This window comes from Spiroplasma kunkelii CR2-3x, from assembly GCF_001274875.1.
In the GTDB taxonomy this organism is placed as follows: Bacteria; Bacillota_I; Bacilli_A; order Mycoplasmatales; family Mycoplasmataceae; genus Spiroplasma; species Spiroplasma kunkelii.
The window spans coordinates 519,041-576,711 of the sequence record NZ_CP010899.1 but is presented as its reverse complement, the minus strand read 5'-3'; the positions used below and the strand labels follow the sequence as shown (position 1 = coordinate 576,711).

Sequence of the window (57,671 nt, the reverse complement as noted above, 5' to 3'; positions counted from 1 at the left end):
TCCTTCTAAAAATATTTTACCACCTTATTTTATCCTAAAATTATGATTTTTGATAAATATTCTGATTTAATTCATCAAATTTAGTTAAAATTTCTTTCCGTGATGGTCGTGGAATACTTAATGCTTCCACAATTGGACGAGCAATAATTTGATCACCGTGATTACCAATTGCTAAACCACCTTCTCCCGCAATAATTTGTTCAACAGCAAATTGTGCCATTTGAAAAGCACGATAACGATCCATTGCCGTTGGATTACCACCTCGTTGAGTATATCCTAAAACTATTGCACGGGTAATATAACCACTTTTACTTTCAACTAATTTTGCTAATTTATGCACATCGGGATAAATCATTTCACTAACAACAATAATAACACTTCGTTTTTGTGCTTGATGTAATGTTGCAACCCGCTCAGCAATTTCTGTCTCAGATAAAGCAGCTTCGTTAATTGAAATAATATCTGCTCCACCAGCAATTCCAGCATATAAAGCAATATCACCACATGCATGACCCATTACTTCCACAATTGAACAACGATTATGTGATTGCATTGTATCACGCAAGCGATCAATTGCTTCAACAACAATATTAATGGCAGTATCAAAACCAATCGTATAATCTGATGAAGTGATATCATTATCAATTGTTCCTGGTAAAGCAATACAATTAATTCCCATCTCTGTTAACCGTTGCGCTCCTTGATAACTGCCATCACCACCAATAACTACTAATGCTGCAATTCCTTGTTTTTTTAAATTAGTAACAGCTTTTTCTCGTACCTTTGGGTCTTTAAATTCCGGTAAGCGTGCACTTCCAATAATAGTCCCTCCTAAACGCATAATATTATCCGCAAAATTATTATCAACAACTTCCATTCAATTATTAATTAATCCTAAATAACCATCACGAATAATATATGTTTCTAATCCTTTAAAATGTGCTGTTTTAATAACCCCTGCAATTGCCGCATTCATTCCTTGCGAATCACCACCAGATGTTAAAATTCCAATTTTTTTAATCATGCTTTTTCTCCTTCTCTTTTATTTTTTTCATCTTGTTTATATTAATTTTAGTTGATATTCTACGATTGTAAAGATTTTTTTAACTAAAAAGAATAAAAAAACACTTACAAAGTGTTTTTTTATTTTGTTCTAAATAAGAAAAAGTAATTCTTATTATTTTTTCTATTAGTTTATAGTAGCTGTTACTTTTGCATTGAATTTAAATTCACCAGTAATTTTTGTTGAACTATCATTTGCTTTAACTGTTACTTCAACAGTAGTTGCGGCTGAATAGTTTCCCTCTACACCCTTATTTGTAATTGCAAATTCACTTGCTTGTACACCTGCTACTTTTTCTTTTATAGCATTTAAAACAGCTTGTACAAGATTTGCATCTTTATTAACTAATTCTAATTCAGTTTTTGTAACATTTGTTACATCGGCTACTTTAATTTCTACAGTTTGTTCAGGCACTGTTACAACTGAAATATCTGTTTTTTTTACTTCACTATTTTTTGGTAAAGTTACTTTAATATATCCTGATTTACCAATAACAACGGTTTTATCTTTTGCTGGAGTAATTTGAACATATATATCAACTTTACTTGCTTCTAAATTAACATTATCTAATGCTTTACCTTTGTTGTCTTCATAAATTTCATATACAAAGTCAGTTGATTCTGCTTTTTTTACAACATCTTGTACTGCTTTTAAAACATTAGGATCTAATTCTTTTTTAATTTCTTCTTTTGTAACTTTTGTTACATCTTTTGCCGCTACAGTTTCAGGTGCTTCAATTGTTTTAACTCTTGATAAGTTGTTACTTTCAGTTTTGTTACATGCGATTACTGATGTTGTTCCTACAACTGATACACCAGAAACTGCTAAAATCGATAAAAGTCTTCTCATTTCTTATATTCCCTTTCTCTATTAAGTAGTGTTTTTATAAAAGTAAATGTAATTAAAATTAAATTTAATATATAAGAGAAAAATAACATTAATAATAATTAATTGCTTCTAACGCTACTTTATACAATTTATATCTTTCTTTTTCTTTCCCTTATAGAAGTAATTATACAATAAATATTTATAAAAAAAAAGATTTTTCAAATAAATTTTTTAATCTTTTTCTGTATTTTTAGCTTCTTTTGATTCAGAAACCGGTTCTTCGCTTAATTGTTGTTCACTAACTTTTAATTCTGGTTTGGTCTGTTCTAGAATAAATGGCATAATTTCTTGATTTAATAAATTAACATTATTAATCATAAATTGCCCTGTTTGACTTGCTAATCAAAAACAACATTTCTTTTTACTACGGGTTCCTTCGGTATAATAAATTACTAATTGATTTGTTTTATCATTGCGTTCAACACGAGTAATTTTTCGAATTAAAATTCTCTCCCCTAAAAAAACAATTTCCTTTTCATCAATTCCAACAGCAATTAGTTGTAAAAATAAGAAAATATAAACTCCTACCCCAACTGTCAAGCCAAAAGCTAACACAATCATAATAATTAATGGTGCAGTTGTTGAAAAATCAATAACAAACTGTAATAAAATCCCTAGAATAACAACTGGTAAATTAATTCCTAACACTGTAAATAAAATAATTAAAATTTTTTTATTAATAAAACGTGCTTTAAATTCTCGTTTTGTAAAACTAATTAAATAACCAATAATTGATAAACTAACTGCAACAAATAAAAATGCTGCCATCGAGATTGCAATTATTGTTCCTTTTTTAGTATTTTCCATTTTTAGGCTTTCCTTTCTATCACAATGATTCTTATTTGCGAACTTGTGTCATTACTTCTGAAGCAAAATCAATTTTTTCTTTTTCAATTCCTTCGCCAACTTCATAACGAATCATATCAACAACATGAACATTATTTGCTTTTATAACATCACTAATTTTTTGATCAGGATTAACAACAAAAACTTGATTTAAAAATGATATTTCTGCTAATTGTTTATTTAAACGCCCTTCAACCATTTTTTCTAAAATATTATCTGGTTTTTCAGCATTTTTGGGATCATTTTTTGCTTCAGCCGTTAAAATTGCTTTTTCACTATTTAAAAAATCCGTTGAAATATCATCACCTGAAATAAATTGTGGGCGCATTGCTGAAACATGCATTGCTAATTGTTTTCCAATTGTTTCATCAATTTTACCACTAAAAGTTAAAACAGTTGCAATGCGATTATTAGAATGTAAATAAAATCCCATTGATTGATCTGCTTTTAAATGAATTATTTTAAAACGACGTAATGTAATCTTTTCACCAATTGTTGCAATAGCATGAACAATAACAGTTTCTAATGATTCACCATTAACTGATATTTTTAATGCATCTTCCACAGTTTTCGGTTCATTATTAATTAAAGTTTCTCCTACGGTTGCCATTAAATCTAAAAATTGCTTATTTTTTGCAACAAAATCGGTTTCTGAATTAACTTCGAAAATAACTGTTTTATCACCTTTAGTTACTAAACCAACTAATCCTTCAGAAGCAACTCGATCAGATTTTTTGGCCGCTTTGGTAATTCCTTTTTCACGCAACCATGTAATTGCTTCTTCAATCTTTCCATCAGTAGCTTCTAATGCTTTTTTACAATCTAGCATTCCGGCTCCTGTTCTATATCTTAATTCTTTTACTAATTGTACAGTAACTGCCATTCTAATTCTCCTTTCAAATTTAAGGGTGCTTGTATTGAAACTAACCATTTAATACAATTTAATTTTTATGTTATTTTTTTACTATTTTATTATCAACAATTGTTAAATGTTTACTTAATTTACTAACCATTTCAGCTTTTTTTTCTTTTGGTAAGGCAAATCCTTCACTAAGAATTTCTAATTCATCAACTTTTAATTTTAATAATGTTTTTTCTAAATCATTATCGACTACATTAATTGTATCGAAATTAAAACTTGGTGGTGGAATTGAAACTGGTTCTTCTTTAACTACAACAATTTCTTCTACAGAAGGTGCATCTTTTTGTCTTGAAGGTTGTACTTTATGTGCCGAATATGTTTTTTTTTCACGTTCATTTCTTCCACTCATTCTTCGATTATCATATTGCTCACCACGTAAATTACGATTGTCATAACCATTACGGCGTGTAAATTCACTTGGTTTAAATTGAGGTTCTGGCATTTTAATTCCCATTGCATCACCATATAAATCAACAATATGATGAGTAATAATTGCAATTGAGCGTGAAGTATCATCATTTGCTGGAATAATATAGTCAATTGGGTCAGGGTCAACATTTGTATCGCAAATAGCAATCACTGAAATTCGTAATTTGCGTGCTTCCCGAACTGCAATATGTTCCTCTTTTGGATCAACCACAAATAATGCTTGTGGTAATTCTTTCATTCCTTTAATTCCACCTAAGAATTTTTCTAATTTATCTTTTTCTTTTTTAATTAACATTTGTTCTTTTTTTGGTAATAATTTTAATTCCCCATTTTTTTCTTGTCGTTCAATATTTCATAATCTTTTAACACGTAAATGAATTGTTTTTAAGTTTGTTAATGTTCCACCTAATCAACGTTGATTAACATAAAAACATTCACAACGTTCCGCTGCATCCTTAACAATCCACTTGGCTTGTTTTTTTGTTCCAACAAATAAGATTTTTCCCTTACGTGCAGCAATACTTGCCATTAATTTTTTAATATCTTCTAATCTTCATAATGTTTGTTGTAGATCAATAATGTGAATCTTATTCTTTTCACCATAAATATGTGGTTTCATTTTTGGATTTCATCGTTTTGTTTGATGCCCAAATTGAGCACCAGCTTCTCATAACATTTCTCTTGTTAATTCTTTTGCCATATTTCTTTTTAATTCTCCTTTTCGTTAAAACATCCATTTATTTCTAACATTTACCACTATCTTATTAAAACAAATAGCACTGGGCAAATGAATCCATAAATGTGTATTGTATATCATTAATTTTATTGAATACAAGCAATAAAATTATAACATATTTTGTTTTAAACAAACAAATAAAAATGTTATTTATCAAAGATAAATAACATTTTTGGCTGTTCATTTGAATTCTGTTCATTTTTATATTATTGTGTTTTAATTAAAAATTGTTTGTTTTTCAAGGTTTCATAATTTTTAATAAATTAAAAATAAGTAAATCAAAAACAAATATTTTTAATTCAACATTTTTAATGTCCAATGGTTCGGATTAATTTCTTCCTTTGAAAAATTAATTAATGGTAAATTCGGATTAAGTTGTTGCAATGTTAAAATTTTAATTAAATCTAAATTTTCAATTTGATGAATCTCATCTCTTGAGCGAGTTAACATTTGCTGCAAATATAATACCAAAATAAATAAGGCAAATAAATCGACAATTAATGTTGTAATAGAATAAATTTGTTGGAATAATTGACGCAATTTAATATTTTCTTCCAATATTTTGGAATTGATAATTTTAAAGTAATTATTAATAATATTGAAAAGAATTAAAATAACAGCAAAACGAATAACATTGCTTTTTTCATCTTGACGGGTTAAAAGACCACATAATTGTAAACTAGCAATAAAAATCGTTATTACTAAAATAGTTAAAATAATAAATAATTCTTTATCATAACGAAGATTTACATCATTAAAATTATTAAGAATAACTGGTCCAATAATAACAAATGGTGAAGCATAAACAATATATAACAAAAGTGAAACTAAACGCCGACTATTGAAAATCATAGCTAAGGTAATCGTTAATTGTACATATGAATATCCTGTTAATAATATTCGATAATAAATTGGATCAATTGAATAATCTGGTACTAACACTAAATTTCAAATTAATTTACTAAAGAAAAAGGTACTAATTCCTCCAATAATTGAAACACAATTTAGTAAACTACGTGAAGCACTATTTTTTTTACTTTTATAATGTAAAAAAGTTCATGATGAAAGAATTGTAAATAAAAAAAATACAGCAAAAATAAACATTCATAAAAAAAACTTAAAGACACCATCACTGACATATCTATTTTCAAGAATTCATTGACGAATAAAAAGTTTGCTACAAAAGTCTTTAAATAAAATATAATCAATTGAATAATTCATTAATGTTTTCTCCCCCTTTTTGTAAATTTCTCCACTATCATTATACTCTACTTTTGCAGAAAAAAAGAAAAACAATTATTAAAAAGTTGAAAAAATGGCAAAGCCAACGCTATACTCTCGTTCATGACTAATTGAAACATGAACAAGTTCATTTTGTTCTAATGAAAGCCCTTCAGCATGAAGGTTATTATCATCTTTTAAACAAATTGTTACTTGGTTTAAAATTAACTTACTTTCTAATGCTTTAACTAAAGCTTCTTTTGCCGCTCATCGTCCTGCTAAAAATTGTCGTTGAGCATTTTTATCAAAAAAAGTTGCATATTGTTTTATTTCAGCTGGACTTAATACCTTTTGAATGAATGCTGTCGATAATTTAATTCGTTTATTTTGAATAATATCAATACCAACATTTTTAATCATAATTTTTTCCTCCGTTTGATAACAACTTACTAATATTTTAACAAAAAAGGTTGAAAAACGATATAATAATTTTATAAAAGAAAATAATGAGGGCCATCATATGAATAATATCAGTTTTAAGAAAGTTGATTCCACAATTATTAAAGCAATTATTACTACTTATCAAAATTATGCAATTCATAATACAGATTCCAATAAAACTAATGTTTTTAATAAAAATGGGATTATTATTACAATTTATAAAACAAATAGTGTTTTGTTTCAAGGCTATCAAGCTGAAAAAGAAGCAAAACGTTTTTTTCCAACCTTAATGAGTACTTTACCAAATAAAAATGTTTCTATTTCAATGACATATTTTCAAAAAGATGTGATTGGTAACGATGAAGTTGGTGTTGGCGATATTTTTGGCCCTCTAGTTGTTACTGCTTCTTATCTTCCGCTTGCAACTTTTAATGAATTAGCAAAGTTACCAATTAAGGATAGTAAAAAGATGACAAAACAGCATATTTTAAGTTTAGCCCCAATAATTAAAAAAATGGTCAAAAGTGTTACTATTATTATTAATAATGAACTTTATAACAAATGATATGCTAAATATCAAAACGCTCATATTATTAAAACCTTAGCGCATAATCAAGCTTTAGTCCAATTATTGGCAAAACATAAGTTGAATAATAAAACAATTTTTATTGACCAATTTGTTAACCAAACAAAATATTTTGAATATTTACAAAAAAGTAAAACAAGTACAATTATAAAAGATAACCTTGTTTTTATTACTAAAGGAGAAGAAAAATCATTAGCCATTGCTTGTAGCGCGATTTTAAGTCGTGCCGCCTTTCTAATTAAAATTAATGAACTTGCAACAAAATATCATTTATCGTTTCCCTTAGGGGCTAGTGAAGATGTTAAAGCGCTAGCACGTAAATATAAAAAACTGCTTCCAGCAATTACTTACACTCAATTTTTAAAAGAACATTTTAATTTAATAAAAAAATAATCCTTCTAGAAGGATTATTTTTTATCTTCATCAAAAGCAATTATTTCATTAGGAATTATTTTTGCTTTATATTTTAATGGTTGCTGATGTGTTACTAAATAAGAATCCAAATCTACTTTCGAATATTTATGATTATTTAAACATAATGTTGCAATTACAATATCAAACACAGGGCCAAGAATTCAAATTCAATTAAAACATACTAAAGCAATTGAACAAAAGCCAACCACAATTCGAGCTCAATAAAGATTTTTTAATCCTAAGATGGAAAAAACTAAGGTAATAATACTAAAAATGCTAATAATAATACTAAAAGCTAAAATAAGTTCTTTTTTATAAGGATAATTTAAGATTTTTGACCACATATCACGATAAACATAATATAAAACGGAAAAAATAATATTAAAAATAGCAACTACAATCGCTAGAATCATAGCAATTTTACCTTTTTGATCTAATTGGCGATATTGTTTAATATTTATCATAATTTTAATTTGATCAACTTTGGTAATATTATTTTTTTTAATTTGCTTACGAAAATAAAATAAGTTATTAATTCAGATATAAAAATATTGAAATGAAGTACATAAGGTAAAAATTAACACTGAGCCAACAGCTAATAAGGCAAAACCATTTGTTGCATAAAAATTTAAGAAAAAATAAGGAAATAGAGTATTGTCTGGTTGGCGGTCACTATGTCGAATATAACCACGAATTAAAATATAAATTAAATATAGGGTAGGATATAAACAAATTAATCAATAATTAGTTTTATGATGGATTTCAAATTTGTAAAATGTATCACCAGCGGTAACAATATAACTTAAAATCATTGCAATCGGAATAATGGTATGCAAAATAAATGTTGAAATTCATTCATAAACACTCATATTTGTTACTATATCACCTTGGACTGCTAATCCTAATCAAAATACTAGCATTGTCATTGTAATATAAACTGTTACCATTAAGCGAATAATAAAATCTGGTTTTGTATTTTTAAATTTTTTTTGAAATAAATAAAAAATAAAATAAACAAAAACTAGATAATTTGTTTGTGTTGTAAAATATGAATAATAATGGCTTAAACGATCTCAATAACTTGGTAACTGCTCATAAATGCCACTTTTTGTTTTTAACGCTAAAATAAAATCACAAACTAAAAAAGCAAAAATTAATATAATACCAATAATACGATAAATTAATAATTTCCGATCTGTAAAAAAATGCTTCATCTTAAAAACCTTTCTTTCTCTAATAATTTGATAATTTGAATTATGTAAAATGAAGTGCAACAAATTTTTATTAATTAAATAATATAATAAAATTTTAAAAAATCAACCATAAATTTAAAAAAATCAAAAATATTTTTAATTTTTATTTATATTTTAAATATATTTACACACTAAAAATAATTTATTAAGTTTTTTTATTAATAAATTTATTTAATATTCTGTAAAAATACTTCTTTTGCACTTATTCAATTTAAACACGGTCGGAGTTTTTCATTAATTACATCATTAACTACCCAATCTAATCGTTTCTGAGTAACATTACTAAAATCAGTTCCCTTAAAAAATCATTTTCTTAATTCACTATTCATATATTCAATTAAAAGTTTTTATTGTGGTTTACCAAAAAAATGAATAATATTTTTATTCAAGATAATTTAACAAATAAAGGTCATAATGTAATTATGAATGCTTTAAATTATGTTAAAAAAAATATTATTTAAAAAAGTATTCTATGGTAATTATGTTAAAAATATTGTCTTACCGTTAGAATTAATTAATAATAACCCTCGTAATAAAACGAGAATTAAAAATAATGGAAAAAAATGATAAAAAATTGTGGAATAGTCGTATTCGCTCGCAAAGAAATTGTATTCGTAAAACATATGAAAATTTTTGGAATTATAAAAATTTAAGTTTTCTTACTTTAACTTATGCAATTAATAAAACTAATGTAAAAAAATGTAAAAAAGACTTAAAGTTATTTTTTAATAATATTAATCGTTGATGAAACAATCCTATTCGTTCTAAAAATCATAAAGAAATTTTAAAATATATGTATACTTATGAGTATAAAAATCGCGGAGCAGTTCACTTTCATATAATATTAAACCAAAAAATACCTAATAGTGTAGTTCAACAATATTGAAAACACTGTTTTAATAAAAATATTAAAGTTCGTGCAGGTTCGAATGAAGATGTTGTTAAATATCTTGCTAAATATATTGTAAAAACTGCTAATAATGATAAGTCACAAAATCATTATTATTTTAACATTAAAGCATATCAATTTAGTAAAAATTGTAAGAACTTCAAAGCAAAAGTTGGTGTTATTGAATTATCAGAACAAGATTTAATTTATTCAGTTAAAAATAACTTGAATTATTTTGCTTTTGGTAATAAAAATGGTTATAAAATTGGTTTTAGTTGTAATAGTTATTATGGTTTAGAGAAGTTTAGAGAATATAAAAAATATGTTTCTACTGATAGAAAAATATTTAGAAATTTAGTTAAAAATACTAATTTTACTGTTAATAAAAATACCAATTTAAGGTGTTAAAATAAAAAAATGAGTAAAAAATCATTAAAAAAATGGTAATTGCCTTACCCAACAATTACCACAAATTAATTAAAACAAAAAAACAAGCTGGAAATGTATATTTTTCAATATATTTATTTTTTGTGTTGAAAATTTGACAATTTAATATTTTATTGTATTATTAAATTAACTTAAAAATTTGATTATGTTTGAGTTTCAAATCTTAAAAGGTTTCCTGATACGGAACTTATATATAATTAAATTTTTTTTTTATGTTTATTTATAAATTTATTCAAATAAAAAAAACTAATTTTGTATTATTAATTTTAATTAATCATTTTTTATATTTAAGTTTCAAGCCTGAAATATTTTAAGAAACTATATAGTTTTTTAAAAGAAAGGAGATGTCTGTATGAAAAATAAACACGGATATCTAACGCAATTAATATAGATTAAAGAAAATAGTCCTATTAAAAATGATAAAACTGGTACAACAGAATTATGAAATGGTTATACATTTATACCAATTATTAAATTACAAAATGGTACTGTTAAAGGTACAAAAGATTTATCAAAATCTAAATGATTTAAAGCAGATGATGAAATTTGTTTAAAATTAAAACCGTTTTTAATTGATGGAAATTTATTTTATGTTTCTATTAGATGAGATGGAAAAATTGATACTGTTGTTCCTTATGAAGAAAATTATAACGAGCAAGATTTGATTAATAAATATTCTAGTAATTCAGCAATATCAGAAAGCAATAATTAATATGAAACAACAGTTATGTATAGTTTGTATTAATGATATTGTTTGAGAAAATGGATCTCGTTATTGTTGAAATTGTGTTAATAAAAATATTGTTTTAATTAATAAATATTATTCTAGGTTAGATAATGGCAAAGAATAAAAATAAATTAAATATTAATTGAGGCTGAATTATTTTTATAGTTTCTTGTTTATTGTTAGTTATTTGGTTTATATTGTTTTTTTGTTTATCTTGGATTTTTTTAATGAAAAAGCAAACTAAGTTATATAAACAGAGATTAGAGTATTTAGTTAATGTTATACATCAATGTTTATATACTAAAATACCTTTGTTTATTTTAAAAAAGAATTAAAACAATTAATTAATAAACAAATTATTTATGACAGAAAAAGAGTTTTTAATTTTAAATGAAAAATTAAAAGATAAATTTTTAAAAATAGAAAGTTAAAGTGATTAATTTAGAATATGTATCAGCGGGTATTTTAATATTTATTAGTGTACCAATTTGTGCTTTTTTTATTGCTGGAATTATAAAAATTATTAAAGAAAAAGAAACAACAATAATTTTAAGACAAAGCAAAAAAATTAGAAAATTAAAAGTTGAATTGGAAAAAAGAAAGCAAAAGGAGGTTAAATAATATGATTACATTTTTATATATTATGGTTTTTATGACATTATTTTTGGCCTTAGAATTTTATATTGCTGATATTATTGTAGCATTTAAACATCGTAGAGAAATTAAAAATAATCGTGGAATTATTAAATCCCTTAAAGAACAAATAAGACAACAAAAAGTTATTAATAAAATTTAATTAGTAATATTTTATATTACTTTTTAACTTTTTAGAGGTTTAAAAATATTATTTTTATTAAAAAGGAATTACTATATGAATTTAATGACAATGGATAGCGAGACAGACAAAATTATTAAAGCGATTGAAGCCTGAGTTGGTGTTATTACAGATTGAGCGAAATAATTTACAACTTGATTTTTAGAATTTTTAGGTGATAATGCAATTTTAATTATTCCTATTGTTTTGATGTTTTTGGTTCTTGGAATTGAAACAATCAGAAAATTAATTCACGTATATTAATATTAATGATTTTAAACCTCTAAAAAGTTAAAAAGTAAATTTAATATTACAGAAATTATATTTGGTGTAGATATGCCACCGGCTTTGGCTTATATTTGTTTTACTTTGTTTTTAACTTTTATTATTGTTGTTATATTTTCAATATTTAGATTTATATTTAGGGGGTTTTGTTAATGACTTGAAATCAATTTTTAGATAAAGTTTATAAAGGTTTATATCGGTTTGTTTTTTTTTTTTTTTATTTCTGCTAATAAATTAGGTTTGATTGATAAAACAGTTGAATATTATGTCTGTATGGTAGTTATATGATTATTTATATTTTTTACTATATGTTTTGTTATTTATATGATTTTTAAAATATATAAGGTGGTGTTTTTAAGGTGCTAAATATTAGAAAATGAATTATAAATTGATATTTAATGAATTGATTTTTTACATTAATTATGATTGTTTTAAATTTCTTAATTATATTTAATTATTTTTATAGTTTTTGTTTATATATTTAGTATATAATATTCAAAATATGAAACTAAATATTATAATTATCCAGTTTTTAACAATGATATACTCAATGATTTTTTTCTCTTTGCACAATAAATACAACATTAATATCATATTGTCGCATAAAAATAAACTGGTAATAACACCACTATATTTTTTCATAGCACCATCTTTAATCTTATTAGCATAAATATATAAAGCCATTTCATCTAAAACAACTAAATTACTTTCACTATAAAGTATCGGATTTTTTAAATTATTATTATCAAACATATCAAATGTTCCTAATGCTATAATATACAGAGTTAGCAACCTCATTAATGTTGCCTTTAAGTTGTAAAACACCATCATTACAATTTAAAGGTATATTAAAATATTTTATTTGATTTTTTCCTAAGTTTAAATTTAATATTGGTATTTTTAAAGATAAAGATAATTATGATATTTGAAAATATGAAAGTGTTAAGCGTTCTACTAATGGTAAAAAAGTAAAATTAAAAAATGCTAGTGCTATTGGAATGCGTAATTTTAAAATTACACTATCTTTATTAGATGTAATGAATTATGATACAAAATATTTGCAATTTATTAGGGATATTAAAAATGATAGAGTTAAAGATAAATCATTGACTTATTGAGATTATGTTAATTTTGATAGTTTAGAAGACTTAGAAAAAGAAAAATATTACAATTACCTTATTTAGATGCTCCGTGATATAGAATGGATAAACATATTATTAATGCTCTTATTTAAGCGTTTAATAATTTCCCTGGTATTAAATAGGTTGGTAAATATATTAACGCTTTGGGAAATACTATCCATAATGTTAATTTTCTTTGAGAAAATATTAGTAATTTATTTGCCTTTGATATAACTTTTAAATTATTCCTTGGGCTATTATCTCATTAGCGATGTTTAATGGTGTTATGCGATATTTATAATAAATACAAGCAAAACAAAGACAGACACAAGCAGAGACAAACAGATAGGCAAACACCACGGACGAGGGACTTTATGTCCTCCCCGTGTGTTGTTTGCGGGGTACACATTGAACCACTAATATAACAATAGTTTTTAAAGAAAAATATAAACTTTTTCATTATTTAAAATACCCAACTATCTTAAAAACCATTCACAAGAAAAACCAAGTTAAGAACAAAATAACAATTCAAATACCAACCATTAAAGTTAAATATTCATTTTGTGTTAAATTTCACATTGTAATACTTTCAATATTCGTTTTATCTATAAACAAAAATATATGAATAAAAAACTATTTTAATTTAATTCAATCATTTTGCATATTTAAAAAATCCACATTTTTTGAATAAGTTTAAAAAACATTCCAAAAAACAAAACAATAAATAACACAAACGATATAACATATAAAAACTCAGGGGCATTTGAACCAATAATATAACTAACAAATTGAACTCAATAATCATATAAACTCATTTAATTTAAACTTTCTAAATCATTAATTAATTCTTGTACTTTTTCAACACTTCAATTTATTAAATTATTATTGTTATTATTTATTTTTACTTTTTTAGGTTCACTTAAAAATAACGCTTCTTTCATTTTAGTAAAGTAATTTTGTTTATATTGATTATATAAATTGATTAATTCTGTTCCAGCTAAATATTTTCAAATATTTCGCTTTAAATTTTCATCATATTTTATACAATAGAATAATAATTATCATAAATCAAGCCGATTGCTACTTGATTACAATTTTTTTCACTCGGATAAATAAACTTATTACTCAATCAAAAACCAATATAGCGATTATGATTGGATAAATTAATAAAACTTGCTTTTTCTGTTGTAAAGGGTATAAATTCCTTACTAATTCAACATCAAATTCTAACTTAATTTCAAAAATATATTTTATATACATAATAATTACAAAAATAATACCCATAAAAGCAAATACAGACATAATAATTACAAATACAAAGTGTAGAAAATCTTTATCATTTCAACTCAATATTGAAAAATAAATAAACTTAAACAAACAGAAAGCAACAATATTAAATATTTGTTTAATAAACAATTTTATAAATAATGCTAATATATTATTTATTTAATGTTTAATAAACACTATTAATAAACATTGTTAAATATATAAAATAATAAAAATTGTCACACTGAAAATAACTATTAAGAACTTTAATAGTAAATATAATAAGTTCATTTTTCTATTTAATAAATTCATTTTTTACATCAAATCACATATAAAAACTAATGTGCCACAGTTAAAATATATGATAAATAATAAATACTAAAATCCTTTAACCATAACACGGAAAAAGTTTAATACTTTAATAATCAAAAAAATTGCAAACGGAATTAAAATAATTCACGCATCGCCTAAGAAAACCATTATCTCAGGTAAAATATTTGTTATACCTTCTTTAACTTTTCATAATGCACTAGTTAAACCAGTTCAAATACCAGTCATCCCCTCAGTCATAGTTTTAGGTGTATTTGCTAAAAAATTAACTGCTGTTGTTAAATACATACCTAACATTATTTTTTATCCTCCTTTCTATCAATTTCTTTTTTTCTTTTTTCTTTCCTTGAATTTGTTTAATTTTTTGATAAATTGATAAACCAATTCAAGCAAAAATCCCTAATATAATAACAACACTAAATATTGTCGTTAATCAAGTTGGCATATTACATCTCCTTTCTAAAAATATCGCGGCACGCTTCGCGTGTTCGCTACACTAAAAATAAACTATATTGAATAAATTACAACTAATAAATTACGCGGATAATTTATTCATTTTCTTTTACATTATTAATTACTATCTCATTTACAGTACTAATAACAATATCTTTTCCATATTTAATTACTAAGGACCGTAAAATAAAATAATGTTTTCTTTCCATTAAAAAATCAACTACTTTCTGAGTTGATTTGTTGCACTTCGATTACAGTATGCAATTTATAAAAATAAGTTAATAAAGGATTTTGATTTTATTTGATAATTTATAGTTTTATTTGTAAATCTAATTATTTTTTCTCTTGTCATTCGACTATAACATTAATAACTGGTAAGTAGCGATAATGCACTTGTGCTTGGTCAAACATCCGCTTTGCTGCTTGATTATCATCGTTGCCTTCGTATTTGTCATCATCATAAATAACTTCTTTAATTCCAGCTTGAATAATGATTTTTGTACATTCTGAACAAGGAAATAAGGTTGTATAAATTCGACAATTTTCTAAATTTGTTCGTGCACTTAAAATGGCATTTAATTCAGCATGAGCAACATAAGGATATTTTGTTTCTAAATATTTCCCTTCTCGTGCTCATGGAAAATCATCATCATTTAAACCACGGGGTAAACCGTTATAACCTGTCGCAATAATTTGCCCAATTTGGTTAACAACACAACTCCCAACTTGTGTATGTGGATCTTTGCTTCGCATTGCACAAACATGCGCAACACTTAAGAAGAAATCATCTCATGATAAATAATCATTACGTTTTTTTCCTGTTACTGTAGTCATAAATTAAAGATTCCTCCTTTAAAATTAGAAAAGGGATCACTAAAAATAGACTGACTTTGTAACAAAAAGATTGGTCAATTTTCTTTTGGATAAAAATAATAATTATTTAACATTTCCTCAATTGCACTCTTTTCCATCAAACCTGCACGTCAATAACTTAATAATGCCTCAATAACAGAACAATTATAGGGTGGAACATAACGTATTCATAATAATGCAATTGTACTAACCACAATCATTATTACAATAATAAAAACTGGATATAATATTGTTCAATTAATACGATGTGAACGGTTAAATTCTAAACCATAACCAAGCGAACTACCAACAAAAAAACCAACACAATTAATTAAATAAAATGAATAACCTAAAAAGATTGGCATTATTAGCAACCACATCATAATAATTAAAGTTCGTTGGTTGGCAATTAACGCCCCTAAATCTTCTTTACCATAGTTATAACTAAACAAACTTCCCCATAAAATTGCTAATAAAATAGTTGATCCGCCAAAAATTCAATTTGGTAATACGGCTGCTAAAAATACTCCGGCTAAGGGGATCCCAACTACTAAAATGATTGATAATTGTCAACGCCCTAACAAAGCTTCTGCATAACGAGCAACACTAAAAATCATAAATAAATTTAAAACTACTAACAATGGGTTACTGGAAAATAAAACATATGTTCATAATCGTCATCATTGATTATTTCAAATTAATAAATCACGAGTAACGCCACCATAAACTAATTGCGTTGTTTTTTCACTTAAATCTTGAGTATTAAAAATTTGCGCACCAAAAAAGATTCCAACAATTGGAATAATTAATAATAAAGCAATTAAAACTCATGTAACACCAAGGTTATTGACACTTAATTTATCATTTAGTTGCTTTAAATTTTTTGTTAATTTACTATTAGGGTCTTTAATCCCATCTAAAATTTCCTCAGTTGTCATACTCGCCATTGAAGTATCATTTTCATTATTTTCTTGCAACATTGTAATGTTCGGATAATAAGTACTTAAACGGTGAAGATAATTATTTTTGTCAACAAATAATGTTACATCGCCACTATCATCTTTATAAATCTGCGAACAATTTTCAATTAAAATAATTGATAAAATAGTAAGTTTTGCGCGTTGAAATTTTTTATTTAAAAAAGTCTTTAACGTTTGCACAACCTCATCATTAATGATGAAATCATTAAATTCACCACTAAAATTATCAATAATTTTAATAATTTGAAATTCTTTACTATCAACTTTATATAAATAAACATTATTATTATTGTGTGGTTTACTTTTATAAACATTGTATTTTTCTTGTTTTAAAAAATAATCAACTAGAGATAATTTATCTTTATCAAAAATCATTGTTTTCTATCCTTTCGCGTGTAATATTGCTAATCTTTGTTCAAACTCTTGTGGTAAAGCTGCTGTAATGGTCAGAGTTTCTTTAGTAACTGGATGAATAAATATTAATTGATACGCATGCAGATATTGTCCAAAACTTTCTTTTTTATCAGCAGCTGTGCTATATAACGGATCACCAACAATAGGATGATTAATGTATTTTAGATGGACTCGAATTTGATGAGTTCGCCCGCTTTCTAATTCACACTCTATATAAGTATAATCATTAAAGCGTTCAATTACAATAATATTAGTTACTGCTTTTTTAGAATTTTTTACTGTAACTGTCATTTTCTTGCGATTATTAGGGGCACGGCCAATTGGCGCATCAATTTTAGCGCGATTTTCAATAATTTGACCATGAACAAGCGCTAAATAGCGGCGTTGTAATTGCTTTGTTTGAATTTGTTGTTGTAGTTGATGATGAACAACATCATTTTTAGCAATAATTAAAGTTCCTGTCGTTTGGCGATCAATGCGATGGACAATTCCCGGGCGTTGCTCACCACTGGCAGTTGATCATTGCACTCTTCGTGCTAATAAAGCATTAACTAAAGTATCATTCTGGTGTCCTGGTGCTGGATGAACAACTAAATTATTTGGTTTATCAATCACCATTAAATAACTATCTTCATACAAAATTGTTAATGGGATTGGCATTGGTATTAATTCACTTGCTTTAGGATTTGGAAATTCAATGCGAACATGGTCTCCAATTTGACTAACATAATTTGCCGACACAACTTGTCCATTAACTTGAACTTTCTCTTGTTTAATTAATGCTTGGATTTTAGTTCGCGAAAAAGGAGTGGTATTTGTTTTAAAATAATTAGTTAAAATTTTATCAATTCGAGCTGATAAATAAACAGTAAAGTTTATCTTAATCATTTGGTTCAAAATGCTCTTCGCGTTTGCTTCGTGCTCGCTCACGATAAAACTGAATAATTTCAATAATAATAGCAAAAATTAAGACAATAACACCAAAGGTTACTCAAGTATCAGCTAAATTAAACACACTATAAGGGGGAAATAAAATTCATGCTAGAAAATCAACAACCCCACCATGGTTTCACATACGGTCAATTAAATTACCAAACCCACCAGTTGTAATCATCATTAAACCAACAGCAGCAGTTTTATTATTAATATATAAAAAAATATTAAATGCAAACAAAGTAATAAAAACTGCACCAATAATAACAAGTGGAAGATTATCGGCATTTGTTCCAAAAGCAATTCCTTTATTAACCATAAATTTAAAATTAATAAATCCATCCAAAAATTTAACTTCGGGAGCTGCTTGGTCATGGGACAATAAATGAAAAGCTAATTGCTTCGTAATAATATCTAATATTAATAACAAAATAAAAATTGGTAGACAAACTTGAAGTTTATATTTTCAAATATAATCTCTATTTTTAAAATGGTCTTTAAAATCATATCAAAATTGTTTTATTTGTTCTTTCATTTTCTTTTGACTCCTTTTTCGTTTTATATATTATCGCACATTTTTTACCGATAAAACATTAAAACAGCGATCACAAATTTCATTATTTTGGACATTTAAATGATTATAAATCATTCAACAACGTTGACATTTTAAACCAGCTTTTTCTTGAACTTTTAAAAAACTAGTTTCATATTCTGTTAAGTTATGATGGTCAGTAGTAAAAATAATTTCACTAACAATAAAAATTTGATATAAATCCTTAATTGCTGCTAAACTTGCATAGGCTGGTTTTAAAGCAATCGTTACTTGACATTCTAATGATTTTTTAATTTCTTTTTGTTCACGACAACGTTCTAATTCTTTATTAACATCATCTCGTAATTTCAGGACTTGGTCTCATTTTGCAATTAATTTATCATTAATAGCCATTATTAAAACAAAATTTTCTTCTAAATGAACCGAGCTTTGTTGGTCTGGATATGTAATAAAGCGATGACTTTCTTCAACTGTATGCGGAATAATTGGTTTTAAAACATCAACTAAAATCCGATATAAATAATATAATGTTGTTTGTACAGCACGACGACGTGGTGATTTCATTTCCTCAATATATAAAATATCTTTTGTAAAATCTAAATAAAATTTTGATAAAATTATGGTAACAAAATTATTAATTAAAGTATAAACATTATTAAAATTAAATTCTTCATAACTTTTATTTACTTTTTGTTGAAATTCCTGTGCTAAATGTAACACATAATAATCAACCTCTCCTAATTTTGATTGTAAATCAGTTGCTGGATTAAAATCATTTAAATTTGCTAATAAAAACCGTAATGTATTACGAATTTTTCGATAAGCTTCCACAATTTGTTTTAAAATTTCTGACCCAATTTTAACATCATCACGATAATCAACCGAAGCTACTCACATTCGTAAAATATCAGCACCATACTGGTCAGTAATTGCTAATGGTGAGATAACATTTCCCAATGATTTACTCATTTTACGGCCTTTTTCATCATTAGCAAAACCATGTGATAAAACAACTTGGTAAGGAGCATGACCTGTCGCCACAACCGAAGTAATTAATGATGAATTAAATCATCCTCGAAATTGATCAATTCCTTCCAAATAAACATTAACGGGATGGGGTAAATGATATTCTTTTGTTACTGCTAAATTACTAACACCACTATCAAATCAAACATCCATAATATCTTGTTCTTTTCGTCAATTGCGATTTTGATAAGCTGGTGGCAACAATTGATCAACATTTCATTCAAATCAAATGTCAGTTGTTTTTGCTTTGGCAAATAAATTAATTACATGCTCAATTAATTCTGTTGTAAATTGTGGTTGATTATTTTCATCGTAAAAGGCAATAATTGGTACACCCCATAATCTTTGACGAGAAATACATCAATCCTGACGATTTTCAATCATTGTTTCCATTTTTTTTGCTGCTCATTGTGGATTTCATTGTACTTGTCTAATTTGTTTTAATAATTTTGATTTAATTTTTTCAATTGAAACAAATCATTGTGCTGTTGCACGATAAATAACTGGTTTTTTTGTTCGTCAATCAATTGGATAACGATGTTTTGTAAATTTTAATTTTAATAAAGCGCTATTTTGTTCTAATCGTTGACCAATCATTTTATTTGCATCTTCATAATAAACACCAACTAAACTATCATCTCCTACTTCTGGAGTATATTTTCCAGTATCATCTAATGGTGCAAAGATTGGAACATTGTTCGTACGTGCAATCAAATAATCATCTTCACCAAATCCCGATGCGATATGGACAATTCCTGTCCCAGCTTCAACAGTAACATGGTGGCCAAGAACAACAGAACTATCGCGCTCATATAAAGGATGTTTTGTAATAATTCCAACTAATTTAGCACCAACTACTTCTTGTAGAATTTTAACTTTTTTCCAATTTAATAATGTTTGTAACTCGTCAAATAAAGCCTTAGCAAATAAGTATTTTTCACCTTCAACAAGAACTTCAACATAAACAACATCTTTTCCAACCGCTAACAATTGATTAACTGGAATTGTTCATGGTGTTGTTGTTCAAATTAAAAATTTTGTTCCTGGTTTAATCACCTTATTTCCTGTTGTTACTGTAAAAGTTACATAAATTGATGGTGATGTTAAATCAGCATATTCAATTTCTGCCTCCGCTAAAGCTGATTCACTTGAGGGTGATCAATAAATTGGCTTTAATTGCCGATAAACTAATTTTTTTTGAACCATTGTTTGAAATAATCGTAATTGTTCTAATTCATATGGTAAATCTAATGTTAGATATTTTTGCTGAAAATCACTAAACAAACCTAACCGACTAAATTGCGTAATTTGTTTTTCAATTTGGTCTAAAGCATATTGACGACAAATTTGGCGAAAGGCAACTGGTGGAGTTGTTTTCCAATCGACCCCGCTTTTAACAACAGCAGTTTCAATTGGAAAACCATGCGTATCTCACCCACAAATTCATGGACTATAAAATCCTTTTTGATTATAATAACGAACAATAAAATCTTTTAAAATTTTGTTTAACGCATGACCAACATGTAAATCTCCATTTGCATAAGGAGGACCATCATGTAAAATAAAGGGTTGGTTGTTAGCATTATGTTGATAGCGCCCTGAAACAATATTTGTTTTAAGTCACTCTAACTGAATTTGCGGTTCTTTTCCTGCCAAGTTAGCTTTCATCTCAAATAAGGTATTGGGAGTTAATAATGTATCTTTATAATTCATCAGTCTTTTTTCCTTTCTGTCATAAAAAAAGTAAGACTATAAGAGCGCAAATGCACGGTACCATCTTACTTTATAAAAATTGTAATAATATTTACCTTTTTTCTTTATTTTAAATTGTAAAAAGAAAAGATAATTATTTGTCTTTTATGATTAGCTAACATCATCCTAATCTTGCTGTAATAAAACGAGCAAATAACCGTGGTTTGTTTTCTTATAAATAAATATTACACTATTTATTTAATTTTGTTAATAATTTCTTTTTTAATCAATTCTGTAATTCGTTCACCATCATTAATGGAAAAGGCATAAATGCGCTTATTTCGTTCTAAAAAACCATCAATTACTTTTAACACATTCTGGGGATTATGCCGATTATGATCAATGTCATCAAGTAATACTGCAATTTCTTCTTTAAAAGAATAAGAAAAATCAACTGCTTTCATAATAATCCGTCCTGCATTATGACTTGCAACTTCAAATGCTTCGCGTGATTTTTCAATATTATACTGTGAAATATGTTCTAAATGTTGTAATTCTTGTAAACGCAACATTAATTGGCGATTATCGTATGTTAATTTTTCTATAATTTCATTTTGTTCATAAATAATTGTCCGTAAATCTTTCTCTTGTTCTGCCATATTTTCCCCTACTTTATGCAAACTTTGCAATTCTAATTCGATAATGTTAATTTTTTGATGGTAAAATTGCAATAATTTTAAAACAACCATACCTTTTTATTAATATTATAATATCACAAGCAACTTAAAAAGTCTTATTATTTACCACTGAAAAATTAACATAAACATAATTTTGTTCAACATATTTTTGTGCTTGTTGGCGTGAAACATTGCAAAGGGAACTTACCACAGCATCTAAGCATAAACTTTTTACTGTTTTTGTAAAAACAGTAAATTGATATTCAATAACAACAGGGGGCAGGGTTAATAGTCAAAGTTAATAAGTTATTTTGAATAATTAATGGATCATTAATAAACACTGGCATAATTTTCTTTAAAACACTTAAATATAATTCATTTGCTGTGATATATAAATCACCAATCACTCGCATTTCTAATTGTAATTGGTTTAAAATAAAACCAAGCACCTGATGATGTTTAAAAAATATGTGGGGTTGGTTGTTTCACATGTAAAATAACCGTATTATCGTGCTTAGCATTAAAACTAACTGTTGCTCGAAAACCATTTGTTAATGGTTTATAAATAAAATAATTAGTAATGTTTTCTTGTGCCAAGATTGCTTGCAAAATTGTAATTTAACGTAAATCAAGAAAATTTGTGTTAACAACTTGCCCACGATGGGCTTGTTCACATCATCCTTTAATTTTATTAATTAATTCATAATCTTGCTGATAATGTTACAATAATTGTGTCTTTAATAAAAACTAATAGCAGTATCCGTTCTCCTTTTGGTAACTTCTCTAAATGAACAATTAATTATCATTTTTTCAATAATAAATCAGCCATTTTGGGAGCATCATTATAACTATCAGCAATAAAACCAGTTATTATATACACTTGTGTTACTACTAACTTCAGAAGAAGGCTGTACTTCGCTTTGACACTCAAAATTTACTTTTTGAAATGGTGTTTCTGGGCAAAAACAGGTTTTGTTAGTAGTTGATCTAATGGTTGATCACTATAGACAATTGGTGCGGTTGGGATATCATTAAAATCAATTCGTGGTTGAGATTCGTAAATACTTCGTTGTTTTTTCTTAAAAATGCTCATTATTATCAACTACGACGAACAAATGGTGGTAAATCATCATCATCATCATCATCATGTTCAACGACTTGATTATTATTAACATGTTCTCGTCACGCATTAATCCGACGATTTGCATTCGCTGTTTCACGTTCAGCATTTTCAGATAAATTAGTGAAATAACTTGGCCGTTTACGAGCAACATCTTTATCATTGTCATCACTAACCTCAGCATACCGTGTTGGGCGTGGTGCTGATGCTTCGTATTCTTCCATTGAAGCACGATAATCATTATCTGGATTAGTAAAATTTTGTTCTTCATCGAACCCAGTTGCGATGACAGTTACAATCATTTCATCATCTAAATGCTCATTAACTGCTGTTCCAAAAATAATATTAACTTCACCACCAATTGCTTGTTTAACAATATCAACAGCATCATTAGCATCATTTAAGGTTAAGGTATTACCACCAGTAACATTAATAATAGCATCACGAGCACCGCGAATTGATGCTTCTAATAAGGGAGAAATAATTGCTTTATTAGCAGCTTCAATTGCTTTATCTTTACCTGAACCAATCCCAATTCCAAATAAAGCATTCCCTTTATTTTTCATCACGGTCTTAATATCTGCAAAGTCTAAATTAATTAAGGATGGTACTGCAATTAAATCAGTAATGGTTTGAACTCCTTGGCGTAAAATATTATCTGCTTCTTTGAATGAATCTTTTAATGGGACACCACCAATTACTTCTAATAATCGATCATTTGAAATAATAATTAATGAATCAACATGTTTACGTAGTTCTTCAATTCCTTGAATAGCATAACTATTGCGCGCACGTCCTTCAAATGAAAATGGCGTTGTAATAATTCCAACGGTTAAAGCACCCTGTTCTCTGGCAAGTTTGGCAATAATAGGAGCAGCCCCAGTTCCGGTTCCACCACCCATTCCAGCGGCGACAAAAACCATATCTGCCCCTTTTAAAGCGTCTTTAATTTCCTCTGCTGATTCAATTGCTGCTTGACGACCAACATCAGGATTAGCACCTGCTCCTAGTCCTTTTGATGTTTCTTTACCTAATACAATTTTATTTTTTGATTTTGAAACACTAATAATCTGGGCATCAGTATTAGCAACAATAAATTCAACCCCTTGTACGCCTGCTTCAATCATCCGATTGACAGCATTATTGCCAGCACCACCAATACCAATAACTTTTATTGACGCGACTTGTTCATAATTATCAAAATTGTCCATAACCTTAATTCCTCCATTTTTTATATATTATACTATTTATTTAATATTTTGGTAGTATTTTTGTTGATATTGCTGGGAACCGTTTAAATGCTGGTTACTTAGCGGCATAACCCCTTGTACCGGATTATCATTGCCACCTGGTTGATGATGCTCACCATATTTGTCATTTCGTGGTCTTTTTTTATCACCATTATTATTTAAATAACGAATATAACGATGATCAACCGATTGAATATTTGTTGCACTAACTTTATTTGCTAAATGTTGATAATAAATATTTCCCAATAAGCCAGTACATCATGTTTCTTTTGCTCCTAATGTTGAAGCAATATAAACGGTAATATTTTTATCTTTATTTAACGCCAACAAATTTTCTTTAAACCCACTAATTAGTAAAATTTCACCAACAACAACCACTGGATAGTTATAACGCCCTAAGCTATTAGCTAACTTTTCACTCAATGTTTCCATTTCTTCTGTTAAAACATGATTAACAATTCGTTTTAAATCATAATGGGTAAAATTTAATTGTGCTTGTTGCTGTTGATCATATTTGCTATAAATAATTAAATTATCTTTACTATTATTATTTAAATTAATAATTTTATATAAATATTTTAGTGCTTGCTTATTATCACAACTTAAGACATTACGTAATAGCATAATTATTTTTTTAATCCCACCCGGAATAATAATTTGTTCGCATAAAGTTTCACGAACAAAAACATAAGCGATAATATTATCATAATCTCAATTAATAATTGTAATTCCATTTTGCAAATCAACTTGTGATGAAATATTTCACGCAAGACTAAACCCTTCTGGAAGGATACCCATAACTTCAATTTTGGCATATTTAAGTGTCGCAAAAATACTTTGAATAATATGTTTTTTTGTTACATAAACAATTGCCTTAATACTTACTTTATGCGCCGCCTGCCCTATTGGTGGCGCTGATAATGCTTTTTGTTCATTAATAATGTAACGATATGGTCTAATAAAAAAAGCAGTTTCATCATCTAATAAAGGAACTTCTTTTGCTAATGTAATTAATGAATCAATATCATTCTTTGTAATTAGACGATCATGTATTAAATTTAGCATTTTGGTCGAAGTTTTAATTGTCATATTATTTGTTGGAATACTAATTGCCACCCGTTCAATTACAATTCCTAATTGTCGATTTGCATCTTTAATTAAATTAACTAATTCTTTAGCCACATTTTTTTCATCAATAATGATGCCATTATCACAAAAGTGATATTCAAAATGCTTTTTATAAAGCACTTTAATTTGTGATTCAGTATAAACACCAACCATAAAACTAAAACTATAATTTTTAATTTCTAACACAGCATATACTTCTTTTAACTTATAATCCACTTCATTCACCTCCTTTTCAAATTTTAGAATATTATTTTACCCGTTCTAATATTCTTAATTTAGCACTTCTACTTCGATGGTTGTTTGTTTGTTCAGTTACCGAAGATACAATTACTTTCTTAGTAATAATGTGATAATCACTTTCAAAATATGATATTGCTGGTAGCTGTTGATTTATTTCATAATTAGGATCTTTTGTTAAACTTTGAAAATATTTTTTAACAATACGATCTTCTAATGAATGAAACGAAATTACAACTAACCGACCATGCACTGCTAATAAAGTTGTTGCTTGTCGTAATGATTCTTGTAAAACAAATAACTCTTGATTTACTTCAATTCGTAATGCTTGAAAAACTCGTTTTGCTGGATGTTTTGCCTTTTTTAAAATCTTTTGTGGCAAACTTTTTTTAATAATTTCAACAAGATGGAAAGTAGTAACAATTTCTTGTTCATTACGAGCAATAACAATGGTTTTTGCAATTACTTTTGCAAATGGTTCTTCACCATAATCTTGAAAAAGTTTTACTAAAGCTTCTTGCGAATAAGTATTAACAACGGTTTTTGCTGTTAATCCTTGATGTTGATTCATCCGCATGTCCAATGGACTATCATAGCGATAACTAAAACCACGTTTATCATCATCTAATTGTGGTGATGATACTCCGAGGTCATATAAAATTCCATTAACTGCTTTAACATTTCGTAGTTGTAATTCAGCAGCTAAATTAACAAAATTATTTTTAATAATTTCATAATTACGATATTTACTCTTCTGCAAAATTTCTTCAGAAACAACAATTGCTGCTTCATCTTGTTCAAAGCAATATAACTTTCCATTTGGAAGATGCTTTAAAATTTCAAGACTATGTCCCGCTCGCCCTAAGGTACAATCAACATAAATTCCATTGTTTTGAACATTTAAACCGGAAATTGCTTCTTGTAATAAGACTGTCTGATGTTTAAATTCCATACGTTAAATTTTTTCCTCAAAATTTTTTGCCGCTTCTTCAATTCCTGGTGCTTGTTCAATATATACTTCTCAAACTTTCAAATCTCATAATTCTAAATGATCATTGTTTCCAATAATAACAACATCTTTTGTAATATTTGCTTTATTTTGTAAAATGGACGAAATTTTAATTCGTCCAGCATTATCGAAAGTAGTTTCATCAGACATTGACATAATTTTTCGTGTCAAAGCCCTTCCTTCGGCTGTGGCTTGTCCAGTTGAAGCAACTTTTTCTGTTCACTTTAACCATTCAGCTTCATTGCGAACATCAACACAACCATCAAAACCAAGAGAAATAAAGACTTTATCATCTTTAAACTGTTCTCTCATTTTAGAAGGAATTGTTAATCGTCCTTTATCATCTAATGTATGATTGTAAGTTCCTAATAATGCCATTTTGTCCCATTATTCCCCACTTTCATACATATTATATTATACTATTTCCCATATTGCAACACTTTTCCCAAAAAATTTTTCACAAAAAAATAGTCCTACTATTGGACCAATAATTTAAAAGCTTTTTTAAACAAGATAAATTATAAATACAACATTAGTTAAAAAAAAAAGAATCTATTGATCCTTTCCTATAATTAAGTTATTATAACCTAATCAACTCTAATAACTTCTTTTTCCTTATAATATCCACATTCACGACAAACTCTATGTGGTTTAATTAATGCTCCACAATTTTTACATGCTATCAAAGTTGCTCCAACTAATTTAAAATGTGTTCGGCGTTTTCTTTTTGCCTGTTTAGATGTTTTTCGAAATGGTACCGCCATTATTTCTCCTCCTTTGTTGTTTTAACTAATTTTTCGTGTAATTGTTCTCATCGTGAATCCGCTTGAGCTGCTTGATACGCTGCAAATTCTTCCTCAGAAAAAACTTGCCAAGTTGAATTACCACTAATCATTTTATCATTTTTTTTAGATAAATTAATAGGAATATTCATAATTATTTCATCTCACGCATATTTTATTATATCAAAATTTTGCTCATTTAAGTAATTAATATCACTTTTTTTATAAAATTTAAAACTATACTCATCATTTCATTCTAAATTAATTGAAACAGCAAAATGTTCTAGTGTCTGAGCATCCTCAACAACAACTTCACCAATAATTGTTGCAACAATATTAATTGCATTAAAATTTGGATGATAAGTAATTATTCCTTTAATATTAACATCTTTGATTCCTCTAATATTAACCGAATAATCTAGTAATTCTGGGCTAATATTTAATGGTATATCGACACTAACTTGCGGTTGTTTAATAAAATCTGTTTCTGTATAAATCATTTTGTTCCCTCATTATTTTGTTGACTTTTGTTGTCAAATTTGAATAATCTTACCCTAATAAATCTTTTGTTAAATTATTCATTAATATAATATAATATAATTATACATTTATTTTTATAAAATATAAATGTGCTGTAAAAAAATGAGGAGCCAAAATGAAAGTTATAACATACGAAAAAGAAAACCAATTAACTGATTTGCAAATTCAATTAATTGAAAAATTAAATAATGACATTCAGAGTGTTCTAGAGTTAACTATTAACGAATTAGCAGATAGTCTTTTCATCAATACTTCTACCTTAAGTCGTTTAATTAAAAAATTGGGGTTTGAAAATTATAGTAAATTTAAAGTATGAGTTGCTGGAAAGTATAATAATATTAAGGAATTTGATATCCAAAAAAATGAGACAACTCTTCATAATATTATTGACAATATTTATAAACTACATACTTATGCATTAGATGAAACTTATCGAAATTTAAAAGTTAATCAATTAGAAAAATTCATTGATACAATTCATACGAGTGAACGAATTGTTATCTGGGGAATTAGTCGCCATATTTTAATTTGCGAAAATTTAAATTTACACTTAAATGTTTTAAAATATAACTCAACTTATCTTGTTAATTATTATGCCACAATTCAATTAATTGAAACTCTTAGTGAAAATGATTTATTAATTTTAATTTCAAAAAGCTTACAAGATGCTGAATATCATTTCCTAATTGAAATTGCAACAAAACGAAATGTTAAAATTATTTTATTAACAATTAATAAAGAATATAAAGGACCACCTAATTTACAAAAACTAACCTTAGAAAATACTGAAATTCTAAATTTTTATGTTGATAATCCCCGTTATGTTTCACGGTTGATGCTAATTAATATTATTTTTGGAATGTTAATTGCAAAATATCATCCTACTCATGATGAAGAATATCAAGATTATTATGCAGCCATTGATGAATGACACAAATATATTAAAAAAATAAAATAACTAGTGAACATCTGTTTCAAAAAATGTTCTTTTTATATAAAAAATAAAGCAAGTTCTAATTAAAAGGATTAAGATTTAGTGTTCACAAATTACCTTAATCCTCAAATACATAAATTTTTTTAGCGAATTTGTAATTGTAATTTCTTCAAATTCATTTTAATTTGTTCAAATTGTTGGTTAATATCTGTTTCAGTTAGCTGTTTTGCCATATCATTAAATGTAAAACTAATTGTTAAAGCAACATGATTAGGCATTTCTTTATGATCAAAATACTGGTCAATCACTTCTATTGCAACAACATGTTTAACTCCTGTTAAAATCTTTTTCTTAATTTGTTCGTAGGTTACTGTTACTGGTACTCAAATTGAAATGTCACGACTACTTGTACTAAATTTAGAAGGCGGTGTGAAAAATGTTTGTTTCTTATGCGGATAATTAAACATTACTTCAAAATTAATTTCACCAAAATAAGTTGTACTTTTTAAATCAACTTCTTTTTGATAACTAGGATGAATCACACCAATAATTGCTAATAATTGTTTTCCTAAAAAAACATGACTAGTTTGATAAGGATGGTAAATTTTATTTTTTGGTGCTGATTGATATGATAATTCATCAATATCAATTTGTTCACTTTTCAAATAAGCTTCCAATAAACTTTTAATATAATAATACGAATTAGAAAGACTATCGCCTGTTATTTTATTTTGAATAATTTCTGCTTGACTTACAAATGCCCCATGATAATAACTTTTCTCATTTACATAAATTTTTTCAACAGTAAATAACTTAACATTTTTTTTATTTCTAGCATTATTATATTTAACACTGTTTAATAAACTATTTATTAAACTTAATCGCATTACAGCATGTTCTTCCGATAATGGCGATAGTAATTGATATGGTTTTTGATAATTAAAAAAATTAAAATGAGTAATTTCTTCTTGTTTAACTAAAGCATATGTTTTTGCCTGATAAAAACCATTATTTAAAAAGAAAGTTTCAAAATTTTTAATTGTTTTTTCAGTAGGACGTTTAGCCTTAACTAAATTTGGTAAGACTGGTGGTTTAGCAACAATATTATTATAACCAAATAACCGGGCAATTTCTTCAATCAAATCAGCTTTCTGAAAAATATCGGTACGAGTTACTGGTGGTATCACAAATAATTGTTCACCTTCTGTTTTAAATTGGAAAGCTAATGGTTCTAATAAAGATTTAATTTCTAATAAGGTAAAAGAATAACCGATAAATTGATTAATCTCAAGTAAAGTAATGTTAATTGGCTCAACTTTTTTCTTATATTCTTTAATAAAGTTTAAAACTGATAACTCGGCTAAAAAACCATTAATTTTTAATAAATACAAATAACGTGATAATCCTAATCTAACAGTAGCATAACTAAGGGGTTTGATATAACGTTGTAAATTAACGTTACTAATACCAACTTTTCGTTGTTGTTGACGCATTATAATATGATTTAAATGGAGTGCTAACACTGTTATCTCCGTTGTTGTAGCACTAATAGCATAAGTCGGATTAACGCGGACACCAATTAATTCTACAAATTCATTCCCATCAAGAACTACTAAATCACCTTTTTTAATATTAAAAGTTTTATTTTCATAATCATCAGTAATTTTTAAAGGGTTTTTAATTTTATTAAAATCATAAAGTAATAATGGTTGTCCTGTTTCAATGGTTGCTTTAATTGCTAAATCGCCAAATGGATCTGCTACATTTGATTGATATTCATTAATTTTTAACCAAATTCGATCTGATAATTTTAAGGGAGTTTTTTCTGGCGTTAATTTAATATTAACACTAATTGCTGATTCAATTGCTGATGTTGCAATTTCTACTTTTAATGGATTTTGATATTCTTTTAAATTTTCTGTTGATTCTACTAACTCTAACGTAAATAATTCACGTTTAAAATAGTGGCCTAATTCACGGGCTAATTCATAAGCACTTAAGCAATCACTACGGTTTAATGTTAAATCAATCTCAAACAAATAATCAGTTAAACCAATTTTAGTTAAAACATCTTCAGCACCAATCATATCATATGAACCTTCTTTTTCATTAAAAGTTAAAATAATTTCATCTTGTTCGGCTGGAGTTAAATATTTTTCAGCAATTCCTAATTCACTTAGTGAACACATTATTCCTTCCGAAGGATATCCTTTAATTTCACGTTTTGCAATTTTTGCACCATCAGCTAACACTGCCCCTGGACGAGCAACGACAACATATCCATTTTCCGCTGGGTTACTAGCTCCGCAAACAATTGGATCAACTAATTCTTGTCCTCTATCAACTAGACAAAACTTTAAATGAGTATCAGGAATTTCATTAACAACTTGAATTCGACCACAAAAAATATTACTATTACGATCAAAATTATGCGTACGTTTTACTTCAAACCCTAAACTATTTAAAGCAGCAACAATATCAGCATTACTAATATCAGTAAAATCAATATATTTATTTAATCATCTTCTTGTAATAATCATTTTAAACCTCCTAATCAAATTTCTTAAATTGTTCTAAAAAGCGGATGTCATTTGTATAAAAACGACGAATATCATCAATCCCATATTTTAATATCGCAATTCGTTCAATCCCAATGCCAAAGGCAAAGCCAGTTAATTCTGGATCTTGTCCACATGCTTGATAAACAAGCGGATTAATCATCCCAGAGCCCATAATCTCAATTCAACCAGTTTGCTTGCAAATTGAACAACCTTTACCTTTACAATTAACACAAGTAACATCAACTTCAACAGATGGTTCTGTAAATGGAAAAAAACTTGGCCGTAAACGGATTTGTGTTGCTTCACCAAACATCCGTTGACAAAAGTATTGAATTGTTCATTTTAAATTAGCAAAAGTGATATTTGGGGCAACTAAAAACCCATCAACTTGCATAAATTGATGTGAATGTGTAGAATCATCATCATCACGGCGATAAGTATTTCCAGTTGAAATCATTGCAATTATTTCATTTTTACTTTTCATCTGTGAAACTGCACGGGCTGTCATATTGGTACAGTGTGTTCGTAATAATTTGTTTTTAGACAAATAAAATGTATCTTGCATATCACGAGCTGGATGTCCTAATGGTAAATTTAAGCGTTGAAAATTATATTCATCATCATCAACCTCAGTTCCAAACACAATATCATATCCTAATTCTTGAAATAATTGCGAAATTTCATCAATAACTTGGTTTAACGGATGCTTTGTTGCTAATACTAAATTATCTCCTGGTAATGATAAATCAATTTTTTCTTGTTCAATTGTCGCAATTAATAAAGCATTTTCTAATTCGGTTTTTTTAACTTGACATAATTCAGTTAATTCTACTTTAATTTGATTTGCTTTTTGACCAATTGTTAAACGTTCTTGATGTCTTAAATCTTTCATTTTTTTCAATAAATCATTCAACATTGATTTTTTCCCTAAATATTTTAATTTAACGGCATTAACTTCCTCCACTGTTTTTGCTGCTTTAATGTTTTTTGTTGCTTGGGTAAATAATAAGTCTAATTCTTTTTCCATTGTTTAATCCTTTCTTGCTGAAGTCTAATTAAGCTAGAAAAATCCTTGTCTATATTAAAAAAATAAACAAGGAGCAATTTCTTACGGTACCATCTTTTTTTTAGTAATAAATAGTCTTAATTACAGTTAACTAATCATTTATATTAAATAATCCGGCTGGGATTAACAGCTCTAATTAGGTGAATTCCTTAATATCTCACCAGTTATTTGCACCATTCATAACCTCTCTGACGATAACCATATTAATTACTATTCCTAAATCAACGATTTAATCTGAAATTTTATAATTTTATTATAATCTATTTTACTCAGTTAATTCATTTAGTTTTTGTTTTTTTACTAAATACATAGATAATAGTCATGATAGAACTAAAATAATACTAATAATAGTTCCAACTTTTAATGGTGTTTGTCAATTTAATGGTAAATTAATAACAAATTTAAACTGTTCTAAAATAATGTTAACAGCAAAGTACCAAATTAGTAAGGAAATAACATATGCCAGGAAGAAAGCAAATAAAACACCAAGAACATAATTACCAATTATAATAAAGTTTACTTGCCCTGGTTTATATCCTAAGGCTCGCATTGTTAAAATAACTGAGCTAGCTTCATCAATTACCGAAGAAGTAATAACTGCTAAAATAATGAAAATAATAATTCCATTTAATATTTGTAAAATTAACAATGAATCATTTAACATTTCCAAGCCTGCCGATGCTAATAATTTTTGCAAGGTAATTAATTCAACATTATTTGGACCTGTAAAGATACTAATATCACTACCATCACTAGTTATTGTTGTCATAATTTTTCCTAAATTATCCGTAATATCATGGTTAAAAATATTAATTGTTAAGTTTTGCAATGTAATCTTATAATCTTGTTTCCCCATTAGCAATTCTTTTGGGTTGATCTTATCATAAATCATTTTTTCCTTAGAAATAAATCCATCATAAAAATTATTTGGGACTGGTTTTTCGTTAAAATCATAAAATAAAAACCGAATAGTATTAGCATTAATAAAAACATTGCTTCTTGTTGTATCATTTTTATTAATTCCCTTTACAGCAATTGATATATTATACGGAGATCTTACATTTTTAACAGTAAATTCAAAAGTGTCATTAATTTTTAAATTATTTAATTTAGCTATTTTTTCTGAAATAATTGCAGGAATTTGTGTTCTTGTTAATGGTGCTGCAAACAATTCGTTAATAACCGTTTTGTTAACACCTTCCATTTGATAAAAATTTGTCAAAGTATTTGGTTCAATCCCTTTTAAATTAAGATCACTAATTACTGCTGTTTCACGATTACTTGGAGTTACAGCTAAATTAAGAACTGGCAATTCTGTTTGAGGATTATAATACAATGTATTAAAACTAACAACTGTCTTAATATGTGTCTGGTCAATCAGATTACTTAAATTAACAATATTTTTTCCTCAATCTGGTAAATTTCCTCCTGTTATATTTGTTATATCTTTAACAACTTGAATTAAATCAGTTAAATAAACTGACTGATAAATTGGCTTATAAAGAAAGAGTTTTTGTCATAATTCCATATCCATCGGATTATGATTAATCTCTGTTGCTAATTCATTAAATTTTGCTAATGAAACAGCTTGGGTTTGTTCAACATTACTTGTTGGTAACACTCAAAAATGATTATTATTTATTAATTTTAATTTTTCTTCTCCTGTTGAAGTTCGATGACTTGTTGCCATTGTTAATAAACTTGGAAATTGGAAGCTATGGTCAACATCTTTTTTATAAACATTACTAAACGAATAAACAATTTGTCAAAAAATATCAGATGCATTAAATTGAATGATAAATAGTAATGAAGAAATAAAGAAAATAAATATTACAATCATTCATTTTAAAAATCCTTTTAAAGTAAATGCTAATTGAATTCGAAACAAGAAACTTGTTTTACTAAAATTTTTTTTAATCCCAATTATTAAACCATAAAAATGCATTTTTCCAGCACCATTAATTAATACTAAACTTGGTTTTTTTAAATAACTCATTGTAAATAAAAATGATAAAGTAGTAAAAAAGATGGGGATAACTAAAAACAAAATTAGCATAAATCATCAGGAAACATAAATTAATTTAAATGGAATTAATAATCCTGTTGTATATAATGTATTAACATATAACTGAATAGGAATACTAACACAATATCCTAAGATAATACCAAATAGCATAGTGACAAAAAACTTTGTTGAAAAAATTCATGATAATTCCGTTGTTTGATAACCAAAAGCTTTAAAAATTCCAATTTGACGACGAGTTTTATTCATCTCTTTTTTCATTGTATAATTAATAAAAATAAAACCTAAAAATAACAACACCGAACCAATTGCACTATACAAAATAATTTGAATATTAATATTTTGCGTTTGCATTGCAATATCACTATTTTCATATGAAATTAAAGTTGCTGTTGGATTAATATAACCCTGTGCTAAATTTTCTTTTAAAGTTAAAATTGCATTTGTTGAATTTAATTTAATTAAAATTTTTTGACTTGGATTTAAAGTAATATTCCCTAACTCACCACGAACATTTGCATCCTGCAATTGAGTTTGAAAATGCTCAGTTGTAAATAATACACCATATTTCCTAATATCATTGCTACTATTAATTTTTAAACTTGTCCGCTTAATAAAATTATCTAAATTATTTCCAATTCCAACAATTTTTAAATTAAAATTTGGGTTGTTCTGAATGACTGGAAAAATATCTCCAATTTTTAAATTATTTTGCTCTGCAAATAAACTACTAATAACTGCTTCATTATCTAATGTTGGAAACTGTCCTTGGTATAATTTCAATTGGTTAAAATTAACGGCGGCTGTCTGTTCTAGATTTTGTACTACCGCAGGAGTAATCTTTAAAGTATAATTTGAACCGCTTTCTTGTTTAAAAGAAATAGCTTCAAAAACACCAACAGAATATTCTGGCAAATTTTTTTGTCTTAATAACCATGTTACCATTTCTTTTGGTTGGTTTCAATTAAATTTTTTAAAATAAAGATATCCAATCGGATTAACACCATCAATATTTTTCTTCATTCCTCGATATTGCGCAACTTCCGCTAATTTATTAATAATTTGACTTGTTGAATAAATTTGCTGTAATTCTGGACTTGCAAGATTACCACACACACTTTTTGTTGTTTTTCACCAACTACTGTTTTCATTTAAAATTGCTTGGGGAACTCCTGTAACATTAATTTCTTGCTTATTTTTATCAATAAACTTATTATGTAAATAATAATCTTCGATAAAATTAGGTTTATAATCTTCAACACTAAAATTATAATCTCATTGTTCAGATATATATACTAAATCATTATATTTTATTTTATATTGTAAAGCACCTGATAAAATTCCGGCAATTGTTGCAATAATAATGATAATAAAAAGAATTAAACCTTGGGCTTCAATTCAATTTTTAAAATATGATTTTAAATAACTTTTTAAAATTTGCCCCATTATTATTCTCCAATTTTCATTTTAATCAATTATAACAAATTCAAAAGTTACCAAAATAACCAAAATAACTATTTTTTAAAATTAAGCGAATCGTCACTTCCAATAAGCTCTGCTAAAAAAACAATTTGATCAATAATGTCTGTTGGTAACACTGGTTTTTTGCATTGTGAAATTTCATCACCAACTAACCAGTGTAAATACGTTTCAACAATTGTTGCTTAAAACAATTCATAACCTTAACCAACTAAACTAGTAATTAAACCAGTTAGCGTATCACCCATACCAGCAACAGCCATATATGGATTACCGGTACCGTTTTAATATACACGCGATTACCATCCGTAATAATTGATTGATATCCTTTTAAAACAACAATAATTTTATACTTATATTAGCAAAATCTTTTGCAATATTAATTCAATTACTTAAAATTTCTGGTACGCTTTTATTAATTAAACGTGATATTTCCAATGCATGGGGTATTAAAATTGATCGCCCACATAATTTCCGTAATAATGGGACATCTAAAACATTAATTCCATCAGCATCAACAACAATTGATCCTTTATAAGATTTTTATTGTCTTGTTTATTACTAATATAAAGCATATTTCTTAACTCCTTACTTATTTATTTTAAATTAAAAATAAAACCATATTAGATTCCTGGTTTTTTTAAAATTTCAACTTTTTCACGATAATTTGGCATATATTTTTCAACATGATATCAAAACGCCTTAGAATGATTATGATGAACTAAATGTGATAATTCATGAATAATTACATATTCCAATACTGTCGGATCAAAATGAATTAACTTTGTATTTAAAACAATTTTTTCCGTTTGTGGATAACACACACCTCATTTACGAACCATCGCTTTAATTGTTAAATTTTTATAAGATAAATTCATTATTGTTGCTCATTTATTTAATAACTGTTCAAATTTATAACTAAATTTTTGTTTTAAAAAATGGTGTAACTTTTTAACATTTTCATCATAAATACCAGCATCTTTTAATAAAAAATATTGTCGATTAATAATTTTTGTATGAATATTTTCATTGGTTAATTGCAACGGATATTTTTCATTAAAAACATAAACATAACTTGTTCCGTTTGGATTAATGACAATCTTTCGATAATTATCGTGAATATTAATTACAGTAATAATTTTTTTAATATTTTTATAAATTAGAGTTTCAATTTCCCAATCATGGGCATAACTGGGGGCCGATACTTTAATTTTGCCATTATTAACATTCAACACAATATTATTCTGTTCTTTAATAATTAAATCATATTTAATTAAGTTACCCTGATATGGTATCACTTTTTCCAATGCCATGCTATTCCTCCCCCTATCATAAATATGGATTAATTAATGATTATCATCTATTTTATCATCATTTTCATTTTCATTCTCAAAATTATGGTGTAAATCCGATGATTGTAAAGAATTATTAGTTGCTGGTTTTTTTGTAATATCTTCACGGTATTTTTTTCCTGCTGTTCAAATTTTATCAATATCACCTAAAAAAACTTTACCATCATAAGAACTATCAACACGGGCATTGGGGTTAATGCGTTGCTTACCACTTGGTTTTGAAACCGAACCAATTCGTTCTGCTAATTCTGTTTTATCTAATGACATATGTTGTTTTGATTTTGGAATAATAATTGAATCATAGGCATTAAAATTTCCTTTTGAAGATGAAGTTTCCACACTAAAAATAGGAACTGAATAATCACGATGTTTAATAATATCACCTTTTTTCACAAAGTCACCTTCTTGTTCAATAAGTAATCCTGCTGGTGATTCATCAACAATTCCTTCACCCTCTTTAATTGTACGTAAATATTGGCCTTCTGCACCAACACGAATTGTTGGTTTTGAATTATCAGAATTATTATCTTCTTCCTCTGGAACAAGATGTCCTTCACCTTGCTCATGTAAAAGAGCATTCCGAGCCATTTTTGCTTTTAATAATGCCATTTTTACTTTTAAATCATTTGTTGTTGAAACTGATTTGTTGTTAAGAGGAGTTTTTGTTTCTTCAATAAAAGTAAGTTCAGCTTGATTAACCATTTCTTTTTGTGGTGTTAACCCACTAGCACCAATTTTACCTTTACCAGTTTCAAAATTAATTGCTGTTAAACTTTTTTTTGTTCTTGTGTTAATGATTTTGCTTTTCGTGTTGTATAATAATAAGCTATTGCAAATCAACTACCAAATAAGGTTAAGACTGGTCCAATAAATAGCAAAATAAAACCTGAATTAATTGGTAAATTTAACTTAAAAATATTTAAACTAGTTTTAGCACTTATTGATTGACCAGCAAGTACAACAGCCATTGTTAATAAAATGCAAGATATTAATCCAATAACAAAAGCGCCACTTATGCCAAAAATTTTATAACCATTATTTTTTGATAAATAATTTGGAATTAAATACAACAATACTAAAAAACTAGAAATTCCAATTAAAATCCCCCCAACTAATTCTGGGTTTGCCATCACATTATGATATACTATCATATTTGAAAACTGTAAAACTAAAAGAGCAATATCGTATAATAGCATATATGCAGCATTATAAAGGAACATTTGATTATTAATTTTATTTGCTAGCATAATTAATATTCCGAACAGTAACGCACTAAAAATTCCGCCAATTGTTAAGAAAGTTAATGACACTCTACGTAATTTCTCCATTTTTTTCACCTATCTTTTAACCATAAAAAACCATACATATATTAATTATTTAGATATATATTATATTATACCTTATTTCTATCAAAACCAATAATAAAATGTAAAAATCGTTTGTTATTTATCATTTTAATTAAAACAAAATCCAACAGAAAAAACAATTTAAAATTTTAAAAATAAAAAAGATACTAGTTTTAAATTAAAACTAGTATAACTTCACATAATTGAAACACAACTTTCACTCAGACTAATGTTTATTATTTTGATAATTATATTTGTTAATTATATTTGTTCAGAAATAATTAAATAATTCAGGGTATATATATTATGTTTATTAAAAATTGATTTGCTACTTAGTTTAAATGATAAAAAAGAATAGATATATTTGTATCACAAATCATTTTACAGACTAGTTTTTTTTATCAAATAGACAAGGGAATTATTTTTAATTATTATTCTGAAACAATTGAAAGTTAATAGTTTTGTTAATTGATATTTGATATTTTAATACATTAAAAAATATCTATATCCTGTCGCTTAACATCACAACCACCCTACCAGAATTTAAGAAGAATGATAAATTTAAAAGTAAAATGAATTAATAAAAATGCATTTTGTACGATGAAGCGGCAAAAAAACTATTGTTAAAGGGTTGTTTTTTTTATTTGAAAACAATCCAACAATTTAATAAATATTTTGGTGATCTAACCCAACAGTAAATAGACTGTAAATAATAGACACTTTAACAAGTGATAGTCGTTATAAGTCCAAGGCTAATATCGAACGACAATAAACATATAGATAGCGACTTAAAGAATTAAATTTGCGTTTAGCATTAGGTCTCTCAAATTGATGCAAGTAAATTTAATTTCAAAAACTGAGCGTTGCCTCCCTGAAATGGGAACGGAAGAGAGAAGACAAATATATGTCTGGCGTCAATCTTATAAATATAGTTGCAGATTTTAATAGGAGATAAATATTAAGAAAAAGAAAATATGTTTAAAACAAAGATATTGAGGTTATTGTTTTACATATAATAAAGAAAATGAAGAATAAATTGAAAATATGTTGATTAAATACACACTTAGACAAGATGAAATTACTGCTGAACATTGAGCATTAAATACTATGTATACTGTAAAACTAAACTATAAAAAGTTAATAATATTATAACAAATTAAAAATAAAAATCAATAATTACAAAAAATAACAAAATAAAAATATTATTTTTAATATTTATTTTCAAAATTATAAAATTAAACATAACAAAAAAATAGATTTTATTAATCATATACAAACATTAATTTAATTTGAAAAAATTTTTTTAAAATATTGTCTTGATGTAAAATTTTCCAAACAAGGTCTAATTGTATTATTTAATATATCTAAAATAGATTTTAATCTACTACGAATATTAATTAATGACTCATTTTTACCTAATCATCGCCTTATATCTCTATTTATTCTTTCTACTAATGCTTTCTGACGAGGTTTACCAGCATCACAAAAATAAACTCTTATTTTAAAATGTTTTTCTATTATTTTTCATCTATAAAATTCTTTTCCTCTATCGGTTAAAATACAACTAAATTTACTAATACCAATTTGGTTAATCATTTTCATTAAAATTGTTAATACAATACTTGCCTTTTTACTGAATAAAATATCATAAAAAAGTATTTTAGAATTACGATTCACTAAAACTAACAAATAAAAATTACCACAATCAATAGTATCCATTTCTCAAATTCCACTAAAATTTAAATCATCTCCATAATCATTTAAAAAATGTTTATAATCTCTAATATTAAGCAATACACCACGATTATCATTTTTTTCACCATTTTTTGTTTTTCTTTTTTTATTTTTAAAATATAACATTTCTTTTTTTAAATTAAAATAACCTAATCTAATATATTTATACATTGTTTTAAAACATACACCAAATTTTACATTATATTGTAATTCATACGAAGTAATAATATTTTGTGGCGAACGACCAAAATTATTATATTCATTCGAAAAATGACTTAGTTCTTGTGAATTTAACATTAAATACTTACGACATTGTTTTTTATTTTTATCATGTATTTTTTGTGCTTTTGAAGCATTATAATCATTAATATTATCAAACATATTTAATTCTTCTCAAATTACAGAATAAGACCTATTCATTTGCTTAGCAATTTTTCTAATATTAATTGTTTCATTTTTCTTTTTAAATAATTCATTATTTAAATAATTCATTATCTTTTAATTTTTCTAAATTTACTCTTTCGTTAATATCTAATCTTTCATATTTTTTCACAACTTACCTCCTAATTATATTAAAATATGTTATAACTTATATATGATAATTATAACATTTTAAATAAGGAGATAAAAATATGAAAAAATGAATAAATATTTTAGGAACAATCGGATTAACCGCAACAAGTACAACAACACTAATCAGCTGTGAAAAATCTGAAAAACCAAATAATAATAAAGAAGAAAATAAACCGATAATACCAACACCAGAAGCACAACAACCACCAGAGAATAGTAATTGAAAATTAATTACTAATAAATATATTCCACGAGATACTGGGTGATACATTATAGTATACAAAAGTTTTAATCAATGACGAATAGAAAAAATTAATAGTTCAAAAAACTTTGGAAATGAAACTGGATATGATATGGATATTATTTATAAATGAAACTTAAATAATGAACCTATGAACTCTCAATTACCAACCATTAACGAAAAAACTGGTAAAATTACTAACTGAAAAGAACAAAAAGGAACTAAATAACAGTTCCTTTTTTATATTAATCGTACAAATTTCATAAAAATAATTAATAAAAAGATATTTGTTATTGTACTATACAATGCAGGATTAAATTTTCATACCTCAAATATTTGACTAAAAAAACTATATACTGTCTCAAAAACCTTGCCAACACCACTCGCTAACTCGTTAACTTGTTTAACTCCCGGAATAGTATTAACAATTCAAATTACGGCATTTTTAATATGATCACCAAAATCTCATCAACCCTCAGGCGTTACATATTGTACTTCTCATCATTGCTTATCGGGGAATAAACCACCACTATTTATCTCTTGTCAATTATAAATCCCAAAATTAAAATCATAATAACGATACATATCATTCTCTTTTTGTGCTTGCAATTCAAAAACATTATAACCGATTTTTTGTTCTTCAATTTTTTTATATTGCAAACCATATTTATTTTGTAAATCACCACCAAAAACATAACCAGAATTTAACTTAATATCATAATTATTAGCAACTGAAAAATCATAATTAAAAACACTACCATAATTATTAATGGTATAAAACCGATTTTTAAATGCTGAATATAATTTAATATCTAATTGCTTATATTTATCCAAAAAATAAAAATATCGTGGATAAATTTTAAAACCATTATTTACTAATAAACCATATTTTTTATTATAACCTTGAACATAAGTATTATTTTCTAAATCAAAAATCGTACGTAAATAATTAGTATAAAATTTCTGTGAAATCTTAAACATACTATTTAATAATTTATCAAATTGTAATTTATCATTAATATTCTCACTCAATAAAATATTATTAAAATTTTGCAATTTCAACGCAAAAAAGTTAACTAAAACAGTATCATATTGCAAATTATCAATATATCCATTTTCTATAAATGAACTACGATTTTGAAACACTGGTACCAAAGCACTTGCAAAAAAAGACTGTAAAAAATTAGATAAATCAAAACGACCGTTAAACTGTTGAAAATATCTTAAATCTTTATTATTTATAAATGAATAAATTGAACCATTAAATTTAAAAACTTCACCAGTTCCCGTTCGCATAAAACTAAAATTAAAACTTAAATCATCACTATTAACATTATTCAACTCTAAACTACCCGAAATAATTAAATTTGCTTCATCAACAGTCAAAATCATTCGATAAATTGATTTTTTAATATTTTTAACATCTAATTCATCAACCGTCTCAAAATTAAAAATTATCCGCTTTGTTCCAACCTTATTCGGATTTTCATAATCCGCACTACCACCTTGCTGTACTCTAATATTTTCTTGCAAAACAGCAGTTAAAGAATAATTAATAAATTCTTTTACAAAATTTTGTTGATAAGTATTCCAATCAGTAACTTCACCACTATTTTTGTCGATAGTTGGTAATTGAGAGTTCATAGGTTCATTATTTAAGTTTCATTTATAAATAATATCCATATCATATCCAGTTTCATTTCCAAAGTTTTTTGAACTATTAATTTTTTCTATTCGTCATTGATTAAAACTTTTGTATACTATAATATATCACCCAGTATCTCGTGGAATATATTTATTAGTAATTAATTTTCAATTATCTTGTTTTAACTTAACTCTTGAATAATGATTTTCTTTATAACGCTCAATATTGTCAACAATTTTTTTAGATACATCATACATCTGATATTTTACCGCAAAAGCATAAATAAAATCAGTTAAATCATTCAAAAAATTTTCCTTTTTAACATCATAAAATTTTTCAACCATATATGTATTTTTTCAACTATCTCACATTTGATAAAAACTAAAAAAAGATGAACTTGGTTTATCATAAACAAATCCCGTTGAATAACTATCTTGTAAAAAATCCAAATACCATTTATCATTAAACGATAATTTTTTTGATGTTTTTAAAGTTGGATTAATAAAATAATTTGTCTCCGACCAATTTTCAAAAAAACTACTACGTAAAAACATTGTATTAATAAAATCAGTTTCATTAATACCTTTATCAGTACTATTCTCTAGTTTAAGCATATAATGCTTCTCATTTAACGGTCCAAACGCCGTTAAAGTAATAAATGGAATAACCAAACCTAAAAAACTTAAAATAAATATGACAAATAAAGATAACGATTTTTTCATAAACTCAATTCCTAACTATACAATGTTTTTGAAACAATAAACCCAACAATAATAATAGTAATTGAGACAAGATTTTTAGTTTTGTTTTTGATATATTTTTGTTTATTTTTGATGTAATTTGAAATACAAAGTTACCGATGACAAATACGTCAATTGCTTATTTTTTAATCTTTTTTATGGTTATTAAGTTATCTATTTATGCAATTCACGGTACATCAACACAATATAATAATTTAGGTTCAACAGTTAATAATGGTGTTTCGCAAGTATATTCATCAACCGTACGAAAAGGTATTGGAATAGGTAAAAAAGTTTATCACAATAGTAATAAGCAACAAGTTAAACGAGAAATTAAACGTCAAAATATTAGACAACAAGTAAAAATTAAAAGAGGTGTTAAATAATGATTAAATTAGTTTTATTGGTGGCGGCAATTGCTATATTTGGAACTGGTTTTATTACTGTTATTATTAATCAATTTACATCAGCAAAAAATATTATTATGGATTTATATAATTCTGATACTTGGTTGATTTGATTATTTGGTAGAATGGCAATTTTATTTAGTCATCCCTTAATGTTAACCATATCAAGTTTATATATTTTCAACTAATAAATTAATCATCTTTACTATTTCCTTTCTCTTTTTTAGGTTTTAAATTCTTTTTCAAAATATCAATATCAAATAACTCCAATCGTTCTTTAACACTTAATTTTGTAATTTCTGACCAATAATATTCTTTTTTATTAACAATTTCATTATTTTTTAAATCACGCACAAATTTTAATCATTGACTATCATACTTATTGGCAAATTCAAGCGAAATAATTATTTTAAAAAACCGAATTCCTAATCCAACATCCGACTTATGTTTTACTCGTTTACCTTCTGCTGTTCGTTCTACTGATTTTGTTTTTCAAATTTCATAATCCGTTATATCTTGGAAAATTCCAATTCGCATAATAAAAAAACGGTTAAAAAAATTAAATCCTTTTTTAATAATAGGTTTTTTCAATGAAATTGGAATAATAATCCCACTTGCTAACTGACGAATATTATTTCAAATCATACCCTCACGCTGAGCAGTAAACAACGCACGATTACCAAAATGTCTCGCTAAAACAATTCACGTTATTTTACCACTATGAACTTTTTTCTCATCGTGAGGACTAGTTCCATCAATATACAAATAACTTTCATCAAATAAAATAACACTATCATCTGGGGGAACTAGTTTTGTTCGGTCAGTAAAATCTAAATTCTTAAATGTTAAAACTTTTACTTTATCATCTTCTAACGGATAATTACTATAAATTTCATCTGTCAATAATTTCATAACTTGCGATAAATAAGTTAAAAGTAATGTTTTACCAGTTCCTAATTTACCAATAATTACCGACAACGGATTATCTCAAATAAATTGAACTAACCGAAAAGAATTTAACTGATAAAAAATATTTTTTCACAATCATCACACAAAATAAACACACTGCAAAGCAAACAACAATCAAAATACCAAACCAACACAATATAAAGAAATTATCCAAAATAATAAATCAATTAAACTAAATAAAATCATTGAACCACTAATATAACAATAATTTTTAAAGAAAAATATAAATTTTTTCATTTTACCTCCAATAGTTATTTATAATTAAACTAGTATTATTATGGTTTTATCTCCCCACAAATCAAAAAAGAGAGTGATAAAAATTAAGAAAATTTTAAAAATAATTTCAATATTATTGCCTATTATTGGAATTATAAACTTTTTAATCAATCCTATCGGAAAATTAATTACTACAATTAATTTTGTAGAATGAATATTTAAAAATATTAATCAAATAAATGCAAAAGAAATATTTTTTACAACATTATTTATATTAATAATTATTGCATTCATAATGAAAATATATATTATATTCAAAAAAAGATTTTAAAATTTTGTGGAGAGAGAAAACCATAATAATAACAAAATTTAATTATTTAAAACAACTAACTATTTTAAAAACCATTCACAAGAAAAACCAAGTTAAGAACAAAATAACAATTCAAATACCAACCATTAAAATTAAATATTCATTTTGTGTTAAATTCCACATTGTAATACTTTCAACATTCATTTTATCTATAAACAAAAATATATGAATAAAAAACTCTTTTAATTTAATTCAATCATTTTGCATTTTTAAAAACTCCACATTTTTTGAATAAGTTTAAAAAACATTCCAAAAAACAAAACAATAAATAACACAAACGATATAACATATAAAAACTCAGGAGCATTAGAACCAATAATATAACTAACAAATTGAACTCAATAATCATATAAACTCATTTAATTTAAATCTTCCAAATCTTTAATTAATTGTTGCTCTTTTTTAACAGTTCAATTTATTAAATTATTATTGTTATTATTTGCTTTTAATTTTTGTAGTTCATATTTTTGATTTTAATAATCACTTCCAATTCCTTCTCATTTTGTTAAATATTGTCGTGATAAATGATCATAAATCAAACCGATTGCTACTTGTTCAGAATGTTTTTCACTCGGATAAATAAACTTATTACTCAACCAAAAACCAATATGGCGATTATGATTGGGTAAATTAATAAAACTTGCTTTATCTGTTGTAAAAGGGATAAATTCCTTACTAATAAAATAATTTTCTATATTCTGATTTTTCTTAATATAATTACTCAATTTTATCAACTCCTTCAATTTGTCAATATTGAATTAATTTTTCTTTTTCAACATCAAATTCTACCTTAATTTCAAAAATATATTTTATATGCATAATAATCATAAAAATAAATGATATAAAATCAAATACAGACATAATAATTTCAAAGAATGGAAAATCTTTACCATAACTTAATATTGAAATATAAATAAAAAAACTTAAAAGCTGTAAATTAACAGCTCACAACTTAACTAGAAAAATTAAACACTTATTTAGAAAACATTTACAGCTGTAAATTAACAACTCACAACTTAACTAGAAAAATTAAACACTTATTTAGAAAACATTTACAGCTTAATAAACAATGTTATAAATAATGTTCGTATAATGTTTATTTATTGTAATAAACACTGATTATTAACAATGTTATAAAAAATGTTAATATAATGTTTATATATTGTAATAAACAATATTTATTAACAATGTTATAGATGAGAATGTTAATGTACTGTTTTTTTAATAAACAATGTTATTAACAATGTTAAATATATAAAATAATAAAAATTGGCACACTTAAAATAACTATTAAGAACTTTAATAGTAAATATAATAAGTTCATTTTTCTATTTAATAAATTCATTTTTTACATCAAATCACATATAAAAACTAGTGTGCCACAGTTAAAATATATGATAAATAATAAATACTAAACTCCTTTAACCATAATACGGAAAAAATTTAATATTTTTATAATACAAAATATAGCAAACGGAATTAAAATAATTCACGCATCGCCTAAGAAAACCATTATCTCAGGTAAAATATTTGTTACACCATCTTTAACTTTTCATAATGCACTAGTTAATCCAGTTCAAATACCAGTCATACCCTCAGTCATAGTTTTAGGTGTATTTACTAAAAAATTAACTGCTGTTGTTAAATACATACCTAACATTATTTTTTATCCTCCTTTCTTTCAATTTCTTTTTTATCTTTTTTATTTCGTTCAATTTGACGAATTTTTTGATAAATTCCTAAACCAATATAAAGAAAAATCCCCAATACAATAAGAACACTAAATATTGTCGTTAATCAAATTGGCATAATATAACTCCCTTCTAAAAAATTAAAAAATTGAAATTTGCAAACTCGCTCCGCTCGTTGTCGCTTCGCTCCATTAAAAAACATTATTGAATAAATTATCCGCTAATAAATTACGCGGAATAATTTATTCTTTTACTTTTTAATTTCAATATCTTTTGCAATCTTATTAACAGTATTAATAACATTATCTTTACCATACTTTTTCACTAGCGACCGCAAAATAAAATATTGCTTTGTTTGCATAATTTCAACCTCCTATAATTAACTTAAAAAAGTTAATTAAATTAATAGTTAACTTTTTATCGGTTGGCATTTACAATTTACACTAGAAAGAATTAGAAGGAATTAAATTATGAATAATGCAAGATATTTATTAATTCAAAAAACATATTTAGGTAAATTATACCGTATTAATTCATTTTTATTTTATACTGCAACAGAAGCACAATCTTTCAGTGAATCAAATAAAGATAGAGATAATCAGTTTAGATTAATTGATTTAGAAGATGAAGTATTTGGAAAATAAATAATATGAAAGAAATTAGAAAATTAGAATTATCAGAATTTCAAAAAAAAATTATTAATAAATTAGATGATTAATACTGCTATGAAATTTTATCACAAGAAAAAAATAAAGATACCGCTATTAATATTATTGATAATGATGGTAATTTCTTGTTAAAAATATTAAGTGGTGATGACGAGGTATCAATAAAGGAACTAATAAAATATGCGGAAAAAACATCGAAAATCTTAATGAATATCTTAAAAAAGAATTAAATAGGTTTAAACCATATACTGAAAGTATTAGAAATAATAAAAAAACTATTAAATTATTATAACTTATATTAAAGGAGAATAAATAATATGTGAAAAGATGACGATGGCAAAGTTTATTCTGAAGAAGATTTATTTAATGAAGCAATAGAAGAATGCTATTCAGAAGAGAGTGCTTATGACTATATTGAAAAATTAATTATGGAAAAGAATTTCGAGGAATTATAAAATGAAAACATTACAAGATATAATTAAAGATTTAACAGGAATTACTGTTGAAAAACAAAAAATAAATAAATATTTAGAAAGTGAAAGATTAGATTTAGAAGATGCTGATTTACGAGGTGCTAATTTAAAGTGTGCTAATTTAAAAGATGCTGATTTAGATGGTGCTTATTTATATGGTATCGGAATCACAAAAGAACAAATAGAACAATTAACTGTTATTGAGGATGATTAATAATGAATATAACAGAATGAATTAAATATGAAAAGTTAGAAAAAGAAAATGAAAAACTTAAAAAAGAACTTGCTGAATTAAAACAACAACAATTATATAAAGAAGATTTTATTATATGTTCTTATTCTACATGTTCTTGTGATTATAAATGGGTTCCTTTACATATATATCAATTAAAAGATAATTCAAAATATGACAAATTACCTAGTAAGTATGGTGAATAATGAGTAATATAGTTCAAAATATTTCTTTTCCTTTTGTTATTAAAGATAATGATTTTAAAGAATTAAGTTTAAAAGCATTAAATATTAAAAAATGAATGGATGAAAATGGCCAAGAATTAGCAGAATTTATTTATCGTCATCGTAATTATTATATAATACTAATGATTATAAAGATGTGTATTTAAAAGATATTCCTAGTCTTGTAAGTAAAGTATATATTGTTTTTCGTGAACCAGTAAAAGTAGTTGATGATTGTTTAGATGATGTTAATAAATTAAGAAATAATTTAATTCAATTAAAAAAATAATTGAAAATCATAAAATTGAAATTAAAAATAATATTAATCAAGTACGCATTAAAAAACAAAATGAATTATTTAAAGAACAAGAATTACTTGAAAAAGCAAATAGTTTAACACCAGATATGGGTCTTGATATAGACCAAATTCAAGATGAACAAGTTAGTGTAATGGAACAAATTGAGCAAATTGATAAATCATTAGAACCAAAATAATTAAAAAAAGTTGGTATTAATTTAATAAAAGAAAAATTATTAATAAAAATATTGAAATACTGGGCATTGATAATGATTTTTTAGAAAATGCTAATCAATATGAATTAAAACAATTAATTAAATATTTAATTGTTAATGAAAAGTTAGTTAAAAACACAATTAAAGCACAATGAGATACAAATACTGATAATAAAATAGTTGGTATTAAAGGAATAAATATAAAAATTAAAGGAGTTAAATAAAATGGTAAATGAATTACAACAATATATTAAAGGTGCAATTATTAAATATGAATTAAAAGTTAATGATAAATATTTAAAAGAAAATATTTTAGCACTTGAAGAATTAAAAATGAAAAATGGACAAAGTTATATGCAGTTAGTTAATACTGCTGATAATACTAAAATTACAGCATTAGGTATTATTAAATTAAGTAATAAAGGGTTAATTTTTGGAAAAGATTTTAATATTATTCCATTTAAAAATAAATTAACTACTGTTATTGATAGTAAAGTTTATTGTAAAAGAATTGAAGAAGCAGGATATAGTCCAATAAAAGCAATTATTTTTAAAGATGAAAAATTTGAATGAGATAGTTTAATTTCATGTCCTAAAATACATGGAATTAATTTTAATGCAAATAATAGTGATTTTAATGAAATAATTGGTGCTTATGCTTATGCAAAAGATAAAAATGGGAATTATCAAGTTATTTTATTAAGAAAAGCAGATATTGAACGTTTAAAAAAATAGTAGTCCGAGTGGAAATAGTGAATATTCACCTTGAAATAAATGACCAAAAGAAATGGTTGAATAAAAATTATATCGTAAATTAGCATTAGAAATGGGAATTGATATTTCAGATATTGATTTAGATGAAAAAAGAAATTAAAGAAGATGGTAATTTTGAATATATTTCATTTAAAGATATTAATGTCGCCAAAAACAAGGGGCAGATGAGCAATAAGCCCTTATTAAATAATATAAGTACCCCATCTTATACAGAAATAGCAGACACAAATGATAATGTCGTTAAAGAAGAAGATATCTCAAATATAGGATTTTAATGCTTTTTGTTTAATTTGATTAACTTTATTAATTAAATTAACAAATTTATTTATTAATAGCTTATTTTAATAGCTTATTTTCTAAATTAGATACTAATAAAGTTAATATTCTTAAAATTAATAAATTCATAATTAACTTTTTCTAGTAACAGCAGGAAGTGTAATTTGCATTACAGTTGTTTCTTCAGTTAATCAATTTGTACCACTTAAACTATATGGTACTTCAACATCTTTACTAAAATGACCCTCATCTCTATAATTAAAGATTTGATGTGAATAATCTAAAATATTAACATTATAATCTGATGTTCTTAAACCAGAATTAATTTTTTGAATTGCTTTAATAATTCCTGTATTCATTTCATCAATTACAACTGATTTTTAGTTAAATCAGGAACACCACTATATCAATGTGTTTTTAAAGACCCAATATTATCTTTATTAAATTGTTTAATACTAATTTTATTTACTTTTTGAACTTTATAATATTGAACTTGTAAAACACGAGTTACTTTATTTTTTACCAGCAATATAAATATCAATTTCAATATCTGTTGCAGTAATATCATAAGTATCTGGTGAACCTTGATAATATAAATGTCATCAATCAAAATTATTAGTTGTTAAACTAGCATCAACTGCTTTAACTGCTTTTAAAACTTTTGCATTTAACAATGGTCTTAAATCTTCACTTGCTACTTTTTGTGGTACAGTAATTCCTTTAATAATTTCATCATTTGTTAAACTATCAACACTCGTAATTTTATCGTGAATATCTATGGCGCTACTTACTTTGAATAAATTAAAGAAACTGTTCCACTATACTTATTTGGATTTCCAGTTGCTAATGCGCCAGTAGATGTAATACCAGTAGATGTAATATTAGATAATGTTACATCCCCAGTTTGATAACTAGTATTTTTTGTTTTAATAGCAGTTTCTAATTCTGCTGTTGTTGGTGTTATTGCCTGCCATTGTTATTTGACCTAAATTAGGTGTTGTAATAACTGTTGATAAAGCAGGTTTTCCAATAGTATAGTCAATTGGAACTCTATAAGTTTTATTTAAATTATTAATTGCTTGTGTAATTTATGTTTGTGTTGGTTGTCTTTCTAAAATAATTTTACATGTTTTTGGATATAAAATTGTTGGTGTTGCATATTGAACTTTACCAATTCATTTAGGGTTAACAGTATCATTATCTAAAACTTGCTGAATAGTATCCATATTAATTGGATATGCTCATACTTGTTTATTAATAATTAAACCATTTACATTATTAAAATTATAACCTTTATCACGATTAACTTGTCCTTTTGTATATGTTTTTTCTAAATGAAAACTTTTTGATACTGGAATACCCATGACGGTATTTTCATATAATTCACAATTAACCATTGCTTTTAATTGTGCTTCTGAACCAATTACTTTTAAATAAGCAGGTGTTAATCCTAAATAAGCTCTTCGCCCTAAAACCATAAACATTTTATCTGTTGGTAAACCAAAATATAAATTACTAATTTGATTTGTTAAATCAATTAAAGTTTCATTTAATTTAAAAAATGCACGATTAGCATCATCAGTATTATCTGCTGTATAACTACGAAATGGAATTACTTAATATTGTCCATCTGCTAAACAATAATCATAAATACCTTGTATTAATTCACATTTTAAATTAACAAATTTATTTTGTACAACACTAGAAATAGCATCAGCAATAATTTCACCTTTAATGTTTGCTTCTATCATATTTAAATCAAATGCTTCATTCATTAATTTTAAATTAAATCTTTTATCAATAGGAACTGGAATTCTTGTTAATCCAATAGTTTGAGTTGTCCCACCATTTGGTAATGAATAATCATTTTGTCATACCACAATATGCTTTTTGCTCTGTTGTATTACCTTGTAATGTAAAAGGTACTTGTGGCACATTAATTGTTGCCATAATATTTCACTTCCTTATTATCTAAGGTTTTTAAGTGTAAAATCAGTTAATTTTTTAATTTCATCAGGTGTATATGCACATTTTTCTTTAATAGTTTCAATTTCATCATTTTTATTTTCAGTAGATTTTTCAATCATATCTTTAATAAAATTAGTTGGTGAAATTAATTGTTGTTCTTCAACAAACAAATCAGGTTTTAATTCTTTTAAAGTTTGCATTCTTTCATTTAAAGAATTACCACTAACTTTATCTAAATTAGTTTTAATATCTTCAATTTTAGTTGATGTAACATCTTTAAAAGCTTTTAATTCATCTAATTCATTAGCAACTTTTAAATACTCTTCTTTTGAAATAGTATCTGTTCTTTTTTGTAAACTTTCTCTAATTTGTTTTGCTTAATTATTAAATTCATTTAATATATTATCTGCTATTTCAGCACTTAAACCTTGTTCTATTAATTGTTCTTTTGTAATTGCCATTTTATTATAAACCTCTATTTTTTTATTCTTGTTCGATTAACAAGTCAGCATAAACTCTTTTTAAGGCGGAAAGCTTAAACCGTAAATACGCTTTTTTAACAAAAGATTAAACCATTACCTTTATTATATACTATTACTTTACTAATACAATACTTTTTATATATATAAATATCCACACCACACAACCACAACTAAACTTAATATATTTCATTGCTAATATAGGCATTAAAACGCGTAATAAAAGTATTTACAAACAACTTATATTTATATACAATTAAATTAATTACAGGAGGTTTTATATTTATGGTAAATAAAAATATAAGAATTGAAGAAATAAATAAAAATTATGAATGATTTAATAAACATAGAGAAGAAATATTAAAAGAAAACCCACAAAAAAATGGTTATTATGTAGTTTTAGTAAACTGTAAGATAAAAGGTTTATACAAAACTTATAAAGAAGCACAAAAAAATGCTCCCGATAATGGTTTATATTCTATACAAAGATTAGAAAATAATAATATAGTAAATATGATGGGATTTTTTAGTTTAAATGGGTAAAGTAGTTAGATATTTTGATAATAATTTTCCTGGCGCATTTGTTGCTATTGGAAAACCAAAAAATAAAAACACTAATTTTGAAGTTAAACAATGAAAACATTGTTATGGATTAATTAATACTTGTGCTTCTACTAAAATAATGTCTAAAAAATAGCTGATGATTTAAATTTAGAAGAAATTGGAAAAGCAGTAATAATGACAGCATCACATGAATCTGTTGATGCTTTTAAATATGACGTAATGATTGTTATTAGTATTAGTGTAAATGAAAAAATAGAAATTAAATAAATAAATAATAAATTATCTCCTTTTGCTTCAGGAGATTTAATTTCAACAAGAATTTCTGCTATTACATCAGAATCTATTGAAAAATAGGGCATTCAAATGCTTATAGGTATGGATATAATTGGTAGTGGTCAGTTAACTATAACAGATGGAATGTTTATATTTTCAATAGGATAATTAATAAATAAGGAGACATACACATGAAGAAATGATTAAATTTATTTGGTGCAATTACATTATTGGGAACAAGTGCAACAAGTTTAGTTGCTTGTGATAAAACACAAGAATATACACCCGAAGAATTAGCAAAATTAAAAGAAGAAAACAAAATAAATACTGATAACCAAGAAATTAAAGACAATTTAGAATGAATAGCACCACAAGAAAAACAATTTAATACAGTTGATAATAAATGATATTATGTAGTATGAAAAGGTCAAAATTGAAATATTAGTAAGTTTAAATATGATAAGTGATGAAATAAAATTTCAAAAAACTTAGAAACAAAATTTAAAGATTTATATTATATTGATGAAGATGAATACTTATATTCATGAAAAAAATTTCCACAATTTATTAAATCAGTTTATCGTTGAAATTTAGATACACAAGAACCTGATTTAATTATTGATGATAATGGTAATATAAAAATTAATGGAGAATAAAAAAAGATTTAATATCTCTTTTTTATTTATCTTGGTTTAATAGTAATTTTAACAGCACATAAAATTAAATTTAATAATCATGTTAAAAGAACAAATCAATTTGTTTTAATCAATAATTTATAATGGTCAAATGATTATTGATATAAGCGGAAAATAATTAAAATTTAAATTAAAATCCCTACGGCAAAAACAGAAACAAAGAAAATTAATACTACATAGGCTAAATTAAAAAGAACATTATTGAAAACAAAATTATTTACTGGATAAATAATTCCAATTTGTCAAAAGAAAAAAATATAAAATAATAATGCTAATAAAAAGAAACTAAGAAACTTATGATAAAAATTATTATGTTTTAGATTCATTATTATCACCTTTTATTATAATTAATACCTTTAAATAATTAAATCACTTTTTATTAATAAAAAATTGCTAACAATAGCAATTAATCATCTAATTTTAAAACAGCCATAAAAGCTTCTTGGGGAACTTCAACTGAGCCAATTGCTTTCATTCGTTTTTTTCCTTCTTTTTGTTTTTGTAATAATTTCTTTTTCCGAGTAATATCACCGCCATAACATTTTGCTAAGACATTTTTACGCATTGCTTTAATATCTTCTCGTGCAATAACTTTATGATTAATGGCTGCCTGAATTGGAACTTCAAAATTTTGCCGAGGGATAATTTCTTTTAATTTTGCACATAAGGCTTTACCACGCCCATAAGCAAAATCACGATGAACAATAATTGATAAAGCATCAATAATTTCATTGTTTAATAAAATATCCATTTTAACTAATTTATTAGGACGATAACCAATAAAATCATAATTTAACGAAGCATAACCTTTACTAATTGATTTTAACCGATCAAAAAAATCAAACACAATTTCATTTAATGGCATTTCATAAGTTAAAATTCGCCGTGTATCATCAATATACTCTAAATTAGCATATGTTCCACGTTTATTTTGACATAATTCCATTAATGAACCAATATATTGCTCAGGAGTCATAATCGTTGCTTTGACAAATGGTTCTTCAATGCGATCAATTTTTTGCACAGTTGGTAATTCTCTTGGATTATCAATACTAATCATTTCCTTATTTGTTAAATAAACATGATAAATTACCGATGGAGCAGTTGCAATTAATTCTAAATTATATTCTCGTTCTAACCGTTCTTGAATAACATCCATATGTAATAATCCTAAAAAGCCACAACGAAAACCAAAACCTAATGCTTGTGATGTTTCTGGTTCATAAACAAGGGAAGAATCGGATAACTGAATTTTTTCTAAAGCTTCTTTTAAATATTTATATTTAGCGGAATCAATTGGATATAATCCACAAAATACCATTGAGTTCATTTTTTTATATCCTGGTAATGGCTGTTGAGCTGGATTAGCAACGGTTGTAATCGTATCACCAACCCGAACATCACGGACCATTTTAATACTTGCTGCTAATCAACCTACTTCACCAGCAACTAATTGATTTTTTTTAACTTCTTTTGGTGTTTTAACTCCTAATTCAGTAACTTCATAAACAACACCAGTATTCATTAATTTTATTTTTTCACCAATATGAACAATTCCTTGTTTAACTCGAATTGAGACCATTACACCACGGTATTTATCATAATATGAGTCAAAAATTAATGCTTGCAATGGATTATTATTATCGCCTTCTAAAGGCGCGGGGATATTTTTAACAATTGCTTCTAAGACCTGTTCAATATTTAACCCTGTCTTAGCACTAATTAATGGTGCATTTGTTGTTGGAATTCCAATTAAATTTTCAATTTCTTCTTTTACACGGTCTGGATCAGCAGATGGTAAATCAATTTTATTAATAACAGGGATAATTGCTAAATTATTATCAATTGCTAAATAAACATTTGCTAATGTTTGGGCTTCAATTCCTTGTGCTGCATCAACAACTAAAATTGCTCCTTCACAAGCTGCTAAACTACGTGAAACTTCATAGGTAAAATCAACATGCCCTGGTGTATCAATTAAATGAAAAATATACTCTTGTTGATCTTGAGCACGATATTTTAACTGAACAGAATTTAATTTAATTGTTATTCCTCGTTCACGTTCTAAATCCATTGAATCCAATAATTGTTCTTGCATTTCTCGTTTTTCAACTGTCCCTGTTAATTCTAAAATCCGGTCTGCTAAGGTTGACTTCCCATGGTCAATATGAGCAATAATTGAAAAATTACGAATTAATTTTTTATCCATTTAAAATTAAAACCCTTTCTATAAACAGTTACATCTCTGATATTATTATACATAATTTTAGCAAAATAACCTGAAATAGCAGGTTTTAATAATAAATAATTATAGTCACATTGAATTTTTAAAATAAATACAATATAATATAATATAAAATTTAAAAAATGAAACTCTGAAACAATTATTTTTAAAAAAGGCATCGTACATTATACATAAAAATTGGCACACTGAAAAATACTATTTAATTTTTAACAATAGTTATTAAAATATAAAATCATAAGTTTTAAGTTGATATTATTTATCACATATAAAAACTAGTGTGCCACAATTAAAATACATGATAAATAATAAATACTAAATTCCTTTAACCATAACACGGAAAAAGCTTAATACTTTAATAATCAAAAAAATTGCAAACGGAATTAAAATAATTCACGCTTTACCTAAGAAAACCATTATCTCAGGTAAAATATTTATTATACCTTCTTTAACTTTTCATAATACACTAGATAAACCAGTTCAAATACCAGTCATACCCTCAGTCATAGTTTTAGGTGTAGGTGCTGTTAAAAAATTAACTGCTGTTATTAAATACATACCTAACATTATTTTTTATCCTCCTTTCTTTCAATTTCTTTTTTTCTTTCCTCTAATTTGT

General features: G+C 25.6%; 73 protein-coding genes and 4 pseudogenes (1 of these 77 cut by a window edge). 21 read left to right on the top strand and 56 right to left on the bottom strand.

What is annotated here, in order from left to right:
- Positions 1–40: 40 nt before the first annotated feature.
- The 7 genes from pfkA to SKUN_RS03135 all read right to left on the bottom strand — a co-directional run bounded on the left by pfkA (position 41) and on the right by SKUN_RS03135 (position 6,525).
- Positions 41–1,024: a 6-phosphofructokinase gene (gene pfkA / locus SKUN_RS03165; protein WP_053390820.1), complete on the bottom strand. Its 984-nt coding sequence runs from the start codon at positions 1,022–1,024 to the stop codon at positions 41–43.
- Between the two features lie 165 nt (positions 1,025–1,189).
- Positions 1,190–1,912 (bottom strand): spiralin lipoprotein, encoded by a 723-nt coding sequence (locus SKUN_RS03160; protein ID WP_053390819.1) that lies wholly within the window; start codon positions 1,910–1,912, stop codon positions 1,190–1,192.
- 210 nt (positions 1,913–2,122) lie between these two features.
- Positions 2,123–2,758, bottom strand: coding sequence for a hypothetical protein (locus tag SKUN_RS03155; protein ID WP_053390818.1), 636 nt, complete (start codon positions 2,756–2,758; stop codon positions 2,123–2,125).
- 31 nt (positions 2,759–2,789) lie between these two features.
- On the bottom strand, positions 2,790–3,680 hold the full coding sequence (gene tsf / locus SKUN_RS03150; RefSeq protein WP_053390817.1) for a translation elongation factor Ts: 891 nt from the start codon (positions 3,678–3,680) through the stop codon (positions 2,790–2,792).
- A 70-nt stretch (positions 3,681–3,750) separates the two neighbouring features.
- A complete protein-coding gene (gene rpsB, locus SKUN_RS03145; protein WP_053390816.1) occupies positions 3,751–4,848 on the bottom strand; it encodes a 30S ribosomal protein S2 in 1,098 nt (365 codons plus the stop codon).
- Between the two features lie 330 nt (positions 4,849–5,178).
- Complete coding sequence (locus SKUN_RS03140; RefSeq protein WP_053390815.1) at positions 5,179–6,105, bottom strand: hypothetical protein; 927 nt, start codon at positions 6,103–6,105, stop codon at positions 5,179–5,181.
- 78 nt (positions 6,106–6,183) lie between these two features.
- Positions 6,184–6,525 (bottom strand): holo-ACP synthase, encoded by a 342-nt coding sequence (locus SKUN_RS03135; RefSeq protein WP_053390814.1) that lies wholly within the window; start codon positions 6,523–6,525, stop codon positions 6,184–6,186.
- 100 nt (positions 6,526–6,625) lie between these two features.
- Here SKUN_RS03135 and rnhC point away from each other — a divergent pair, with 100 nt between their 5' ends.
- On the top strand, positions 6,626–7,525 hold the full coding sequence (gene rnhC / locus SKUN_RS03130) for a ribonuclease HIII (RefSeq protein WP_053390813.1): 900 nt from the start codon (positions 6,626–6,628) through the stop codon (positions 7,523–7,525).
- Positions 7,526–7,539: 14 nt separating this feature from the next.
- Here the strand turns inward: rnhC and SKUN_RS03125 are convergent, their stop codons facing one another.
- Together SKUN_RS03125 and SKUN_RS08790 are read right to left on the bottom strand one after the other, a co-directional pair.
- Positions 7,540–8,760, bottom strand: coding sequence for a Pr6Pr family membrane protein (locus SKUN_RS03125; RefSeq protein WP_053390812.1), 1,221 nt, complete (start codon positions 8,758–8,760; stop codon positions 7,540–7,542).
- A 206-nt stretch (positions 8,761–8,966) separates the two neighbouring features.
- A pseudogene (locus SKUN_RS08790) lies at positions 8,967–9,146 on the bottom strand (IS30 family transposase); the annotation flags it as partial.
- 206 nt (positions 9,147–9,352) lie between these two features.
- On the opposite strand from SKUN_RS08790, the gene SKUN_RS03120 reads away from it, so the two are divergent.
- The 4 genes from SKUN_RS03120 to SKUN_RS09165 all read left to right on the top strand — a co-directional run bounded on the left by SKUN_RS03120 (position 9,353) and on the right by SKUN_RS09165 (position 11,658).
- Positions 9,353–10,096 carry a rolling circle replication-associated protein gene (locus SKUN_RS03120; RefSeq protein ID WP_235511334.1) on the top strand — a complete coding sequence of 248 codons (744 nt, stop codon included), beginning with the start codon at positions 9,353–9,355 and terminating at the stop codon, positions 10,094–10,096.
- Between the two features lie 674 nt (positions 10,097–10,770).
- Positions 10,771–10,986, top strand: a complete 216-nt coding sequence (locus SKUN_RS08785; protein ID WP_144416751.1) for a hypothetical protein — start codon at positions 10,771–10,773, stop codon at positions 10,984–10,986.
- A gap of 308 nt (positions 10,987–11,294) precedes the next feature.
- On the top strand, positions 11,295–11,483 hold the full coding sequence (locus tag SKUN_RS03115) for a hypothetical protein (RefSeq protein ID WP_053390811.1): 189 nt from the start codon (positions 11,295–11,297) through the stop codon (positions 11,481–11,483).
- A 1-nt stretch (position 11,484) separates the two neighbouring features.
- Complete coding sequence (locus SKUN_RS09165; protein WP_158500751.1) at positions 11,485–11,658, top strand: hypothetical protein; 174 nt, start codon at positions 11,485–11,487, stop codon at positions 11,656–11,658.
- A 753-nt stretch (positions 11,659–12,411) separates the two neighbouring features.
- On the opposite strand, the gene SKUN_RS03110 is transcribed toward SKUN_RS09165, so the two are convergent.
- On the bottom strand, positions 12,412–12,759 hold the full coding sequence (locus SKUN_RS03110) for a hypothetical protein (RefSeq protein WP_053390810.1): 348 nt from the start codon (positions 12,757–12,759) through the stop codon (positions 12,412–12,414).
- 2 nt (positions 12,760–12,761) lie between these two features.
- Between SKUN_RS03110 and SKUN_RS03105 the strand changes: the two genes are divergently transcribed.
- Complete coding sequence (locus SKUN_RS03105; RefSeq protein ID WP_053390809.1) at positions 12,762–13,145, top strand: hypothetical protein; 384 nt, start codon at positions 12,762–12,764, stop codon at positions 13,143–13,145.
- 396 nt (positions 13,146–13,541) lie between these two features.
- Here the strand turns inward: SKUN_RS03105 and SKUN_RS10515 are convergent, their stop codons facing one another.
- From SKUN_RS10515 to SKUN_RS03025, 20 genes and pseudogenes are all read right to left on the bottom strand, one after another.
- Positions 13,542–13,709 carry a DUF2649 family protein gene (locus SKUN_RS10515; RefSeq protein ID WP_327196285.1) on the bottom strand — a complete coding sequence of 56 codons (168 nt, stop codon included), beginning with the start codon at positions 13,707–13,709 and terminating at the stop codon, positions 13,542–13,544.
- A 188-nt stretch (positions 13,710–13,897) separates the two neighbouring features.
- Positions 13,898–14,280 (bottom strand): annotated as a pseudogene (locus SKUN_RS03100) (DUF3627 domain-containing protein).
- The gene (locus SKUN_RS10510) at positions 14,163–14,459 is read right to left on the bottom strand and encodes a hypothetical protein (RefSeq protein WP_235511332.1); all 297 of its coding nucleotides are present in this window, start codon (positions 14,457–14,459) and stop codon (positions 14,163–14,165) included. Before SKUN_RS10510 ends, SKUN_RS03100 begins: the two are co-directional and overlap by 118 nt.
- A 267-nt stretch (positions 14,460–14,726) precedes the next feature.
- Positions 14,727–14,975 (bottom strand): hypothetical protein, encoded by a 249-nt coding sequence (locus SKUN_RS03095; RefSeq protein ID WP_053390632.1) that lies wholly within the window; start codon positions 14,973–14,975, stop codon positions 14,727–14,729.
- Entirely contained in the window at positions 14,944–15,123 is a 180-nt protein-coding gene (locus SKUN_RS03090) for a hypothetical protein (RefSeq protein ID WP_053390808.1), read from the bottom strand. The genes SKUN_RS03095 and SKUN_RS03090 overlap by 32 nt, the downstream gene beginning before the upstream one ends.
- Before the next feature lie 341 nt (positions 15,124–15,464).
- The gene (locus SKUN_RS03085) at positions 15,465–15,965 is read right to left on the bottom strand and encodes a deoxycytidylate deaminase (protein ID WP_053390807.1); all 501 of its coding nucleotides are present in this window, start codon (positions 15,963–15,965) and stop codon (positions 15,465–15,467) included.
- A complete protein-coding gene (locus SKUN_RS03080) occupies positions 15,953–17,338 on the bottom strand; it encodes a rhomboid family intramembrane serine protease (protein ID WP_053390806.1) in 1,386 nt (461 codons plus the stop codon). Before SKUN_RS03080 ends, SKUN_RS03085 begins: the two co-directional genes overlap by 13 nt.
- Positions 17,339–17,344: 6 nt before the next feature.
- A complete protein-coding gene (locus tag SKUN_RS03075) occupies positions 17,345–18,265 on the bottom strand; it encodes an RluA family pseudouridine synthase (RefSeq protein ID WP_053390805.1) in 921 nt (306 codons plus the stop codon).
- Positions 18,258–18,845, bottom strand: coding sequence for a signal peptidase II (gene lspA, locus SKUN_RS03070; RefSeq protein WP_053390804.1), 588 nt, complete (start codon positions 18,843–18,845; stop codon positions 18,258–18,260). Before lspA ends, SKUN_RS03075 begins: the two co-directional genes overlap by 8 nt.
- Before the next feature lie 30 nt (positions 18,846–18,875).
- Positions 18,876–21,602 carry an isoleucine--tRNA ligase gene (ileS, locus tag SKUN_RS03065; RefSeq protein WP_053390803.1) on the bottom strand — a complete coding sequence of 909 codons (2,727 nt, stop codon included), beginning with the start codon at positions 21,600–21,602 and terminating at the stop codon, positions 18,876–18,878.
- Positions 21,603–21,835: 233 nt separating this feature from the next.
- The gene (locus SKUN_RS03060; protein WP_053391573.1) at positions 21,836–22,240 is read right to left on the bottom strand and encodes a hypothetical protein; all 405 of its coding nucleotides are present in this window, start codon (positions 22,238–22,240) and stop codon (positions 21,836–21,838) included.
- A gap of 124 nt (positions 22,241–22,364) precedes the next feature.
- Positions 22,365–22,469, bottom strand: a complete 105-nt coding sequence (locus SKUN_RS10505; protein ID WP_235511331.1) for a S4 domain-containing protein — start codon at positions 22,467–22,469, stop codon at positions 22,365–22,367.
- A 248-nt stretch (positions 22,470–22,717) separates the two neighbouring features.
- Positions 22,718–22,867, bottom strand: coding sequence for a hypothetical protein (locus tag SKUN_RS10500; protein WP_235511330.1), 150 nt, complete (start codon positions 22,865–22,867; stop codon positions 22,718–22,720).
- 325 nt (positions 22,868–23,192) lie between these two features.
- Positions 23,193–23,351, bottom strand: a complete 159-nt coding sequence (locus tag SKUN_RS10495; protein WP_235511329.1) for a hypothetical protein — start codon at positions 23,349–23,351, stop codon at positions 23,193–23,195.
- A 2-nt stretch (positions 23,352–23,353) separates the two neighbouring features.
- Positions 23,354–24,589, bottom strand: a complete 1,236-nt coding sequence (ftsZ, locus tag SKUN_RS03050) for a cell division protein FtsZ (protein ID WP_053390802.1) — start codon at positions 24,587–24,589, stop codon at positions 23,354–23,356.
- Between the two features lie 36 nt (positions 24,590–24,625).
- Positions 24,626–25,972, bottom strand: a complete 1,347-nt coding sequence (locus tag SKUN_RS03045; RefSeq protein WP_053390801.1) for a cell division protein FtsA — start codon at positions 25,970–25,972, stop codon at positions 24,626–24,628.
- 31 nt (positions 25,973–26,003) lie between these two features.
- Positions 26,004–26,945, bottom strand: a complete 942-nt coding sequence (rsmH, locus tag SKUN_RS03040; protein ID WP_053390800.1) for a 16S rRNA (cytosine(1402)-N(4))-methyltransferase RsmH — start codon at positions 26,943–26,945, stop codon at positions 26,004–26,006.
- A 3-nt stretch (positions 26,946–26,948) separates the two neighbouring features.
- A complete protein-coding gene (gene mraZ, locus SKUN_RS03035) occupies positions 26,949–27,380 on the bottom strand; it encodes a division/cell wall cluster transcriptional repressor MraZ (RefSeq protein WP_053390799.1) in 432 nt (143 codons plus the stop codon).
- Between the two features lie 209 nt (positions 27,381–27,589).
- Entirely contained in the window at positions 27,590–27,766 is a 177-nt protein-coding gene (gene rpmF / locus SKUN_RS03030) for a 50S ribosomal protein L32 (protein ID WP_053390798.1), read from the bottom strand.
- A complete protein-coding gene (locus tag SKUN_RS03025; protein WP_053390797.1) occupies positions 27,766–28,284 on the bottom strand; it encodes a YceD family protein in 519 nt (172 codons plus the stop codon). The genes rpmF and SKUN_RS03025 overlap by 1 nt, the downstream gene beginning before the upstream one ends.
- A 155-nt stretch (positions 28,285–28,439) precedes the next feature.
- Here SKUN_RS03025 and SKUN_RS03020 point away from each other — a divergent pair, with 155 nt between their 5' ends.
- Complete coding sequence (locus tag SKUN_RS03020; protein ID WP_053390796.1) at positions 28,440–29,282, top strand: MurR/RpiR family transcriptional regulator; 843 nt, start codon at positions 28,440–28,442, stop codon at positions 29,280–29,282.
- A 119-nt stretch (positions 29,283–29,401) separates the two neighbouring features.
- Here the strand turns inward: SKUN_RS03020 and pheT are convergent, their stop codons facing one another.
- The 7 genes and pseudogenes from pheT to SKUN_RS02990 form a co-directional block, all read right to left on the bottom strand.
- Positions 29,402–31,798, bottom strand: a complete 2,397-nt coding sequence (gene pheT, locus SKUN_RS03015) for a phenylalanine--tRNA ligase subunit beta (protein ID WP_053390795.1) — start codon at positions 31,796–31,798, stop codon at positions 29,402–29,404.
- A 10-nt stretch (positions 31,799–31,808) separates the two neighbouring features.
- Positions 31,809–32,846 carry a phenylalanine--tRNA ligase subunit alpha gene (pheS, locus tag SKUN_RS03010; RefSeq protein ID WP_053390794.1) on the bottom strand — a complete coding sequence of 346 codons (1,038 nt, stop codon included), beginning with the start codon at positions 32,844–32,846 and terminating at the stop codon, positions 31,809–31,811.
- A 304-nt stretch (positions 32,847–33,150) separates the two neighbouring features.
- Positions 33,151–36,354, bottom strand: coding sequence for an ABC transporter permease (locus tag SKUN_RS03005; protein WP_053390793.1), 3,204 nt, complete (start codon positions 36,352–36,354; stop codon positions 33,151–33,153).
- 656 nt (positions 36,355–37,010) lie between these two features.
- Positions 37,011–37,700, bottom strand: coding sequence for a M48 family metallopeptidase (locus SKUN_RS03000; protein WP_053390792.1), 690 nt, complete (start codon positions 37,698–37,700; stop codon positions 37,011–37,013).
- 33 nt (positions 37,701–37,733) lie between these two features.
- Complete coding sequence (locus SKUN_RS10485) at positions 37,734–38,579, bottom strand: hypothetical protein (RefSeq protein ID WP_235511328.1); 846 nt, start codon at positions 38,577–38,579, stop codon at positions 37,734–37,736.
- The gene (locus SKUN_RS10480; protein WP_235511327.1) at positions 38,507–39,067 is read right to left on the bottom strand and encodes a hypothetical protein; all 561 of its coding nucleotides are present in this window, start codon (positions 39,065–39,067) and stop codon (positions 38,507–38,509) included. The genes SKUN_RS10485 and SKUN_RS10480 overlap by 73 nt, the downstream gene beginning before the upstream one ends.
- A gap of 1,302 nt (positions 39,068–40,369) precedes the next feature.
- A pseudogene (locus SKUN_RS02990) lies at positions 40,370–41,372 on the bottom strand (IS30 family transposase).
- A 79-nt stretch (positions 41,373–41,451) separates the two neighbouring features.
- On the opposite strand from SKUN_RS02990, the gene SKUN_RS02985 reads away from it, so the two are divergent.
- Positions 41,452–41,862: a lipoprotein gene (locus SKUN_RS02985; protein ID WP_053390790.1), complete on the top strand. Its 411-nt coding sequence runs from the start codon at positions 41,452–41,454 to the stop codon at positions 41,860–41,862.
- A gap of 11 nt (positions 41,863–41,873) precedes the next feature.
- On the opposite strand, the gene SKUN_RS02980 is transcribed toward SKUN_RS02985, so the two are convergent.
- Entirely contained in the window at positions 41,874–44,000 is a 2,127-nt protein-coding gene (locus SKUN_RS02980; protein WP_053390789.1) for a spiroplasma phage ORF1-like family protein, read from the bottom strand.
- 17 nt (positions 44,001–44,017) lie between these two features.
- Here SKUN_RS02980 and SKUN_RS02975 point away from each other — a divergent pair, with 17 nt between their 5' ends.
- Entirely contained in the window at positions 44,018–44,404 is a 387-nt protein-coding gene (locus SKUN_RS02975) for a hypothetical protein (protein ID WP_053390788.1), read from the top strand.
- Positions 44,404–44,613 carry a hypothetical protein gene (locus SKUN_RS02970; RefSeq protein WP_053390787.1) on the top strand — a complete coding sequence of 70 codons (210 nt, stop codon included), beginning with the start codon at positions 44,404–44,406 and terminating at the stop codon, positions 44,611–44,613. Before SKUN_RS02975 ends, SKUN_RS02970 begins: the two co-directional genes overlap by 1 nt.
- A gap of 4 nt (positions 44,614–44,617) precedes the next feature.
- On the opposite strand, the gene SKUN_RS02965 is transcribed toward SKUN_RS02970, so the two are convergent.
- The 7 genes and pseudogenes from SKUN_RS02965 to SKUN_RS10475 form a co-directional block, all read right to left on the bottom strand.
- Positions 44,618–45,631, bottom strand: a complete 1,014-nt coding sequence (locus SKUN_RS02965; RefSeq protein WP_053390786.1) for a hypothetical protein — start codon at positions 45,629–45,631, stop codon at positions 44,618–44,620.
- Positions 45,632–45,983: 352 nt separating this feature from the next.
- A complete protein-coding gene (locus tag SKUN_RS02955) occupies positions 45,984–46,187 on the bottom strand; it encodes a DUF2649 family protein (RefSeq protein WP_053390784.1) in 204 nt (67 codons plus the stop codon).
- Positions 46,188–46,189: 2 nt separating this feature from the next.
- The gene (locus tag SKUN_RS09160; protein ID WP_004027789.1) at positions 46,190–46,339 is read right to left on the bottom strand and encodes a hypothetical protein; all 150 of its coding nucleotides are present in this window, start codon (positions 46,337–46,339) and stop codon (positions 46,190–46,192) included.
- Positions 46,340–46,705: pseudogene (locus tag SKUN_RS02950) on the bottom strand (DUF3627 domain-containing protein).
- Complete coding sequence (locus tag SKUN_RS02945; protein ID WP_200903019.1) at positions 46,698–46,931, bottom strand: hypothetical protein; 234 nt, start codon at positions 46,929–46,931, stop codon at positions 46,698–46,700. Before SKUN_RS02945 ends, SKUN_RS02950 begins: the two are co-directional and overlap by 8 nt.
- 460 nt (positions 46,932–47,391) lie before the next feature.
- Positions 47,392–47,640: a hypothetical protein gene (locus SKUN_RS02940; protein ID WP_053390783.1), complete on the bottom strand. Its 249-nt coding sequence runs from the start codon at positions 47,638–47,640 to the stop codon at positions 47,392–47,394.
- Complete coding sequence (locus SKUN_RS10475) at positions 47,640–47,873, bottom strand: hypothetical protein (protein WP_053390782.1); 234 nt, start codon at positions 47,871–47,873, stop codon at positions 47,640–47,642. The genes SKUN_RS02940 and SKUN_RS10475 overlap by 1 nt, the downstream gene beginning before the upstream one ends.
- Positions 47,874–48,141: 268 nt before the next feature.
- Here SKUN_RS10475 and SKUN_RS09155 point away from each other — a divergent pair, with 268 nt between their 5' ends.
- The 8 genes from SKUN_RS09155 (at position 48,142) to SKUN_RS02910 (ending at position 50,830) form a co-directional block, all read left to right on the top strand.
- A complete protein-coding gene (locus SKUN_RS09155) occupies positions 48,142–48,315 on the top strand; it encodes a hypothetical protein (protein ID WP_158500750.1) in 174 nt (57 codons plus the stop codon).
- A 341-nt stretch (positions 48,316–48,656) separates the two neighbouring features.
- Positions 48,657–48,794: a hypothetical protein gene (locus tag SKUN_RS09150; RefSeq protein ID WP_158500749.1), complete on the top strand. Its 138-nt coding sequence runs from the start codon at positions 48,657–48,659 to the stop codon at positions 48,792–48,794.
- 1 nt (position 48,795) lies between these two features.
- Positions 48,796–49,026: a pentapeptide repeat-containing protein gene (locus SKUN_RS02930; protein ID WP_053390781.1), complete on the top strand. Its 231-nt coding sequence runs from the start codon at positions 48,796–48,798 to the stop codon at positions 49,024–49,026.
- A 2-nt stretch (positions 49,027–49,028) separates the two neighbouring features.
- Positions 49,029–49,250, top strand: a complete 222-nt coding sequence (locus tag SKUN_RS02925; RefSeq protein WP_053390780.1) for a hypothetical protein — start codon at positions 49,029–49,031, stop codon at positions 49,248–49,250.
- Positions 49,250–49,435, top strand: a complete 186-nt coding sequence (locus SKUN_RS02920) for a hypothetical protein (protein ID WP_053390779.1) — start codon at positions 49,250–49,252, stop codon at positions 49,433–49,435. Before SKUN_RS02925 ends, SKUN_RS02920 begins: the two co-directional genes overlap by 1 nt.
- Positions 49,426–49,557 (top strand): hypothetical protein, encoded by a 132-nt coding sequence (locus SKUN_RS11250; protein WP_268794866.1) that lies wholly within the window; start codon positions 49,426–49,428, stop codon positions 49,555–49,557. The genes SKUN_RS02920 and SKUN_RS11250 overlap by 10 nt, the downstream gene beginning before the upstream one ends.
- Before the next feature lie 449 nt (positions 49,558–50,006).
- Positions 50,007–50,516: a recombinase RecT gene (locus SKUN_RS02915; RefSeq protein WP_053390778.1), complete on the top strand. Its 510-nt coding sequence runs from the start codon at positions 50,007–50,009 to the stop codon at positions 50,514–50,516.
- 122 nt (positions 50,517–50,638) lie between these two features.
- The gene (locus SKUN_RS02910; RefSeq protein WP_053390777.1) at positions 50,639–50,830 is read left to right on the top strand and encodes a hypothetical protein; all 192 of its coding nucleotides are present in this window, start codon (positions 50,639–50,641) and stop codon (positions 50,828–50,830) included.
- A gap of 132 nt (positions 50,831–50,962) precedes the next feature.
- On the opposite strand, the gene SKUN_RS02905 is transcribed toward SKUN_RS02910, so the two are convergent.
- The 6 genes from SKUN_RS02905 to SKUN_RS02890 all read right to left on the bottom strand — a co-directional run bounded on the left by SKUN_RS02905 (position 50,963) and on the right by SKUN_RS02890 (position 52,999).
- Positions 50,963–51,190, bottom strand: a complete 228-nt coding sequence (locus tag SKUN_RS02905; RefSeq protein ID WP_053390776.1) for a hypothetical protein — start codon at positions 51,188–51,190, stop codon at positions 50,963–50,965.
- Positions 51,191–51,198: 8 nt separating this feature from the next.
- On the bottom strand, positions 51,199–51,360 hold the full coding sequence (locus SKUN_RS09145) for a hypothetical protein (RefSeq protein WP_158500748.1): 162 nt from the start codon (positions 51,358–51,360) through the stop codon (positions 51,199–51,201).
- Complete coding sequence (locus SKUN_RS09140) at positions 51,344–51,505, bottom strand: hypothetical protein (RefSeq protein WP_158500747.1); 162 nt, start codon at positions 51,503–51,505, stop codon at positions 51,344–51,346. The genes SKUN_RS09145 and SKUN_RS09140 overlap by 17 nt, the downstream gene beginning before the upstream one ends.
- Before the next feature lie 414 nt (positions 51,506–51,919).
- Positions 51,920–52,315 carry a hypothetical protein gene (locus SKUN_RS02900; RefSeq protein ID WP_053390775.1) on the bottom strand — a complete coding sequence of 132 codons (396 nt, stop codon included), beginning with the start codon at positions 52,313–52,315 and terminating at the stop codon, positions 51,920–51,922.
- A gap of 132 nt (positions 52,316–52,447) precedes the next feature.
- The gene (locus tag SKUN_RS02895) at positions 52,448–52,711 is read right to left on the bottom strand and encodes a hypothetical protein (protein ID WP_053390774.1); all 264 of its coding nucleotides are present in this window, start codon (positions 52,709–52,711) and stop codon (positions 52,448–52,450) included.
- A gap of 87 nt (positions 52,712–52,798) precedes the next feature.
- Positions 52,799–52,999: a hypothetical protein gene (locus tag SKUN_RS02890; protein ID WP_053390773.1), complete on the bottom strand. Its 201-nt coding sequence runs from the start codon at positions 52,997–52,999 to the stop codon at positions 52,799–52,801.
- Positions 53,000–53,563: 564 nt separating this feature from the next.
- On the opposite strand from SKUN_RS02890, the gene SKUN_RS02885 reads away from it, so the two are divergent.
- A complete protein-coding gene (locus SKUN_RS02885; protein WP_053390772.1) occupies positions 53,564–53,821 on the top strand; it encodes a hypothetical protein in 258 nt (85 codons plus the stop codon).
- The gene (locus tag SKUN_RS09135) at positions 53,814–53,975 is read left to right on the top strand and encodes a hypothetical protein (RefSeq protein WP_158500746.1); all 162 of its coding nucleotides are present in this window, start codon (positions 53,814–53,816) and stop codon (positions 53,973–53,975) included. Before SKUN_RS02885 ends, SKUN_RS09135 begins: the two co-directional genes overlap by 8 nt.
- Here SKUN_RS09135 and SKUN_RS02880 read toward each other — a convergent pair.
- Entirely contained in the window at positions 53,965–54,201 is a 237-nt protein-coding gene (locus SKUN_RS02880) for a hypothetical protein (RefSeq protein ID WP_053390771.1), read from the bottom strand. The two genes, SKUN_RS09135 and SKUN_RS02880, sit on opposite strands and share 11 nt — an antisense overlap.
- A gap of 105 nt (positions 54,202–54,306) precedes the next feature.
- Between SKUN_RS02880 and SKUN_RS02875 the strand changes: the two genes are divergently transcribed.
- Positions 54,307–54,771: a lipoprotein gene (locus SKUN_RS02875; RefSeq protein ID WP_053390770.1), complete on the top strand. Its 465-nt coding sequence runs from the start codon at positions 54,307–54,309 to the stop codon at positions 54,769–54,771.
- A gap of 164 nt (positions 54,772–54,935) precedes the next feature.
- Here the strand turns inward: SKUN_RS02875 and SKUN_RS02870 are convergent, their stop codons facing one another.
- From SKUN_RS02870 to SKUN_RS10470, 4 genes are all read right to left on the bottom strand, one after another.
- Positions 54,936–55,136, bottom strand: coding sequence for a hypothetical protein (locus tag SKUN_RS02870; RefSeq protein WP_053390769.1), 201 nt, complete (start codon positions 55,134–55,136; stop codon positions 54,936–54,938).
- A gap of 80 nt (positions 55,137–55,216) precedes the next feature.
- Positions 55,217–57,019 carry a translation elongation factor 4 gene (gene lepA, locus SKUN_RS02865; RefSeq protein ID WP_053390768.1) on the bottom strand — a complete coding sequence of 601 codons (1,803 nt, stop codon included), beginning with the start codon at positions 57,017–57,019 and terminating at the stop codon, positions 55,217–55,219.
- A gap of 348 nt (positions 57,020–57,367) precedes the next feature.
- A complete protein-coding gene (locus SKUN_RS02855; RefSeq protein ID WP_053390766.1) occupies positions 57,368–57,619 on the bottom strand; it encodes a hypothetical protein in 252 nt (83 codons plus the stop codon).
- A 6-nt stretch (positions 57,620–57,625) separates the two neighbouring features.
- On the bottom strand, positions 57,626–57,671 hold the 3' portion of the coding sequence (locus SKUN_RS10470) for a hypothetical protein (RefSeq protein WP_235511372.1). 5 nt of this gene lie beyond the right edge of the window; only the last 46 of its 51 coding nucleotides appear in the window; its start codon lies off the right edge, out of view; its stop codon occupies positions 57,626–57,628.